Origin of the sequence: Nonomuraea ferruginea (assembly GCF_039540635.1) — a bacterium.
Classification (GTDB): Bacteria; Actinomycetota; Actinomycetes; order Streptosporangiales; family Streptosporangiaceae; genus Nonomuraea; species Nonomuraea ferruginea.
Genome location: NZ_BAABFD010000015.1, coordinates 170,256 through 226,296, shown reverse-complemented (window position 1 = coordinate 226,296; position 56,041 = coordinate 170,256). Strand labels below are relative to the sequence as shown.

Genomic DNA, 56,041 nt, shown 5'->3' with positions numbered 1-56,041 from the left:
GTTCTCGACGGTGAGGTCGCGGGTGAGGAAGCCGTCTTCGATCATGGCGAGGACGAGCGCGGTCGAGCCCAGCTTCAGGTAAGTGGAAATCTCCGACATGTTGGCGTCGCCGATGATGACGTGCAGCCGCCGGTACTTCTCCGGGTCGGCGTGCGGCTCGTCGCGCGTGTTGATGATCGGCCGCTTGAGCGTGGTCTCCAGGCCCACCTCGACCTCGAAGAAGTCGGCCCGCTGGCTGATCTGGAAGCCTTCGCCGCGTGAGTCCTGGCCGATGCCGACCTTGCCGGCGCCGACCACGACCTGCCGGGAGACGAAGAACGGGGTCAGGTGGCGGACGATGTCGGCGAACGGCGTCGCCCGCCGCATGAGGTAGTTCTCATGGCAGCCGTAGCTGGCGCCCTTGGCGTCGGTGTTGTTCTTGTAGAGCTGGATGGGGGCGTTGGAGGGGATGGCGCCGGCCCGCTGCGCGGCGTCGTACATGACGCGTTCGCCGGCCTTGTCCCAGATGACGGCGGCGCGTGGGTTGGTGCACTCCGGCGTCGAGTATTCAGGGTGCGCGTGGTCGACGTAGAGCCTGGCCCCGTTGGTGAGGATGACGTTGGCGAGGCCGAGGTCCTCGTCGGTCAGCTGGCTGGGGTCGGCGACCTCTCTGGCGAGGTCGAACCCTCTGGCGTCGCGCAGCGGGTTCTCCTCCTCGAAGTCCCACCGCGCCCTGCGCGCCTTGGCCGCGGAGGCGGCCAGGTACGCGTTGACCACCTGCGAGGAGGTCACCATCGCGTTGGCGCCTGGCTGACCGGGTACGGAGATGCCGTACTCGGTCTCGATGCCCATCACCCGACGCACCGTCATGCGCACCCTCTGTTCGTCCGGATCTGTCTATCCGCCGTTTATATGCCCGAGCCTATGCCCTTCACAGTGCCCCAGGGTCACAGAGTTATGGCACCGACGTCTTTTCCACCTCTACCACGGGCGCGGCCGTGCTCACGGATGCCCGGCGGGGCTTGAGTATGCGCTGGATGGGACGTTCGGCGAACGCGTAGACCGCGTACGACACGACGATGGCCACGACGGTGGTGATGACCGCGGTGGCCCACGGCGGCAGGTCGCCGACGAGGAGCGGCACGAGCGCGGCGGCGATCACGGAGTGGAACAGATAGAGCGGGTACGTGGTCGCGCCGAGCGCGGTGAGCGCGGGACGGGCGCGCAGGCGCAGCAGGCCGAGGGCGACGAGCGCCATGACCAGGTAGATCAGCGTCATGGTGATGACGACGCTGACGTCGGTGACGGGCATGTTCTTGAAACCCGCGAGCTCGATCCGGCCGTGCACGCGTTCCAGCGCCGCGTGCAGGGACATGCCGTACGAGGCCGCGACGTAGATCCAGGGCAGCCAGGCGCTGCCCTGCTTGTGGATGAGGTAGAGGGCCATGCCCGCCACGAAGTAGGGCGCGTACCGGGGCATGAGGATCTCGTTGAGCACCGGGTTGCCGAGGAGTTCGGCGCCGAGCGCGGCGACGAGCCAGACGCCGCAGAAGACGAGCACCCGGCCGTAGGTGACACCGGCCACGACCAGGATGGTGATGAGCAGGTAGAAGCGGAGCTCGGCCCAGAGCGACCAGTAGACGCCGGAGGCGTCGCCGATCTTGAACAGCCGCTGGAACATGGTGGCGTTGACCAGATACTCGCCGGTGGAGAGCTTGGGGTCGAGCGCCTTGGTGCTGGTGAGGCCGTAGACGCCGGCGACGGCGAGGAGGCTGAGCCAGTAGGCGGGGTAGAGCCTGACGAGGCGGGAGCGGGCGAACGAGCCGAGGCCGCGCCCCCAGATGGTCATGAGGATGACGAAACCGCTGATGATGAAGAACAGCTCGACGCCGAGGATGCCTAACCCGGCGATGGGGGCGAGGGCGGGGAACAACTCGGCGGGCCGGTCGCCCCAGACGGACGCGTAGGCCACGAGGTAGTGGAAGGCCAGCACGGCCAGGGCGGCGATGAAGCGCAGGAGGTCGAGCTCGGCCAACCGGCCGTCCCCACGAGCATGCTTCGGCCGGTTCTGTTGGTGCATGGGGACTTGGACGCCCCAGTGATCATTCCGGTTCCCTCCTTTCACATCCGTCACAGAGATGTTTTCTTAGCCCAAGTCGCGGTAAGCGGTCGCGATCGCCGGGGTCAGGCGCGTACCTGGTCACCCTGCGCTCTGAGCCCGCCAGGTCCGCTGAGACGTGATCGTGCGGCCTTCGCGCCGGGGTCCGGCGGCGTGCACGCGGCTCGGCCGCCGTGGCCCGCCGTGTTCTCCCAGCCGGGCACCCCGTCACTGATCGCCCGTACGGACTCCATGCCTTCGGCGCGCAGTTCCGGAGATCCGCTGTCGCCGCCATCGCGGTGGACCAGGTGGTTTCGCATGGCCGTCACCGGGGTGGCGGACGGCGCCACCTGCTGCGGGCCCGCGCCTGGTGGTGACGGCCGGTGAGGTGGCCGTCCGGGACAATGTGGTCACCCCGCCCGACCCGGAAGGCTCAGCACCATGACTCCACCCGACCACCCCGTCCGCACGCCCGTCCCATCGTGGGAGGAGGCCGCCGAGGTTCTCCGGACGGCCGCCTCCGCCGTGGAGGCAGCGGACGGCGCCGATCTCACCGTGGCGGCCGCGGCGCGCGGCGACACCACCGCGCTCGCCACGGCCCTGGAGCGCATAGCGGCCGCCTGCCCCGGCACGCTCGCCGTCTCCGTCCGCGCCATCACCACGCTCCCGCCCCCCGGATCGCCCCCCAGCCCAGGACGAACCGCCCCCACCTTCACAACCCCAGCACACACCGACCTCTCCGCCGCGGCCTCAGCCCACGCCGACCCCTTCGTCACGGGCTCAGCACACCCCGGCCTCTCCCCCGCAGGCTCAGCACACACCGGTTCCACCGCCGTAGGTGCGGCCCGCACCGGCCCCTCTCTCGCGTCGTCGGCTCAGGCCGAACTCTCCGTTTCAGGCAGGGTGCACGCCGGGGTCTCCGGCATGGGGCCGGGGAGCCGGGTGGACGCGGGGCTCTCGGCGCTGGCCTGGCGTGAGGACGTGGAGCTGCCGCTGGCCAGTGTGGGCAAGGTGCTGCTGCTGGCCGAGGTGGCGATGGGCATCGACGGTGGCGTCCTGGACCCGGACGAGCCAGTGTCCCTGCATGACGACGACTACTGCGGCGGGTCGGGGCTGCTGCCCGGACTGTCCGCGCGGACGTGGACGGTCGGCGACCTGGCCCTGCTCACGGCGTCGGTGAGCGACAACACCGCGACGAACGCGCTGCTGCGCCGCATCGGCCTGGACCGGGTGAACGCCGCCGCCGCGGCGCTCGGGCTGACCCACACTCGCCTGCTGGACCGGATCCGTGAGCCTCGCGGCCCCGAGCATCCGCCGGCCTTCGCCCTGGGCACCGCCGGTGAGCTGGCGGGCCTGGCGGCGCTGCTGTCCGGCCCGGAGGGGTGGCAGGTGCTGATGCGCGGGTGGATGCTGGCCAACACCGACCACGGCCTGGTGCCCGCCTTCATGGGGCATGACCCGGAGGGCGGCCGGCTGGCCAACAAGACGGGCACCGACGACGGCGTCCGCGCCGATGTGGGCATCCTGGGCCCTGTCGCCTATGCGGTCCTGGCATCCGGCCCGCCGGGCTCCGACCACGGCCTCGTGCGGGCCGTCCGCCAGGCGGGCGCCCTCATCACCGCGGCGTCCCGTACGCTCCCCTGGCCCGCCGGTCCGGAGAGGGGCTAGCCCACGACAGGAGCCGCCGACCGGCGTTTCGACGCGGCGGCGGCTCCTGGTCGTGATCTAGAGGTACTGACCGGTGTTGGCGACCGTGTCGATCGAACGGCCGGCCTCGGCGCCCTGCTTGCCGGAGACGAGCGTGCGGATGTAGACGATCCGCTCGCCCTTCTTGCCGGAGATGCGGGCCCAGTCGTCGGGGTTGGTGGTGTTGGGCAGGTCCTCGTTCTCGGAGAACTCGTCCACGCAGGCCGTGAGGAGGTGTTGCACCCGCAGGCCCTTCTGCTTGGTCTCCAGGAACTGCTTGATGGCCATCTTCTTGCCCCGGTCGACGATGTTCTGGATCATCGCGCCGGAGTTGAAGTCCTTGAAGTAGAGCACTTCCTTGTCGCCGTTGGCGTAGGTGACCTCGAGGAAGCGGTTCTCTTCGCTCTCGGTGTACATGCGCTCGACGACGCTCTGGATCATGCCCTGGATGGTGGCTTCTCGGGAGCCGCCGTGCTCGGTCAGGTCGTCGGGGTGGAGCGGGAGGTCGGTGACCAGGTACTTGGAGAAGATGTCCTTGGCCGCCTCGGCGTCCGGCCGCTCGATCTTGATCTTGACGTCCAGGCGGCCGGGCCGCAGGATCGCCGGGTCGATCATGTCCTCGCGGTTGGAGGCGCCGATGACGATGACGTTCTCCAGGCCCTCGACTCCGTCGATCTCCGAAAGCAGCTGGGGCACGATGGTGTTCTCGACGTCGGACGACACGCCGGACCCGCGGGTGCGGAAGATCGAGTCCATCTCGTCGAAGAACACGATCACCGGGGTGCCCTCGGAGGCCTTCTCACGGGCGCGCTGGAAGACCAGGCGGATGTGCCGCTCGGTCTCGCCGACGTACTTGTTGAGCAGCTCCGGACCCTTGATGTTGAGGAAGAAGCTCTTGCCTTCCTGGCCGGTGCGCTCGGCCACCTGCTTGGCCAGGGAGTTGGCGACGGCCTTGGCGATGAGCGTCTTGCCGCAACCGGGCGGGCCGTAGAGCAGCACGCCTTTGGGCGGACGGAGCTGGTGCTCGCGGAACAGGTCGGAGTGCAGGTAGGGCAGCTCGATGGCGTCCCTGATCTGCTCGATCTGCCGGGAGAGGCCGCCGATCTCGTGGTAGGAGATGTCGGGCACTTCTTCCAGGACGAGCTCTTCGACTTCGGACTTCGGGATGCGCTCGTACACGTAGCCGGAGCGGGCTTCGAGCAGGAGCGAGTCGCCGGCCCTGATGGGCTGGCCGAGCAGCGAGTCGGCCAGGCGGACGACGCGCTCCTCGTCGGCGTGTGAGATGACCAGGGCGCGCTTGCCCTCGTCGAGGAGCTCCTTGAGCATCACGATCTCGCCGACCTCTTCGTAGCCGAGCGCCTCGACCACGTTGAGCGCCTCGTTGAGCATGACCTCCTGGCCACGCTTGAGCGAGTCGACGTCGACGGACGGGCTGACGTTCACCCGCAGCTTGCGGCCGCCGGTGAACACCTCGATCGTCCCGTCGTCTCTGGCCTCCAGGAAGGTGCCGAAGCCGGATGGCGGCTGCGCCAGCCGGTCGACCTCCTCCTTGAGTGCGACGATCTGGTCCCGGGCCTCCTTGAGGGTTGCCACCAGGCGTTCGTTCTGGCCGGTAACGGCCGCGAGGTTCGCCTGTGCCTCATGGAGACGCTCTTCGAGGACCCTGGCCTGACGGGGTGACTCGGCCAGCTTCCGCCTCAGCGCGGTGATCTCCTCTTGGAGGAAGGAGACCTGTGTTGAAAGATCAGCGACCTCCCGTTCGCGCTGCGCGGCTCGAGCCTCAGCATCATCGCGAGCTGCCACGCCCCGTCACCTCCTTCCCAGTCGAGGGCGACTACTAAGGACCTTACCTATCTCGGGCCCCTCCGTAACCTGGCCGGGCAGTGTTCGTACAGTGACTATCTGTATTCGGTGAATAATCCCCAATGGGGTGTTTAATACTCCCAGCATATGAACACGGTGATCTGTTCCCGTGTCACGCATCGGCGCAGCCTCGTGGCCAAATTGTCATAGTTCTTCGGTGGTTCCCTTCGGTCTCCGGCGGCGCGGCGGCGGGGTCACGCCGTCGGCCATGCGCCTGGCGGAGACGAGGAACCCGGTGTGGCCGATCATCCGGTGATCGGGCCGCACGGCGAGTCCTTCGACATGCCAGTCGCGAACCAGGGTCTCCCACGCGTGGGGCTCGGTGAAACTCCCGTGATCGCGAATGGCCTCGACCGTCTTGGACATCTGGGTGGTGGTGGCCACGTAACAGCAGATGACGCCTCCGGGGGTGAGCGCCTTGGCGGCGGCGTCGACGCACTCCCAGGGGGCGAGCATGTCCAGGATCACCCGGTCGACGTCGGACTCGTCGATGGACGAGACGAGGTCGCCGACGACGAGCCGCCAGTTGTCGTCCATCGGGCCGCCGTAGAACTTCTCCACGTTCTTGGCGGCCACGTCGGCGAACTCCTGGCGGCGCTCGTACGAGGTCACGTGCCCTTCCGGGCCGACCGCGCGCAGCAGGAAGCAGGTCAGGGCGCCGGAGCCGACGCCCGCCTCGACCACCCGCGCGCCCGGGAAGACGTCGGCCATGCCGACGATCATGGAGGCGTCCTTGGGGTAGATGACGGCGGCGCCGCGCGGCATGGCGAGCGTGTAGTCCTGCAGCAGGTGGCGGAAGGCGAGATACTGGGTGCCGCCGGAGGAGCGCACCACGGAGCCCTCGGGCTGCCCGATCAGCTCACTGTGCGGGATGGCGCCCTTGTGGGTGTGGAAGACGCCGTCCTCCTTGAGCGTGATGGTGTGGCGCTTGTTCTTGGGGTCGGTGAGCTGCACCTGATCCCCGGGCCGGAACGGCCCATGCCTGCGGAAACCCATGGCGGCAAGGTTATAGGGCTTTCGGCGGGCTCCTGACGCGCGATATCTATGAGGGATGCTCCCGCGTGAAGTGATCGCCGTCGGCCCCCTGGTGCTGCGCGCCCCGGTGGACGAGGACGTGGCGGCGATACGTGCCACCTGCGACGATCCGCTGACGGCCCGCTATCTGCCGCTGATCTCGTCCCCGTACACGATGGAGGACGCGCACGAGCACGTGCGCCGGGCCAAGACCGTGTGGGAGTCGGGCGGAGCGGAGTTCTCGATCACCGAGGAGGGGCGTTACGTCGGCTCGGCGGGGGTGACGCCGCTCACCCCGTACGGGTCGGCGACGGTGGAGCTCGTGGTGGCGCCGTGGGCGCGGGGGCGGGGCGTGGCCGGGGCGGTGGCGCGCGGGCTGACGGAGTGGCTGCTCGACCACGGGGTGGAGCGGGTCGAGCTGGAGACCGAGGTGGAGAACCTCCCGTCCCTGCGGGCCGCCTACCGCGCCGGGTTCACCGAGGAGGGACGGCGGCGCGACGCGAAGGCGCTGCGCGACGGCCGGCGGGTGGACCTGGTGTCGTTCGCCCGGATCGCCCGCGACGGCGGCGAGCCGGTTGAGCAGGCGCTGCCGTTCTTCGAGGGCGGCGAGCTGGGCGACGGGGTGGTGCGGCTGACGCGGATGGTGGTGGAGGACGCCGCCGACTTCCACCGGATGCTGGGCGACCCGAGCGTGTCCAAATACAACATGGGGCCGGGCGGTTCGCTGGAGGAGGACGAGCGGCGCTGCCGGGCCACGGGCTACCTGTGGCTGTCGGGGCAGCGGATCGAGCTGGCGGTCAGGGACGCCGTCAGCGGGGCGTTCGCCGGTCACATCCAGCTCCTGCACAGCATGCCGGCGTTCGGCCAGGGCATGATCGGCTACTCGCTGCTGCCGGAGTTCCGCGGCAGAGGGCTGATGACGCGGGCGGTGCGGCTGCTGTCCGACTGGGCGTTCGCGCACACGTCGCTGCACCGGCTGGTGGCCGGGACCGACGCGGCCAACCTGGAGTCGCAGGCGGTGCTCGAACGTGCCGGGTTCGTGCGTGAGGGGGTGCGGCCGGAGTTCTTCCCGCAGCCTGACGGGAGCCGTACGGACGAGGTCTCGTGGCTGCGGCTGCGCCCGGGAAGACAGATTTCCTCTTGAGGTATGGCCAAGGGGGCCGTGCGGGGTGATACTCCGGGTCACCGCCCCTGAGTGTCGCGTGATCGGGCTGCGCGACCCTGTCGAGGGAGTGCCGCGATGCCGCTCGACCGTGCCGAAGTCGCCATGCGTGAGCTGGTCTCCTCCTTCACCTGCCTGGAGTCGTCCCGGCTGATGGACAGCCTGGCCCGGGCCGCCGCCGCCGTCGTCCGGGTGGGTTATGCCGGTTTCGTGCGGGTGGACCCGCTCCGGGAGGAGGCGTGTGCCGTGGTCACCCACGTGCCGCCGGGAGACCCGCTGCGGGTCCGGCTCTGGCTCGCGGAGTGCGGGGTGCTGAAGGAGCTGGCGGTGTCGCGCGGGCCGGTGCTGCTGGCCTGCGACAGGTCGGTGGGGACACCGGGGTTCCTGGCGACGCCGCTGGCCACGGTCACCTGCGACCACGCGTTCCTGTGGGCGGCGGGGCGCGCCTTCGACGACCGCGACGAGCACCTCCTCGGCCGCTTCGCGATCGCGGCCGGGCGGGCGCTGGAGGCGTCCAACGGGCTGGAGGCCGCGGCGCGCCTGCTCCGTGGCGTCCAGTCCCTCCCTCTCTCCCCCAAACCCTGCCTCCCGGCCCCCCGCCGCCTCTCCTCCCGGCCTGACCCCCGCTGACCGTACGGGGTCTGGCGTCACCCAGCGGAATCCCCCGTACGCATCCAGCTTCGGACGGAACACCGGCCCTAGTCGCAGCCGCCCGAGCGCCCCCGCCCGTCCTGCCAACGTGGGGGAACGGCTCCCCGTACGGACTCGCGCCCTTTGCAGACAGGCAATTGAATACGCGGGAAGACCGGCACCCCGGAAGTCCCCAGCGTCGGCGGGAACATCCGCCTCCCCCGTGCGATGACAGGTGGATAGAGAAAAGGCTCAGCACGGAGCCTATGGCACGGCATGGCACGGCACGCATATGCACGGCACGGAGCGCATCGCACCGTACGAGAGGAAGCGGAAAGGGCTGGATTCGGACCCAGGGCCGGCTGCGGCATGAGGGCCGTTTGGGTCGGAGGGCCGATTGCGGCGAGAGAGGCCCCTTGGGGCAGGACGAGTGCGGCGGCAAGGGCCCCTAGGCCGAGGGGTGGCAAACGCACCGTACGGACCCGGGCCCTCCCCGGACAGGCAGTTGGTGGGAACCACCGCGGGAGACCGGCACCCCCGCGTCGGCGGGAACATCCGACTCCCCCGTGCGCTGTCAGGCGGATAAAGAGGGCGCGGCACGGAGCCTGCGGCACGGCACGCACCGAGCGCAGCGGCACCACACGAGAGGAAGCGGAAGGGCCAGATTCGGATCCAGGGCCGGCTGCGGCGTAAGGACCGTTTTGGGCCGAAGGGCCGCTTACGGCATGAGGACCCGCCTGGGGCCGGAGGGCCGATTGCGGCGCCAAGGGCCCTCAGGGCAGGACTAGTGCGGCGCCTGGTGGATCGGAGGGTCGATTGCGCGCCAGGACTCCTTGCGGCAGGACGACTACGGCGGCAAAGCCCTTTGGGGCAGGGGCCGGTTCGGGGTGGTGAGCCCACTAAGGCGATAGGGCCGCTTGGGACTCAAGGGGCAGTCGGGGCGAAGGCTGTCGGCCCGATCCCGGCGACCAGCTGCCCGTCAGCACGGCGTGTACGGGCCGCAAGAGTGGGACACAAGGGCGGACTAGGACGGAGAGGTTCGTTCGAGAGGCTGAGACCGCAGGGCGATAGGGCTGGTTGGGGCTTGAAGGGCAAGTCGCGGCGGGAGCGGTCGGCCCGATCCCGGCGATCTGCGGCTCGTCAGCCAACGGTGTGTACGGGGCGTGAGGGCCGTACACACCGTCGTACGGGGCGCCAAGTCCGGTGGGACCCCAGGGCCGATGGGGACGGCGAGGGTCGGGCGGGAGGCTGAGGCTATTCGCGGTCTGCGTCCGTACGGTGACTAGGTCCGTACGGTGAAGGGGTTGTGTACGGGGAGGACGTCGACGTGGTCCAGCCTGAGAGGGGCTGGGCGTCGATGATGCCCGCGCCTTCGGGGAAGGCGCGGGGCGTGGGGTGTCAGCCGCGGTGGGGTTCGAAGCGGAGGGTGCGGGAGACGCCGACGCGGACGGTGGTGCCGGGGGCGATGGTGACGGGCTCGTTGGGCGGGATGTCGTAGAAGTTGGGGTCGCCGGGCGGCTGGATCTGGGTGCCGTTGACCGAGCCGAGGTCGACCAGGTTGACGTCCCAGCCGTCGAGCGCCACGCGCAGGTGGCGGCGGGAGACCGATCCGTCGGGGCTGGTCACCTTGGCCGGGCGGGCGCTGCCGCCGGCGACCTCGGGCGCCCGCTCGGGATCGCGGCCCAGCAGGTAGTCGGTCTCCAGCGGCAGGGCGGTGCCGTCGTCGAGGACGAGTACGCCCAGCGCGGGGCGCGGGCCCTTGTAGGGGACGAGCGCGCGCTGCACGAGCGCGATGCCGCACACCGCGCAGTAGGGCGCGCGCGGGTCGTTGAAGTGGTCGTTCTTGCAGTCGACGCCGTAGACGAGCGGCCGGTCGCCGTGGTCCTGCTCCTGGACGGGCGCGGCCTGCTGCTCCTGCGACGGCGGGCCCATGGGCGGGTGAAGGTCGTGGGGCGGGCCCATCGGCGGCTGCAGGTCCTGGGGCGGGCCCATGAGGGGCGGGCCGGGGTCGTAGTGGTCCTGCGGGGGCGGGCCCATGGGGGCGGGCTGCTGCTCGTACTCCGGCATGGTGCCGTTGCCGGAGGACGGCGCGGCGGGCGCGGGCTCGTCGTAGGAGGGGAACGGCGCCGGCTCGGGCCTGGCGGGCGGCTGGTCGATGACCGGCGGCCCCATCTGCGGCTGGGAGTGGGGCTGCGGCTGCGGGCCGGAGGGCGGCTGGGGAGGGAGCGGCGGCGGCTGGTCGGTGCCCGACATGGGGTAGGGCGGCGCCTGGGCGGGCGCGGGCGGCTCCTGGCGCGGCATCAGGTCGGGCTCGAAGTGGAGCGCCGTGTTGGGCATCTCGCTGGTGAGCGGCCTGGAGGGAGCCGGGCTCTGGGCGGTGAGCTCGCCGACGATGCCGCCGCCGTGGACGACGCCGCTCTCGAAGCGGACGGCGGGGTGGGGGCGGCCGGCGCCGGGCAGGACCAGCTCGACGCGTTCGACGGGGCCGCCGATGAGCCGGTCGGCCCAGGTGAGCGAGTCGCTGCCGGACAGGCGCGTCTCGCCGGCCGGGCCGGTGACGTGGGCGGAGGCGGCGCCGCTGACCAGGACGGCCACGCCGTCGCCGACGCGGCCGGCGACCGCGCAGGTGCCGGGGTCGCTGGTCATGGTGGCGGCGAGCACCTGGGCGGCGCGCCGCGCGAGCGCCCTGCCGTCGCCCCCGGATGCGGCCGTCTGGCGCAGCGCGTCGATCAGGCGGGTGCCGGAGTCCTCGTCGACGTCGCACACCAGGAGCAGGCCGCTCTCGTACGCGACGAGCCCGTTGCCGGGAAGCGGCCGCACCGTCCCGAAGCCCTGGTCCGTCATGAGTCCTCCCACATGACCGTGCTGCGCTCGGTCACTCAACTGTCCTTCCCGGAAGCAGGCGATGCCGTGGTGCGCGCATCACCGTGCTGGCCACCAGCCATACGCATACCCAGGCAACGGGGCCGCGTCGCGTCTCGATTCGGTGAACCGTGGGACGCGGTGGACCCGTCAACTGTGCAAGTTTGGCCAAACAGCACACTATCGGGCCAGACGTCGTGCCTTCGAATCGCAGGGCCGGCTAGATCACCGGGAAAGACACTAGTCGTGGCCGGCCGCTTATTCGAGTGGGACAAATCAGACGCCGGTGAAGACCCGGTTGACGTCGGCGGTGGACAGCACGCCGTAGATCTCGCCGCCCCGCTCGACGAGGAGGTACTCGCCCGCGGGGGTTTCGCGCATGGCTTCGATGAGCGGCTCACCCACCAGGTCGGCGGCGAGGACCAGGGACGGCTCCAGGGACTTGGCCATGGAGCCGACGTTCACCCAGGGGCGCCGGTGCTCGGGCGTCGCCTGCACGGCCGACTCGTTGACGATGGCGAGCGGGCGGCCGTCGTGGTCGACCACGACGAGCGCGCCGGCGTGCTCCTCCGAGGCCCGGCGCAGCGCCTCGGCGAGCGGCGTCTCGGCCGTGACGGGGATCGCCCTGCGGGCCAGGGTGCGGGCGTTGACCTGGGGGATGCGGGCGCGGATGCGGGCCGCGCGCAGCGACTGGGAGGCGCCCATCCAGATGAAGGAGGCCAGCACGAGCGGCCAGATGAGGTCGCGGAAGTCGATCTCCTGCCCGGTGGCCGTCGCCAGCGCGAAGGGGGCGGCGACGAGCAGCGCGGCGAGGATCCGGCCGCCCCAGGCCGCGGCGACGGTGCCGGTGCCGGGATCGCGGGCGATCTTCCAGATCCCCGCGCGGAGCATCCGGCCGCCGTCGAGCGGCAGGCCGGGCAGCAGGTTGAAGACGCCGACGATGAGGTTGGCCACCCACAGCTGCCAGATGAGCACCTGCGGGATCCCGTCGCCTTCGACCAGGAAGACGTCGGCCAGCCAGCCGACGCCGGCCAGGCCGAGGGAGAGCGCGGGCCCGGCGGCGGCGACCATGAACTCCTTGCCGGGGGTCGGCGGCTCCTTCTCGATCTCGGAGACGCCGCCGAGCAGGTAGAGGGTGATGCGGCGGACGGGCAGGCCGTACCACTTGGCCAGGACGCTGTGGGCCAGCTCGTGCAGCAGCACCGACACGTACAGCAGCACCGCGAAGGCGAACGCGACGCCGTAGGCCCCGGCGGCGCTGACGCCGGGGATCATGTAGCGGAAGGTGTCACCGAAGAGCCAGGTGATGAAGGCCGCGACGATGAACCACGTCCACGACACGTAGACCGGGATGCCGAACGGCTTTCCCATCAGAATTCCGGAGGATTCCTGTCGCGGGCTCTGCTCGCTCACCGCACTCCTTGCCGTCCAAGCGCCGTCCACATGCCGTCAGAGCCGTCGAACGCGCCGTCGAAAGCGCCCTCGGCCACGGGCTGTGCCTGCCTTGATGCTACGCGCCGCGCAGGGTGATCCAGGACGCGCGTGTCCCTTTTGTGCCGGGGCATTGTGTCGGAGGGGTGGCCTAGAGTGCGGGTCATGACGTTGACCGAGCCGGAGATCATCGGAGCCCTCTCCCCGTCCCGGGCGGGCGACTTCATGACCTGCCCGCTGCTCTATCGCTTCCGGGTGGTCGACCAGTTGCCGGAGAAGCCGTCGCAGGCGGCGGTGCGCGGCACGGTCGTGCACGCGGTGCTGGAGAGGCTCTACGACCTGCCGGCGCCGGAGCGTTCGGTGCGCGCCGCCCTGGAGCTGCTGGAGCCGCAGTGGCTGCGGCTGCTGGAGGAGGACCCGCAGCTGGCGGAGATGTTCACCGGAGACGGCGAGCAGGCGGCGTGGCTGGCCCAGGCGCGCGAGATGCTGGAGCGCTACTTCACGCTGGAGGATCCCACCCGGCTGGAGCCGGCCGAGCGCGAGCTCTACGTGGAGGCGGTGCTCGACGGCGGGCTGATGCTGCGGGGCTACGTCGACCGGCTGGACGTCGCGCCGACCGGCGAGGTCCGGGTGGTCGACTACAAGACGGGCAGCGCCCCGGGGCCGGAGTTCGAGGCCAAGGCGCTGTTCCAGATGAAGTTCTACGCGCTGGTGCTGTGGCGGCTGCGCCGCGAGGTGCCGCGGCTGCTGCAGCTGGTCTATCTGGGCGGGCGGGGCGAGGTGCTGCGGTACGCGCCCGACGAGGCCGATCTGCTGGCCACCGAGCGCAAGGTCAAGGCGCTGTGGAAGGCGATCGCGCGGGCGCTCGACACCGGCGAGTGGCGGGCGCGGCGCAGCCGGCTGTGCGACTGGTGCGATCACCAGGCGTTGTGCCCCGAGTTCGGCGGCACACCCCCGCCGGTGCCCGACCGGCAGCCGGGCGACACGGTGCGCGGCAGCCGCCGCGCCGCCACCGACGAGCTGTAGCCGCCTTCTCCTCCTGCAGGAGGAGGAGCCCCGGCTCACCTGGGCTTACAGTGAAGCGGTGCGCGCAGACCGAACGACGTTCCATGACTCGGTCCTGGCGGTGCTGGCGGCCGTGGTGTCGCTGTCGCTGTTCCTGACCGAGAACGTCGGCCGGCTGGAGGCGCAGGGGCTGGTGGTCGACGGGCTGCGCGGCCCCGACTCCCTGGGCGCCTTCCTGGTGCTGTCGAGCTGCGCTCCGGTGGCGGCGCGCAGGCGCTGGCCGCTGGCAGGGCTGTGCGCGAGCCTGGTGCCCGAGACCCTGCTGGCGGCCTTCGGCTACGGCTACGGCCTCGCCGGGGTGGGGGCGCTGGTGATGCTCTATTCGGTGGCCGCCAACCGGGGGCTGGCCGCGGCGCTGGGCGGGCTGCTGGTGTCGCTGGCGGTCTACTCGGTGGGGGCGGCGGCCGGGCCGGTCCGCACGGCCCACTGGAGCGACCATCTGATGATGGCCGTGGTGCTGGTGGCGGTCTGGGGCACGGGCCGGAGCATGCGGCTGCGCAGGGCGTACCTGGAGGAGCTGAAGGACCGGGCGGCGCGGCTGGAGCGGGCGCACGCGGCCGACACGCGGGCGGCGCGGGCGGAGGAGCGCTCCAGGATCGCCAGGGAGCTGCACGACGTGGTGGCGCATCACGTGTCGGTGATGACGGTGCAGGCGGCCGCGGCGCGCAAGGTGCTGGCGTCGGATCCCGACGTGGCGCGGGAGGCGCTGACCGCGATCGAGCACACCGGCCGGCTGGCGATGTCCGAGATGCGCGACATCGTGGGCGTGCTGCGCACCGACGCGGGCGTGGAGCTCGGGCCGCAGCCGGGGGTGCGCGATCTGCCCGCGCTGGTGGAGCAGATGACGGAGGCGGGCCTGCCGGCGCGGCTGTCGGTCGAGGGCGAGGCGGTCCCGCTGCCGGCGGGCGTCGACCTGGCCGCCTACCGCACGGTCCAGGAGGCGCTGACCAACAGCCTGCGCCACGCGGGGCCGGGCGCGAAGGCGGTGGTGACCGTGCGTCACGGACGGTGCGAGCTGGACGTGCGGGTGGTGGACGACGGGCGCGGCGAGGCGGCGCGGCCGGAGGAGGCGGGTCACGGTCTGGTCGGAATTCGCGAGCGGGTGGCCCTCTGTGGTGGAATTCTGAACATCGGCCCGAAATCGGGGGGCGGTTTCGAGGTGCGGGCGAGGTTCCCGTTGAAGGACGGATCATGACGATCAGGGTGCTGCTGGTGGACGACCAGCCGCTGCTGCGCACCGGTTTCCGCCTGATCCTCGAGGCAGAGCCCGACATCACGGTGGTCGGTCAGGCGGGCGACGGCAAGGCCGCGCAGGAGCAGACGAGGGCGCTGCTGCCGGACGTGGTGCTGATGGACATCCGCATGCCGGGGGTCGACGGGATCGAGGCGACCCGCCGGATCGTGCGCGACGCGCCCCGGGCGGTGCCGTCGGCGCACGTGCCGAAGGTGCTGGTGCTGACGACCTTCGACCTGGACGAGTACATCGTGGAGGCGCTGCGGTCGGGGGCGTCGGGGTTCCTGCTGAAGGACGTGCCGCCGGACGAGCTGGTGCAGGCGATCCGGGTGGTGGCGGCGGGCGACGCGATCGTGGCGCCGAGCGTCACCCGCAGGCTGCTCGACCGGTTCGCGGCCCGGCTGCCGGCGGCTCACGAGCAGCCCGCGCCCGCGCGGCTCGACCGGCTGACCGAGCGGGAGCTGGAGGTGCTGCGGCTGATCGCCAAAGGCATGTCCAACGCGGAGATCGCGGCCAAGCTGGTGGTCAGCGAGACGACGGTCAAGACCCACGTCGGCAACGTGCTGACGAAGCTGGGGCTGCGCGACCGCGTCCAGGCGGTGGTGCTGGCCTACGAGACCGGCCTGATCACCCCGGGCGCCCTGTCGTAGCGGACGCCCGGGGCGGCGATCAGGCCTGGGCGGTGTCGTCCGCGGCGGCTCCCGCGGTGGCGACCGGGGCGTTCTCCGGGAAGTGGCAGGCCACCTGGTGGCCGTCGGCCAGCTTCTCCAGCGGTGGCTCGACCTTCTTGCAGATCTCCTGCGCCTTCCAGCAGCGGGTGTGGAAGCGGCAGGCGGGCGGCGGGTTGAGCGGGCTGGGCACGTCGCCGGTGAGGCGGATGCGCTCGCGGTCCCTGCGCGCCTTCGGGTCGGGCACCGGCACCGCCGACAGCAGCGCGTTGGTGTAGGGGTGCATGGGCGCGGCGTACAGGCTCTTGCGGTCGGCGATCTCGACGATCTTGCCGAGGTACATGACCGCGACCCGGTCGCTGATGTGCCGCACCACCGACAGGTCGTGGGCGATGACCACGTAGGTGAGGTCGAGCTCGCTCTGCAGGTCCTCCAGCAGGTTGACCACCTGGGCCTGGATGGACACGTCGAGGGCGGAGACGGGCTCGTCGGCGATGATCAGCTTGGGCTTGAGCGCGAGCGTGCGGGCGATGCCGATGCGCTGGCGCTGGCCGCCGGAGAACTCGTGCGGGTAGCGGTTGTAGTGCTCGGGGTTGAGCCCGACCAGCTCCAGGATGTCCTGGACGGCCTTCTTGGTGCCCTGCTCGGTCTTGATGCCCTGGATGCGGAAGGGCGCGCCGACGATGGCGCCGACCGTGTGCCGGGGGTTGAGCGACGAGTACGGATCCTGGAAGATCATCTGCATGTCGCGGCGGAGCGGCCGGAGCTTGCCCTGGCTCAGGTGGGTGATGTCCTGGCCCTCGAAGACCACCTTGCCGCCGGTGGGCTCCAGGAGGCGGGTGACCAGCCGCCCGGTGGTGGACTTGCCGCAGCCGGACTCGCCCACCAGGCCGAGGGTCTCGCCCTTGAACACCTCGAAACTGATCCCGTCGACCGCCTTGACGGCGCCGACCTGCCTTCTGAACAGGCCCGCGGTCACAGGGAAGTGCTTCTCCATGTTGTGCACGGAAAGAAGCGGCTCGTTCTCGCTCACTGGGTCTCCAGGACTGGCTTGATCTCGTTCTCCCACAGCGCCCGCCGTTCCGTCCTGGGCATGTGACAGCGCACCAGGTGGCCGCGCTCGGTCGGGGCCAGGTCGGGGACCTCGGTGGACGCGCGCCCCTCGGTGCGCTCGGCGTACGGGCAGCGGGGGTGGAAGGCGCAGCCCGGCGGCACGTTGATGAGGGACGGCGGGGAGCCCTTGATCGGCAGCAGCCGTTCGGTCGGCTCGCGGTCGAGCCGGGGCATCGAGCCGAGCAGCCCCCAGGTGTAGGGGTGCTCGGGCTGGTAGAAGATGTCGTCGGCCTTGCCGTACTCGACGCATTTGCCCGCGTACATGACGAGGATGTCGTCGGACAGCTCGGCCACCACGCCGAGGTCGTGCGTGATGATGATGAGCGCGGAGTTGAACTCGCGCTGCAGGTCGCGCATCAGGTCGAGGATCTGCGCCTGCACGGTCACGTCGAGCGCGGTGGTCGGCTCGTCGGCGATGAGCAGCTCTGGGTCGCAGGAGAGCGCCATGGCGATCATCGCGCGCTGGCGCATGCCGCCGGAGAACTCGTGCGGGTAGCTGTCGACGCGCCTGGCCGGCTCGGGGATGCCGACGCGGCCGAGCAGGTCGATGGCGTGCTTGCGGGCGACCTGCTTGCTGACGTCGTGGTGGATCCGGTAGGCCTCGATGATCTGGTGGCCGACGCTGTAGTACGGGTGCATCGACGAGAGCGGATCCTGGAAGATCATCGCCATCTTCTTGCCCCGCAGGCGGCGTACCTGCTCGGCGGACATGGCGACGAGCTCCTCGTCGTCGAGCCAGATCTCGCCGGAGATCTGGGCCCGGCCGCCCTTGTGCAGGCCGAGGATGCCGAGGCTGGTCACGCTCTTGCCGGAGCCGGACTCGCCCACGATGCCGAGGGTACGGCCGCGTTCGAGGGAGAAGGTGAGACCGTCGACCGACCTGACGAGGCCGTCGTCGGTGGGGAAATGGATCTTCAGGTCCTTGACGTCAAGAAAGCTCACGACAACCTCACCCTCGGGTCGACCCAGGCGTAGAGCAGGTCGACGATCAGGCTCGCGACGACCACGAAGCTCGCGGCGAACAGGACCACTCCCATGACCTGCGGCAGATCCTGGTTTCTGATGGCCAGGATGGCGAACTGACCGAGGCCGGGCAGAGTATAGGTGGTCTCGGTGAGGATGGCGCCACCGATCAGCAGGCCGAAGTCGATGCCGAAGAGGGTCAGGATGGGGGTGAGCGCGGCCCGCAGGCCGTGTTTGACCACCACATCCCGTTCTCGCAGGCCCTTGGCTCTGGCGGTGCGGATGTAGTCCTCCCCCATGGTGTCCAGCATGCCCGCGCGGGTGAGCCGCGCATAGGTGGCGGCGAACAGGAACGCGAGCGTGATCCATGGCAGCAGCAGGTTGTAGGCCCACTGCGCCGGATTCTCTGTGAAGTCCGTCCACGAGCCGCCCGGCGGTGTCCAGCCGAGTCCGTAGGAGAAGACGACGAGCGAGACCATGCCGGTGAAGAAGATGGGCAGCGACACGCCGGCCAGGGCGGTGCCCATCGACAGGCGGTCGAAGAAGCTGCCGCGCCGCAGCGCGGAGATGACTCCTACGGAGACGCCGGCGACCACCCAGAGGATCGCGGCGCCGATGGCGAGGGAGAACGTCACCGGCATGCGGTCGATCAGGTCAGGCCAGACGGGCTGGCCGCTGATGAAGGAGTAGCCGAGGCAGGGCGCCGGGCAGTGCTCCACACCCGCGCCGTAGTCGTACTCGGCACCGAGGAAGATGCCTTTGAGGAACCGGCCGTACTGCACGATCACGGGATCGTTGAATCCCAGCCGCTCGGCGACCAGGGCCACCGTCTCCTCCGTGGCCGCGCGGCCGACGTACCGCGAGGCGAGGGACTCGGGGGTGGACCCGGCCCACTGCGGCACGACGAAGAAGATGCCGAAGGTGACCATGCTGATCACGATCAACATGGCGATCGCGCCGATGAATCGTCTGATGATGTATGTGAGCACCGCTACCGGCCGGATGGCCTGCCCGTCGCCGGGCAGGCCATCCCTGCCTTCACCTGCCTTCGCTAGATCCCCGTACCTCGCCTGCTATTCGACGCCGAGCAAGATGTAGTCGTACATGCTCTGGCCTTCGTTGTAGGCGATGTTGGTGACGCCCTGGCCGCGCATGAGCAGGGCCTTGGCCCAGACCACGGGCAGCAGGGAGGCGTCCTCCATGACCGCCTTGTCGACGTCCACCCACAGCTTGGCGCGGGCCGTCGCGTCGAGCTCGGCCGAAGCCTGGTCGATCAGACCGTCGACCTTGTCGCTCTTGACGCTCAGGTTGTAGTTGCCGGCGTCGCGGATGGTGCGGCTGTCGACGATGGCCTGCATGAAGCCGTAGCCGTCGGGCCAGTCGGAGCCCCAGCCGTGACCGGCCAGGCCGATGTTGTTCTTCTTGACGTACTCGACGTTGCCGGCGTAGTCGGAGAAGTAGCTGGAGGCCGGGAAGCCCTTGAGGTTGAGCTTGATGTTGGCCTTGGCCAGCGCCTGCTGCATGGCCTCGGCCAGCGCCTTCTCGCGCGGGCGGTCGGCCCGGTAGACCATCGTGGTCTCGAAGCCGTCAGCCTGGCCGCAGGCGGTGAGGGCCTGCTTGGCCTTCTCGACGTCGCCCTTGTTCTCCGGCGTCTGGTAGAGGTCGAACTTCTCCTGGCCGACGATGGGCGGCGGCATGACGTTGGTCGCGATGTCGCCACCGGCGACCGGGCCTCCGTAGGCGGTCTGGTTGGCCACGCGGTCGGCGGCGAACATGACGGCCTTGCGGCACTCGACGTTGTCCAGCGGCGGGTTGTCCGGGATCACCGAGATGTACCAGAGCCTCGGGATCACCGGGTTGTCCGTGCGGGCCTTCATCGCCGGGTCAGGGAGCACCTTGCCGAGCGCGGCCGGCTGGAGACCGGTGCCGGGGATGTCCAGGTGGATGTCACCGGCGATGAGCTGGTTGTCGAGGTCGTCGGCGTTGACGTTGAGCTGGACCTCGATGCGGTCGGGCAGCGCGGGACGGTTCGGGTCCGTCGCCGGGTCCCACTGGTCGTTGCGGACCAGGGTGAAGCGCTTGCCGATCTCGTTGGTCTCGAACTTGTACGGACCGGACGAGACGACCTTCTCCCGGTACTTCGCACCGGTGTCCTTGTCCTTCGGCACCGGAGCCGTCATCGGCATCTGGACCACGTAGTCCATCGACGCGAACGGGTTCTTCAGGTGGAAGACGATGGTCTGGTCGTCAGGGGTCTCGATGGCGGAGCTGTAGTCGGCGTCCGGGGTCTTGTAGACGCCCTTGAAGTCCTTCGGCCAGTCGAGCAGCTCGTTGAGGTACGACGGGCCGTGCGGGAAGGTCTCCTTGTCGAAGGAGCGGGCCACCGCGTAGGCGACGTCCTTCGACGTGATCGGGGTGCCGTCCTCGAACTTGAGACCCGACTTGATCTTGTACGTCCAGGTCTTGCCGTCGGCGCTCGGCTCACCGAGGGACTCGGCGAGGTCCGGGATGACGGTGTTGCCCTCGGCGCCCGGTCCGGGCTTGTACATCGTCAGCGTCCGCCAGTAGAACCGGCCGAAGTTGAACGAGTAGCCGTAGTAGGTGTCGCCGGGGTCGAGGCTGTCCCAGTCGGAGGAGTGCGCGGCCTTGAGGGTCCCGCCCTTCTTGGTGGAAGGGTTGTAGACCTGGGTGAGGGCGGCATCGGCCGCGGGTTGCGCGGCCGCGCCCGAAGCCGACTGCGCCGGCTGCTGCGTACCGCCCCCTCCGCCGCCGCAGGCGGAGAGCACCAGGGCGAGCGCCGCTGTCGCGGCCCCTGCCAGTGCGGATTTCCTTCTCATTGATACCCCTTGTTAGTGGAGATGGGGATGGAGCGTTGGCGAATGTCAGTGAGCCCGGGGGTCGAAGGCGTCCCTCAACCCGTCGCCGAACAGGTTGAAGGCCAGCACGGTGATGAAGATCGCCAGACCGGGGAAGATCACGAAGTGCGGCAGCGTGTAGAACCGCACCGCTTCCGAGAGCATGCCGCCCCACGTGGGGGTGGGCGGGTTGATGCCGACGCCGAGGAAGGACAGCGCGGCCTCGAACAGGATGTTGGCCGGGATGAGCAGGGTCGCGTAGACCAGGATCGGCGCCATCAGGTTGGGCAGGATCTCCCGGAACAGGATGTAGCCGTTGCGTGCGCCCAGGCTCCTGGCGGCGTCGACGAACTCGCGCTCGCGCAGCGACAGCGTCTGGCCGCGGACGATGCGCCCGATGCTGGGCCAGCTGAAGAAGCCGATGATGAAGATCAGCATGGCGATCCGCAGCCCGTTGCCCTCCAGCCCGAACCCCTCGTTCGGCATCACGCCGACCAGCGCGATCGCGAAGACGAGCAGCGGGAAGGCCAGGAACACGTCCATGATGCGGCCGATGATCTGGTCGACCCAGCCGCCGAAGTAGCCGGCGACGACGCCCATGACGGTGCCGATCAGCACCGACACGATCGTGGCCAGGAAGCCGATCAGCAGCGAGATGCCGGCCCCGGCGACGATCCGGCTGAAGATGTCGCGGCCGTTGACCGGCTCGACGCCGAGCAGGTGCTCGGCGCCCATGCCGCCGTAGGCGCCCAGGGGCAGCAGGGTGTTCGGGTCGATCGCGTCCTGGTTGAACTCCAGGGGGTCCTGACCGAACAGGTTGATGATGGGCGTGGCGAAGATCGCCATGAGGATCAGCAGGAGCACGGTGATGCCGCCGGCGAGCGCGATCTTGTCGCGCCGCAGCCGCATCCAGGCGATCCGGGTGAGGGACCGGCCCTGGACGGCTCTGTCCGCTCCGGAAAGCGTGGGCTCCGGCGGCACCTGCGCCGAAGCACCGGAAACGTCGAGCGGTGCGGTCATGCCGGATAGCCCCCTGAATTCTCAGACGACGTTGTCTGGAGTTTCGTCTTTCAGACCGCTTCGTCGCGACCTTCAGGAGGCAGAATGTATGGCCTGAGCTGCGCTGACTAGCCCCTCAGACCGCTATGTGGCTCAACTGTGATTGACGCGAAACGCATTCGTATCGATCTTGGTGGGATTGTCCACGGCCAGTCCTGGTTGCGTCTCAGATCCGTGACATACGCGGATCTAGCTGATGCCACGTCGCCGGAGAAGATCCTCGATGTCCGAGAAATCGTCATCGCCCTTCGAGGCCTTCTTGTTCTCGACGGCGGGCTTGGCGGCCGCCTGCGGCCGGCCTGCGGCGGGCGCCTGCGGCCGGCCTGCGGCGGGCGCCTGAGCGGAGGGCTTCGCGGAGGGCTTCGCCGGGGCCTCGGCGGCGGCGGGCGCCCCGGACTCGGCCTTGCGGAGCTTACGGCCGCGCAGCACGCCGGAGACGACGAACAGCACCACCGAGAGCCCGGCCACGGCCACGCCCGACCACACCACCGGGTTGAACACCAGGTTGGCCACGAACCCCACGGCGGTGGAGCCGATGGTCCAGATCGCGCGCAGGGCGTCGGTCAGGTAGGCGGCCAGCGGCAGCAGCGCCCAGGCGAGCATCCGCAGCCCCGAGGCCGCTCCCCTGCGCCGGAACGCCAGGAAGCTCAGCACCAGCCCCGCGGCGGTCAGGCCGATGCAGAGCGGGAACCATGCGATCTGTTCGAAACCCATTCGGGACACCCCTCGGTATGCGCGTTTCTCTCCATCCTGGCACGCGATCCGGCGTCTGCCCCTCCTCCGGGAGAACCACCGATCCCTTAGGGGGACCCGGCTCCCGGCCTACGGGATCTCCGGGTTCGTCCCCGAGGGCTCACCCGTGCGCCTTCTCGCGCCCGTACGGGAGCGTGAGGGCGTCAGGCGGCCAGGAGGGCGCGCAGGTCGGAGGGGCCGACCTCCGCGAGAGACGAGACCACCAAGCGGCCCGGCGCCGGCTCCACCGGCAGCAGGCTGGGCACCGCGACCACCGCGCAGCCCGCGGCCGTCGCCGCGGCCACCCCGTTGGGCGAGTCCTCCAGCACCACGCAGCGCACCGGCTCGACGCCCAGCAGCTGGGCCGCCGTCAGATAGGGCTCCGGGTCGGGTTTGGTGCGGAGGACGTCGTCGGCGGTGACGACGGCGTCGAACCGGTCGCGCCCCACCTCCTTCAGCACCGCGTCCGCGATCTCCTTGAGCGAGGCGGTCACCAGCGCCACCGGCACCCCTTCGTCACGCAGCGCGTCGAGCAGCTCGGAGGCGCCCGGCATGACCCGCACGCCGCCCGCCAGGCGGGCCACCATGCCGGTCGCCATCCACTCCCGGACCGTCCACGCGGGCACCGTCGACTCCGACACGGCCAGCATGTAGTCGACGGTGCGCTCCATGGAGCCGCCGACGAGGTGGGCCTGGTGCCCGGGGGTCCACTGGGCGCCGAGCTGCTCCATCACCTCGGTCTCGACCTCCAGCCACACCGTCTCGGTGTCGACCAGGAGGCCGTCCATGTCGAAGAAAACCGCTTCCACCCGTGCTCCCTGGGACCGACGGACCGTCAGACGTTGAAGTATTTGGCCTCGGGATGGTGCGCGACGAGGGCGGAGGTGGCCTGCTCCGGGTGGAGCTGGAACTCCTCCGACAGCGTGACCCCGATACGCTCCGGGTCGAGCAGCTGGAACAGCTGCACCTGGTCCTCGAGGTTGGGGCAGGCGGGGTAGCCGAACGAGTAGCGGCAGCCCTGGATGTTGACCTTGAGCATGTCGTCGAGCGACTCGTCGCCGCCGATGCCCCACTCCGACCGGGTGCGGGCGTGCCAGTATTCGGCCAGCGCCTCGGTGAGCTGCACCGACAGGCCGTGGAGCTCCAGGTAGTCGCGGTAGGCGTCCTTGGCGAACAGCTCGGCCGTGGCCTGGGAGATCTTGCTGCCCATGGTGACGACCTGCAGGCCGACCACGTCGGTCTCCCCCGAGTCCTTGCCCCGGAAGAAGTCGGACAGGCACAGGTGGCGGTCGCGGCGCTGGCGCGGGAACGTGAAGCGGGTGCGCTCGCCGCCCGACTCGTCGAGGATGATCAGCGAGTCGCCGTCGCTGACGCACGGGAAGTAGCCGTAGACGACGGCCGCCTCCAGCAGGCCCTCGGTCTGCAGCCGCTCCAGCCACATGCGCAGCCTCGGCCGGCCCTCGGCCTCGACCAGCTCTTCGTAGCCGGGGCCGTCGCCGCCCCTGGTCGGCTTGAGCCCCCACTGGCCGAGGAACAGCGCCCGCTCGTCGAGGAAGGCCGCGTAGTCGGCCAGCGGGATGCCCTTGACGATGCGGTCGCCGTGGAACGGCGGCTTCGGCACCGGGTTGTCGGCGGCCACGTCGGAGCGGGACGGCAGCTCCTCGACGGGGGTGCGGTCGAGCTTGGCGCCGGTCTTGACCCGCCGCTGGCGCAGCGGCGGCAGCTGGGCGCCGGCCACGCCGCGCTTGACCGCCATGATGGCGTCCATCAGGCGCAGGCCCTCGAAGGCGTCGCGGGCGTAGCGGACCTCGCCCGCGAACAGCTCGGCGAGGTCCTGCTCGACGTAGGCGCGGGTGAGCGCGGCGCCGCCGAGCAGCACGGGGTACTTCTCGGCCAGGCCCCTGGAGTTGAGCTCCTCGAGGTTCTCCTTCATGACCACGGTCGACTTGACCAGCAGGCCGGACATGCCGATGACGTCGGCCTTCTGCTCGTCGGCGGCCTCCAGGATGGCCGAGACGGGCTGCTTGATGCCGAGGTTGACGACCTCGTAGCCGTTGTTGGACAGGATGATGTCGACGAGGTTCTTGCCGATGTCGTGCACGTCGCCCTTGACGGTGGCCAGCACGATGCGGCCCTTCGTCTCGCCCTCGACCCGCTCCATGTGCGGCTCCAGCTGGGCGACGGCGGCCTTCATCACCTCGGCCGACTGCAGCACGAACGGCAGCTGCATCTGGCCGGAGCCGAACAGCTCGCCGACCGTCTTCATGCCGTCGAGCAGCACGTCGTTGATGATCTCCAGGGCGGGCCGCTGGGTCAGCGCGTCGTCGAGGTCGGTCTCCAGGCCCTTGCGCTCGCCGTCGATGATGCGCCGCTTGAGCCGCTCCCACAGCGGCAGCGCGGCCAGCTCCTCGGCCTTGCCGGCGCGCAGGGCCGCCGCGTCGACGCCCTCGAACAGGTCCATGAACCGCTGCAGCGGGTCGTAGCCCTCGCGCCGCCGGTCGTAGACCATGTCGAGGGCGACCTGGCGCTGCTCGTCGGGGATGCGCGCCATCGGCACGATCTTGGACGCGTGGACGATGGCGGAGTCGAGGCCCGCGTTGACGCACTCGTTGAGGAAGACCGAGTTGAGCACCATGCGGGCGGCCGGGTTGAGGCCGAAGCTGATGTTGGAGACGCCGAGCGTGGTCTGCACGCCGGGGTAGCGGCGCTTGAGCTCGCGGATGGCCTCGATGGTCTCCAGGCCGTCGCGCCTGGTCTCCTCCTGGCCGGTGGCGATGGGGAAGGTGAGGCAGTCGACGATGATGTCGTCGACCCGCATGCCCCAGTTGCCCGTCAGGTCGTCGACGAGGCGGCTGGCCACGCGCACCTTGTGGTCGGCGGTGCGGGCCTGGCCCTCCTCGTCGATGGTGAGCGCCACCACGGCGGCGCCGTGCTCGCGCACCAGCCGCATGATCCGCTGGAAGCGGGAGTCGGGGCCGGTGCCGTCCTCGTAGTTGACGGAGTTGACCGCGGCGCGTCCGCCGAGCATCTCCAGCCCGGCGCGCAGCACCTCCGGCTCGGTGGAGTCGAGCATGATCGGCAGGGTGGAGGCGGTGGCCAGCCGGAACGCCAGCTCCTTCATGTCGGCCACGCCGTCGCGGCCCACGTAGTCGACGCACAGGTCGAGCATGTGGGCGCCGCCGCGCGCCTGGTCGCGGGCGGTCTCCACGCAGTCGTCCCAGCGGCCTTCCAGCATGGCCTCGCGGAAGGCCCTGGAGCCGTTGGTGTTGCACCGCTCGCCGATGGCCAGGAAGGAGGTGTCCTGGCGGAACGGGATCGTCTGGTAGAGGGAGGAGACGCCGGGCTCGGGGTGCGGGCGGCGGCGGACGACCTCCCGGCCGTGCACCCGCTCGACCACCTGGCGCAGGTGCTCGGGGGTGGTGCCGCAGCAGCCGCCGACGATGGACAGGCCGTAGTCGCGGACGAAGGTCTCGTGGGCGGTCGTCAGCTCCTCGGCGCTCAGCGGGTAGTAGGCGCCGTCGGAGGTGAGCACGGGCAGGCCGGCGTTGGGCATGCACGACAGCCGCAGCCGCGAGTGGCGGGCGAGGTAGCGCAGGTGCTCGCTCATCTCGGCGGGGCCGGTGGCGCAGTTGAGGCCGATCACGTCGACGCCGAGCGGCTCGATCGCGGTGAGGGCGGCGCCGATCTCGGAGCCGAGCAGCATGGCGCCGTTGGTCTCGATCGTCACCTGGGCGATGATCGGCACGTCGCGCCCGGCCGCGTCGATCGCCCGCTTCGCGCCGAGCACGGCGGCCTTGACCTGCAGCAGGTCCTGGGAGGTCTCGACGATGAGCGCGTCGGCGCCGCCGGCGATCAGGCCGGCCGCGTTGTCGCGGTAGGCGTCGCGCAGGACGGCGAACGGCAGGTGGCCGAGCGTGGGCAGCTTCGTGCCGGGACCCATCGAGCCGAGCACGAAACGCGGCCGGTCGGGCGTGGACCAGTGGTCGGCGCGCTCCCTGGCGATCCTGGCGCCGGCCTCGGAGTATTCGTAGACGCGGTCGCCGATGTCGTACTCGCCGAGCGCGGCGAGGTTGGCGCCGAAGGTGTTGGTCTCCACGCAGTCGACGCCGACGGCGAAGTAGGCGTCGTGGACGCCCGCGACGATGTCGGGGCGGGTGACGTTGAGCACCTCATTGCAGCCCTCGTGGCCCTGGAAGTCGTCGAGGGTCGGGTCGTGGGCCTGGAGCATCGTTCCCATGGCGCCGTCGGCGACGACGACTCGCTGGGACAGCACTTCTCGAAATGACCGGGCGATGCTCATGCGCTCCAGCTTATCGGCTGCGCCACACCGGGATCCCCCGCCCGCCGGGCCCCGCCTCGCACGTCCAGCGCCTGGTGCGACGCCCTCCCCTCCGGAAGGGGACACACGGGGACAAGGCGGCGAAGAACCGTCCTCCGGCAGGGCCCGCGGGCTCAGCTCGCAGCGTACGCCGCTCCGCCCCGTCCCTCGCCTGACCTGGCGTTCCATCACAGGCTGTACGGCGGGAGCCACTGATCGCGCTTACCACGTGACAGGAGTACCTCCTCACCGCATAGGCTTAGCGCGATGGTGCAGACAGGAGGCGACACGTGATCGAGCTCGAAGGGCTCCCCGAGCTCGTCGACCCGGTGCTCATTGCCGCGTTCGAAGGGTGGAACGACGCGGGCGAGGCCTCGAGCGGTGTGATCGCCCATCTCGAGTCCGCCTGGAAGGCCGAGCCGCTGGCCGAGCTGGACCCTGACGACTACTACGACTTCCAGGTCACCCGCCCCGTCGTGGAGATGGGCGACGGGCTGACCCGGTCGATCATCTGGCCGACGACGAGGCTGCTGCGGGCCCGGCCGCCGGGCAGCGAGCGCGACGTGGTGCTGCTGCGCGGCATCGAGCCCAACATGCGCTGGCGGTCGTTCTGCGCCGACATCATCGACGTCTGCCGGGAGCTGGGCGTCGACATGGCCGTCATGCTGGGCGCGCTGCTCAACGACTCGCCGCACACCCGTCCGGTGCCGGTCCTCGGCTCGGCCACCGACGACGGCCTGGCGCGCTCGATCAACCTGGAGCTGAGCCGCTACGAGGGCCCGACGGGCATCGTCGGCGTCCTGCAGCACGCGTTCGGCCGCGCCGGCCTGAGCGCCGTCACGCTGTGGGCGTCGGTGCCTCACTACGTGGCCCAGCCGCCCAACCCGAAGGCCACGCTGGCGCTGCTGCGCCGGTTGGAGGACGTGCTGGAGATCCCGATGCCGCTGGGCGACCTCGACGAGGAGGCCCGGGCGTGGGAGCACGGCGTCGACGAGCTGGCCTCGCAGGACAGCGAGGTGGCCGAGTACGTCAAGGAGCTGGAGGAGCGCAAGGACGCGGCGGAGCTGCCCGAGGCGAGCGGCGACGCGATCGCGGCCGAGTTCGAGCGCTACCTGAGGCGCCGCGACCGCGACACCGACGGCTGACGTCCGGCGTTCACTCTCCCGCCGAGCGGCCGCGGCCGCGGCCTTGGACGCCGGCGGACATTTGCGACTAAAAACCTAAACGCCGGACTTTTTCCGTACGCCGGTTCATAATCGGGTTTCCGCTGACCGTCCACGTGAGGCCGATCATGGCGATTCCGTCCGGAAGCCCGCACCTGACCAGCCAGGACACCAGGCGTCTGGTCCTGCAGATGGCCGCGCCCCTGCGTGAGGACGGGCCCGGCGGTCAGGTGACCCACTTCCTGGCCCTGCTCCAGGACCGCCTCCCCCTCTGGCTGGGCGTCCTGCGCGACCTGGAGCACCGCGCGGGCCGGGGTCAGGTGCGCGACAACCTCGTCGTGGTGGCGCGGGCCGGCATCGGCTACTACGCGGACGTGCAGTCGGCCGCGCTGCCGGTGTTCTCCTCCCCCGCGGTCACCGTGCGTTTCCGGCACGCGCTCAAGGCGAACGGGCTGGGACCGCCCGCCGAGGTGACCCCGCTCGCCTCGTACCTGCGGGAGGAACGGCTGCTCGGCCGGGTGGCCGGGGAGGTCGACCCGGAGGCCAGCGCCCGGCTCCTGCTCGCCGGCTGCCTCCGCCACGCCTTCGTCGAGCTCTTCGTCGGCGCCGACGCCGGACCGTCACGCGAAACCGCCGCCGAGGAGATCGTCCGCGAACTACGGCTGGAACCCCGGTAAGACTACAGAACGGGCTGAGCTGACCCCGGCGCCGTCCTCCGGACGCGGCCAGAGCCACAGGCCGCTGCGCGGAGGCCGCCCGGCGGTGCGCGGAGGCCGCCCGGGGATGCACGAAGGCCGCCCGGGGATGCACGAAGGCCGCCCGGGGATGCACGAAGGCCGCCCGGGGATGCGGGGAGGCCGCACGGCGGTGGGGTGTCAGCCGGCTGCCGAGGTGGCCGTGTGGTGGCGCAGGGCCTGGTCGTGGCGGTGCCAGACCAGGGCGGCCAGGTCGGGGTCGGCGCCCAGCGGCGGGGTGACGAGGTCGGCGCCGGCGGCCGCCAGGCGGGCGTGGAAGAAGCCGGGCGCCAGCAGGTAGGAGGCGAGCGCCACCCGGGCCGCCGGGCCGGAGCGGAGCCGTTCCATCGTCTCCGCCAGCCCCGGCGAGCCGGAGGAGACGAAGGCGGCGGTGACCGGGCGGGACAGGCGGACGGCGAGCTGGTGGGCGGCGGCGCGCACGCCGGCCAGCGCGGACGGGTCGGAGGACCCGGCCGCGCCCAGCACGACCGCGTCCGTGGCGCGCAGCCCGGCCCTGTTGAGCCGGCGGGCGAGCGTGGCGGTCAGCAACCGGTGCGGGCCGAGCGGCGGGGCGACGAGGGCGCCTGGCCGGTGCTCGGCGAGCACCGCGGGCAGGTCGACGTGCACGTGGTAACCGCCGGCGAGCAGCAGCGGGACCACGACCACCGGCCCGGGGACGGCCGGCAGCACGTCACACAGCAGCGGCGCGCTGATCTCCAGGTACGCGAGCTCGACGCGGCGGCGGGGCCGGGCCGCGCGGACGGCTCCGGCCAGCGCGGACAGGGTGCGCTCCCCCTCCTCGCTGCGGGTGCCGTGAGCGGCCAGGACGAGCGTCGGGGTCACCGCGCGCCCTCGTACCGGCAGGCGAGCCGGTAGCCGCGCTTGACCACGGTCTCGACGATCCCGGCCGGCCCGAGCGCGCGGCGCAGGCGGGTGACCGCCATCTCGACCGCGTGCTCGGCCGAGTCCCTGACGGCGCTGCCGGGGAGGACGGTGCGCAGGTCGGCGCGGGAGACGACGTGGCCGGGCTTGTCGGCCAGGCGCTTGAGCACGGCCATCGGGGCGGGCGGCAGCGGCCGCAGCTCGCCGTCGACGACCACGGCGTGACCGCGGATCTCCAGGCGGTGCCCGCCTGCTTCGAGCCGGGTGACGGACTGGGCGGGCAGGTGGCGGGCCAGGACGCGGGCCAGCGCGCCGAGCCGGGCCCGGTCGGGCTGCAGGGTGGGCACGCCGCGGTCGGCGAGCGGGCCCGCGGTGACCGGGCCGACGCAGGCGGCCACGACGGGGCCGGCGAACGCGGCCAGCAGGGCGTCCTCGGCCCCCTCCGCGCGGGCGGCGTTGAGCATGGCGTGCACGGCGGGCGCGCTGGTGAAGGCGACGGCGTCGACGGAGCCCGAGACCGTCTGGGTGATCAGGCGCCGCAGCGGCGACGGGTCGCGGTACGGCAGCCACCGGTAGACGGGGATCACGATCACCTCGGCGCCGGCCCCGCGCAGGTCGGCGACGAAGTCGGTGAGCGGCTCGCCGTGCTGCTGGACGGCGATGCGGCGGCCGCGCAGGTCCTGGGCGAGCAGGTAGTCCTTGACCTCGGCGCAGGATTCGGTGGCGGGGGTCCAGTGGTCGTTGAGCCCGGCGGCGCGGACCGCGCCTCTGGCCTTGGGCCCGCGGGTGAGCAGGCGTGCCCCGGCGAGGTGGTCGCCCAGGTCGGAGGAGAGGCCCCAGCCCTCCGCCGCGGCCATCCAGCCGCGGAAGCCGACGCCGGTGGTGACGACCACGTCGTCGACGGGCCTCTCCAGGCTCCGCCGGGTGGCGGCGAGCAGGTCGGCGTCCTCGGCGAGCGGGACGAGCCTGATGGCGGGGGCGCTCAGCACGCGGGCGCCGCGCCGTTCGAGCAGCGCCCCGAACTCCTCGCGCCGGCGGGTGGCCGTGACGCCGACGGTGAAGCCCGCCAGCGCGTCTGGCGCCGTCTCGGGCGAAAGGACGGCGTCCCCGATGGATGACCCGCTCATGCGAGAACCTCGTCGTGGATCGGGACACCCGGCCGGGCCCCGAGCACCCGGCCGGGCATCACACGTACGTGAACCGGAAGTGAGATCACGCCTTCATCGTGGATTCGGAGGGTTTCCGCGCTGGGTCTCTTCTGTTACCGCTGTGCTACAAGCGACAGCCCGCGCGGTTGGCGGCGGACCCGGGAGGGAAACCCGTCGGTGTGCGACGCGGCTATTCGGGGAGGCGCGGGTGACGGTGCGGCCGATCCTGGCTTTCGACGATCCGGCGCTCCGCTCGGTCGCGGAGCCGGTCAAGGACTACGACAAGGAGCTGCGCGGGCTGGTCAAGTCCATGACGGCGACGTTGCGGGCGGGCGCCGGCCGGGCCGGGCTGGCCGCTCCTCAGGTGGGGGTGCCGCTGCGGGTGCTCGTCTACGCCTACGAGGGCGCGTCAGGCCATCTCGTCAATCCGCGGCTGGAGCTGTCGGAGCGGCGGATCACGGCGGACGAGGCCTGTCTGTCGGCCCCGGGCGTGTGGTGGCCGCTGCGGCGCGCTTTCATGGTCGTCGCGCGTGGCCGCGACATGTTCGGCAAGCCCGTCACGGTGCGGGCGCTGGGCGTGCTGGCGAGGGTGCTGCAGCACGAGTCCGATCATCTGGACGGGGTGCTGTTCAGCGACCACCTGTCAGCGGACGAGCGCGAACGCTTTCTGGCCGCGGCGCTGCCCTCGGGATGAGCGCGCGGCGCTGTTCCGGATCCAGGCCGCCCCAGACGCCGTGCGTCTGGCCGCTGCTGATCGCGTAGTCGAGGCACGGCTCCCGTACGGGGCACGTGTGGCAGATCGTCTTGGCGCGTTCCACCTGCGACTGGCCCGGACCCTGGAGCGAGATCGGGAAGAACAGCTCAGGGTCCAGGTCAGAGCAGGCGGCCCTGCGTGACCAGTCGAGCATCATCATGCTCATCGCGCCTACCCAGCGCCTTCCGGGTCATACCTCTTCGAGCAGGCGGTCCCAGTCGAGCAGGAACCTGTCGAGCCCGTAGCGCGCCAGCGCGGCCGTCCGCGCGGCCTTGCCGGCCTGGGCGGCCCGCTCCGGGTCCGCCGCGAACTCCCTGAGCGCCTGGGCCAGCACGTCCACCCGGGTGGAGACGACGCCCGCCTCGGGCGGCACCGCCTCGACGGCCTCGGTGGCGGCCAGCGCGACCACGGGCATGCCCAGGGTCATCGCCTCGATGAGGGCGAGCCCGAGCGAGGTCCACCGGTAGGGGTGCAGGTAGACCCGCCGTCTGGCGAGCTCGGCGTGCATGCGGGCCTGCGGCAGGTCCTCGTACGTCCCGTACGGGAGACCTTCGACCTTCATGCCGAACAGGTCGAGCGGCACCTCGGCGGCGAAGCGCGGCAGCAGGTCGGTGCCGGCCACCCGGGTGCGCCGGACGGGCTCGTTGACCACGACGCCCGCCCTGGGCAGTTCGCCGGTGTAGAGGTGGCCGGGGTCCACGACGCCGTGCTCGACGACCCTGGTGGGAGCGCGGCCGTTGTCCCAGAACAGCTCGTTGAAGTGGGTGACGTGCACGAGCGTGATGTCGGAGCGGTCCGCCAGCGGGTGGCGGGTGCGTGGCACGTCGCCGACCGGCGTGTTGTGCTCGACGTAGACGCCGGGCAGGTCGCGGCCGAGCCACTCGCGGGCCAGGTCGAGCTCGTGCGGGCGCTGGTAGACGACCACGTCGACCGGCTCGTCGCGGAGCCGGTCCCACGGCACTTCCCTGGCGCTACTAGGCCACGGATAGGTGTCGGCCCGTCCCCTGCCGTCGGGACCGCGGCCGGGGACGAGCGGCAGGACGTACTCGTGGCGGCCGTGCACGAACGAGGTGGTCCACGAGCCGTGGACGTGCCAGAGGAGGATCCTCACCAGCGGCTCCAGCCGAGCGCCCGCGACCAGGCGGAGCCGCCGGCGGCGACGGGGGCCGGCGCGGCGTCCGCCTCGCGCAGCAGCCGTTCGGCCACGTCGGTGAGGTCGTCGGCGACCTCGGGAGCGTGCTCGATCTCCTCGCGCCGCGTCTCCACGGTCGGCACCAGGATGCCGCGCGCCCCGGCGGCCCTGGCCGCCTCCATGTCGCGGCCGATGTCGCCGACCATGACACACTCGCGCGGGCTCACGTCCAGCACCGCGGCGGCCCTGATGAGCAGGCCGGGCGCGGGTTTGCGGCAGGTGCAGCCGTCGCCGTCGTCGTGCACGCAGATCGCCCACGCGTCGAACGGCCCGAGCAGTTCCTCGACCCGGGCGTTCACCTGTTCCATCTCGTCCGCGGTGATCAGGCCCTTGGCCACGCCCGACTGGTTGGTCACCACCGCCACCGGCAGGTCTGCGCGGCGCAGCCTGCTCAGCGCCTCCAGCGCGCCCGGCATGGGCCGGACCCGGGCCGGGTCGCCGTTGTACGGGACATCCCTGATCAGGGTTCCATCCCTGTCGAAGAGCACCGCCCCGGGACGTCGTTGTTCGAACACCATCCACCTCCGTCGCGTGGCCCACAGCTACCCGGCGCCATATCGGGCAAACAACTACTCAGTGTGACCAGACGCCAGAGTTCGAGGGTGTTTGCCCATTTCAGCGAGGGGGGTGTGTTTGAGGAGCGCTCCTCTCGGTAGCCGTTCTCCTAATCTTCGCAGGAAGGGAACCGATGAGATTTCTCGGCATCAACGCGATCTTCCATGACCCCGCGGCGGCCCTGGTCGTGGACGGGAGGGTGGTCGCCGCCGCGGAGGAGGAGCGGTTCAGCCGGCGCAAGCACGGCAAGCGCCCGCTCCCGTTCTCCGCGTGGGAGCTGCCGGAGCAGGCGGCCGCCTGGTGCCTGCGGGAGGCGGGCATCGGCCCCGAGGACGTCGACGCGGTGGCCTACTCCTACGATCCCGCCCTGGTCGAGCAGCGCCCGGACGGCGACTGGGAGGACCTGCGCACCCGTTACGCGGTACGCGCCCCGCTGTTCCTGTCCACGGCGCTGCCAGGGCTGGACGCGGCGCGGGTGCGGTTCGTGCCGCACCACATCGCGCACGCCGCCTCGGCGGGGCTGGCCTCGCCCTGGCGCGACTGCGCGGTGCTGGTGTGCGACGGCCGCGGCGAGAACGTCTCCCACCTGGCCGGCCGCTACACCGGCGGCGAGCTGGAGGTGCTGGCCGCCCAGCCGCTGCCGCACTCGCTCGGGCTGATGTACGAGGACGTGACCGAGCACCTGGGATTCCTGCGCTCCTGCGACGAGTACAAGGTGATGGCGCTCGCCTCGTACGGGCGGCCGCGGTTCCTGGAGGAGCTGCGCGAGCTCGTCTACGCGACGGGCGACGGGGGCTTCCACGTGACGCCGATCGAGTGGGGCGGGTACGCCAAGGCGCTGCGCAAGGGCGAGCAGTGGACGGACGACCACGCCGACCTGGCGGCCAGCGTGCAGGCCCGGCTCGAAGAGGTGCTGCTGGACCTGGCCCGCTGGCTGCACGAGCGGACCGGCGAGCGGCGGCTGGCCCTGGCCGGCGGGGTCGCGCTGAACTGCGTGGCCAACACCCGGCTGCTGGCCGAGGGGCCGTTCGACGAGGTGTGGGTGCAGCCGGCCGCCGGCGACTCCGGCACCGCGCTGGGCGGGGCGCTGCACCTGGCCCAGGTGCACGGGGAGCCGGCCGCCCCGATGAGCACCGCGGCGCTCGGCCGCGGCTTCACCGACGAGGAGCTCGGGGCGTGGCTGGACGTGGCCCGCGTCCCGTACACGCGCCCCGCCGACCTGGCGGCGGCGGTGGCGGACGAGCTGGCCGCCGACCGGCTCGTCGCCTGGTTCCAGGGGCGGTCGGAGTACGGGCCGCGGGCGCTCGGGCACCGCTCGCTGCTGGCCCACCCGGGGCACGCGGCCAACACCGAGCGGCTCAACGACGTCAAGGGGCGCGAGCAGTTCCGGCCGATCGCGCCCATGGTGCTGGAGGACCGGGCCCCCGCCGTCTTCGGCCGGGGGCCGGTGCCGTCGCCGTACATGCTGTTCGTGCACGACGTGCTCCCCGGCTGGCGCGAGCGCGTCCCCGCCGTGGTGCACGTGGACGGGACCGCCCGGGTCCAGACCGTCTCCCCCGCCGCCGATCCGCTGATGGCGCGGGTGCTGGCCGAGTTCGAGGCGCGGACCGGGCTGCCCGTCGTGGTCAACACGAGCCTCAACACCGCCGGGCGGCCCATGGTGGACGACCCGCGTGACGCGCTGGAGTGCTTCGGGTCCTCGCCGGTGGAGGTGCTGGCCCTGGGGCCCTACCTGATACGGCGGGGGGAGGTGTTCGCGTCGTGATCACGGTGGTGATCCCCACGATCGGGCGGCCGAGCCTGCGCGCCACGCTGGCCGCGCTGGCGGACGTCCCGGTCGTGGTGGCCGACGACCGGCCGGGCGCCGCCGAGCCGCTGGAGGTTTCCGGCGGCGTACGGGTCGTGCGCTCGGGCGGGCGCGGGCCCGCGGCGGCGCGCAACGCCGGCTGGCGGGCGGCGGACACGCCGTGGGTGGCGTTCCTGGACGACGACGTGGTGCCGTCGCCCGGCTGGGCGCGCGCGGCCTGGAAGGACCTGGTGGACCTGCCGGAGGACGTGGGGGGCAGCCAGGGGCGGATCACGGTGCCGCTGCCGTCCGGACGACGGCCCACCGACGGCGAGCGGCACACCGCCGGGCTGGTGGACGCCGACTGGCCGACGGCCGACATGGCCTACCGGCGCTCGGCGCTGGAGCGGGTGGGCGGTTTCGACGAGCGGTTCCCGCGCGCCTACCGGGAGGACGCCGATTTGGCTCTGCGCGTGCGGCGGGCCGGTTACCGGCTGGTCAAGGGGGCGCGGGTGACGGTTCACCCGGTGCGCGACGACGGCTTCTGGGCCAGCGTCAGGTTCCAGCGCGGCAACGCCGACGACGCCCTGATGCGCCGCCTGCACGGGCCGGCCTGGCGCGCGGCGATCGGCGTCCGGGGCCGCCTGCGCCGCCACGCCCTCACGACGGCCTTCGCCGCCGCCGCTCTCGCCCTGGGCACCGCCTACAGCCTGACCGCTCACCAGGCCGCCTTCTCTCGTTGGAGGCGCGTCAGAGGGCCGGTCGAGGCCGGGGCCTGGCTGGCGGGGGCGGGGTGGGTGCTCATGACCGGGGAGTTCGTGTGGGCCCGGGTGCGGCCGGGGCCGCGCAGCCCCGGCGAGGTGGCGCGGATGGCCGTCACCGGCGTGCTGATCCCACCGGTGGCCTGCTGGCACCGGCTCAGGGGGGAATGGGAGGTGCGGCGATGAGCGCTCCGCGGGTGCTCGTGGCGCGGCTCGACGACGCCGGGGACGTGCTGCTGGCCGGCCCCGCCGTGCGGGCCGTGCGCGGGCGGGCGGGCGAGGTCGTCTTCCTGGCCGGCCCCCATGGCAGCGCGGCCGCCGGGCTGCTGCCCGGGGTGGACCGGGTGGTGGAGTGGCGGGCGCCGTGGATCATGAGCGAGCCGCCGCCCGTGACGCGGCCCGAGGTGGACGCGCTCGTCCGGGAGGTACGGGGCTGCGAAGAGGCGCTGATCCTGACCTCGTTCCATCAGTCGGCGCTGCCGCTGGCCCTGCTGCTGAGGCTGGCAGGGGTACGGCGGATCGCCGCCATCAGCGACGACTACCCGGGCTCGCTGCTCGACGTGCGCCACCGGGTCGACGAGAGCGTCGACGTGCCGGAGGCGGAGCGGATGCTGGCGCTGGCCCGCGCCGCCGGGTTCGAGCTGCCGCCCGGCGACGACGGCAGACTCGCAGTTCGACAGCCACTTCCGGATATCAGCCGAGAAACAGGGCAATTGCTCAATGTCGGCGGCGTTGCCGACAAAGGCGCGTATGTCGTGGTGCACCCGGGGACCTCCGCTCCCGCCCGGACCTGGCCCGCAGAGAGGCATCGCCAGACCGTACGAGAGCTGGTCCACGACGGGCACCAGGTCGTGGTCACCGGCAAGGAACGCGATCTCACCGCCTTCGTCGCCGGCGAGGACGCCGTGGACCTCGGCGGGCGGACTTCGTTCGCCGAACTCGCGGCCGTCCTCCAGCGTGCCGGGGTGCTCGTGGCGGGCAACACCGGCCCGGCACACCTGGCGGCGGCGGTCGGCACGCCGGTGGTCAGCCTGTTCGCCCCTGTCGTTCCCGCCGAGCGGTGGGCCCCGTACGGCGTGCCCACGGTGCTGCTCGGTGACCAGCACGCGCCCTGCCGGGCGAGCAGGGCGCGCGTCTGCCCGGTCCCCGGGCACCCGTGCCTGTCGCAGGTGACGAGTGAGCAGGTGGTCAAGGCAGTGAGGGAGCTGACGCAGTGAAGATCGATCTCATCTCGGAGCACGCCGACCCGCTCGCCGCGATCGGCGGCGTGGACTCCGGCGGTCAGAACGTGTACGTGGCCGCGCTGGCCACCGCGCTGGCCGCGCGCGGCCACTCGATCGTCGTGCACACCCGTCGCTCCCACGCCGCCCAGCCCTCGTCGGTGCGGCTCTCCCCCCGCATCACCGTCGAGTACGTGCCGGCGGGCCCGGCGGCCCCGGTGCCGAAGGACGAGCTTCCCCCGTACATGCCGGAGTTCACCGACCGGCTGGCCGACCGCTGGGCGCTGCGCGCCCCCGACGTGGCGCACGCGCACTTCTGGATGAGCGGGCAGGCGGCGCTGCAGGCGGCGGACGGGTTCCCGGTGGTGCAGACGTTCCACGCGCTCGGCACGGTGAAGCGGCGCTGGCAGGGGGGCGCCGACACCAGCCCCGCGCACCGCGTGGCCACCGAGCGGGCCATCGGCCGGCGCGCCGACGCGGTGCTGGCGACCTGCGGCGACGAGGTCACGGAACTCGTCGCGATGGGCGTGCCCGAGCGGCGGATCACGGTCGTGCCGTGCGGCGTCGACCTGGAGACGTTCTGCCCGGACGGGCCGGTGGCGCCGCGCACGGAGGGACCCATGGTGCTCAGCATCGGCCGGCTGGTGCCGCGCAAGGGCGTCGACACGGTGATCGCCGCGTTGCGCCGGCTGCCCGGCGCCGAACTGGTCATCGCGGGCGGGCGGACCGACGACGAGGAGGCGGTGCGGCTGCGCGAGCTGGCCGAGGGCTACGGGCTGGCGGACCGGGTGCACGTGATCGGCAGCGTGCCGCGCGAGCACGTCCCGGCGCTCATGCGCGCGGCCGACGTGCTGGTCACCGTGCCGTGGTACGAGCCGTTCGGCCTGGTGCCCGTGGAGGCGATGGCGTGCGGGGTGCCGGTCGTGGCGTCGGCGGTCGGCGGCCACCTGGACACCGTGGCCGGCTGCGGGCTGCTGGTGCCGCCGCGAAGGCCGAGGGCGCTCGCCAGGGCGCTGAAGGAGGTGCTCGGCAGACCGGACATGCGCCGGGAGATCGGCGGGGCCGGCGCACGCCGGGCCCGGGAACGGTACGGCTGGCCGCGCATCGCCGAGCAGACCGAGGCCGTGTACACGCAGGTGATCGACGGACAGCCGAGCCGTCTCGCCGCGCTGGGGGGGTAATCATGGACACGCATCTGGAGAAGCTCCGCACGGCCCTGACCAGGGTCGACGACCACGCCACCACGATCCGCGCCTGGGGCGGCAAGCTCGGGGGCGTGCTCGCGGCCGGGGGCAGGCTGCTGGCCTGCGGCAACGGCGGGTCGGCGGCCGAGGCCCAGCACCTGACGGCCGAGCTGGTCGGCCGGTTCCGCGCCGACCGGTCGCCGTACGCGGCGATCCCGCTGCACGCCGACACCTCGTCGCTCACCGCGATCGCCAACGACTTCGGCGCGGACGAGATCTACGCCCGCCAGGTGCACGCGCACGGCCGTCCGGGCGACGTGCTGATCTGCCTGTCGACCAGTGGCCGCAGCGCCAACGTGCTGGCCGCGGCGCGGGCCGCCCAGGAGCGCGGAATCCTGTCGTGGGCGCTGACCGGGCCCGCGCCGAACCCGCTCGCCGACCTGTGCGACGACGCGGTCGCCGTGCCCGCCGACGAGACGGCCACGGTGCAGGAGGTGCACCTCGCCATGATCCACATGCTCTGCGACGCGGCCGAGGAGGCCCTGTGACGGATCCACGGCGGGACCGGGACGTCCATCGCGGTCCCCCGCCGCCGGGTCCGCTGGTCGTGATCGGCGACACGCTGCTGGACGTGGACGTCGACGGCGAAGCCGTGCGGCTCTGCCCGGACGCGCCGGTGCCGGTGGTCGACGTGACGGCCGAGCACGCCCGTCCCGGCGGGGCGGGGCTGGCGGCGCTGCTCGCCGCCCGTGACGGCGCCGACGTGGTGCTGATCACCGCGATCGGCGACGACCCGGCTGGGCGCCGCCTGTGCGGGCTGCTGTCGGCCGAACTGGAGCTGGTACGACTCCCGCTGCGTGGCGAGACCGTACGCAAGACCCGCGTACGAGCCGGAGGCCAGACACTCCTGCGCCTGGACACCGGCGACGGAACCGCCCCACCCTTCCCAGCCGCGCCCACGACCGGACCCGCCCACCAGGACGAAGTCCCACCGCGAGAAGCCCCCGAGACCAGAGACGCGCACCCTGACCCCTTCGACCACCACGCCCTGCCCACCGAAGACCACACACAAGACACGGACAGCCACACAATCGCCGCAGGCGAATATCCGCAGCACGCGAACGTGACCACCTCCGACCCGCACAAGCCGGAACCGAACCCAACCGCCGCCAACGGAAACGCCCGCGACGCGGACGTGACCGCCGCAGGCGGAAACACGACCACCGACCCACACACCCCGGAGCCGGACCAAATTCTCGCGAAGGGAAACGCCCGCGACGCAGACGTGATCGTCACAGGCGGAAACACGACCGCCGACCGACACACCCGGGAAGGGGGCCCAACCGCCACCAACAGAAGCGTGCGCGACACCGAACTGACCGCCGCAAGCGGAAGCGCGAGTGCCGCCAACCCACACACGCCGGAATCGGACCCAACCGCCGCTAAGGCAAACACGCGCGACAAGGACGTGACCGCCGCAGGCGGAAGCGTCAGTGGTGCCGAACGACACATGGGGGAGTTCGGGCCGGATGCCGGTGTCCAGGGCGTGACGGCCGAGGGCGTGGATACGGCCGTCGTAGGGGGACATTTGGCCGCTGGGGATGGGTATGCGCGGGCGGTTGAGGTGGTTGCCGCAGCGGGGGCGGTGCTGGTGGCGGATTACGGACGGGGGGTGGCGGCGGTGGCGCGCGAGTTGTTGCGCGGCTGTGCGGCGCCTGTGGTGTGGGATCCGCACCCGAGAGGCGTCCGGCCGCCCCGGGGATGCGCGCTGATCACGCCGAGCGAGGCCGAGGCCAGGTTGCTGTGCCCGGGCGAGTTCCCGGGCGCCGACCGGGCGGCACGCGCCATCCGGGAGGAGCTGGACGCCGGCGCGGTCGTGGTCACCCGGGGCGCCGGGGGCGCGTCCCTGGCGCTGGCCGACGGCACGATGCTCAAGATCCCTGCGCCGGTCCGGGCGAGCGGCCAGGACCCGTGCGGCGCGGGCGACCGGCTGGCCGGGGCCGCGGCGCTCGCGATGCGGGCCGGGGCCGGCGTGGCGGAGGCGGTGATCACGGGCGTCGGCGAGGCCTCGCGGTTCGTCGCCGGCGGCGGCGCGGCCGCCGTCCGCGTCCAGGAGCAGGAGCTGGGCGACCGGCCGCGCACCGCCGTCGAGGTGGCCGAGCTGGTCCGGGCGTCCGGCGGCCGGCTGATCGCCACCGGCGGCTGCTTCGACCTGCTGCACGCCGGGCACGTCAGCCTGCTGCGGCGGGCCCGCGCGCTCGGTGACGCGCTGGTCGTGTGCGTCAACTCCGACGAGTCCGTGCGCAGGCTCAAGGGCCCGTCGCGCCCGATCGTGGACGTGACCGACCGGGTCGAGGTCCTGCGCGCGCTGAGCTGCGTGGACGCGGTGCTGGTGTTCGACGAGGGCACTCCGGTCCGCGCGATCGAGCTGCTCCGCCCCGACGTGTGGGTGAAGGGCGGCGACTACGAGGGCGGCACGCTGCCCGAATCCGAGGTCCTGGCCGGCATCGGCGCCGAGACGGTGGTGCTGGACCTGCTGCCGGGACGTTCGACAACCAATCTGATCAAGGAGATCCGATGAACGTACTGATCACGGGGGGCGCCTCGGGCCTCGGCCTGGCCACCGCGGAAGCGGTCGAGAAGGAGGGCTGGCGATCGTTCGTCGTCGACGTGCGCGAGCCGAGCCAGCGCTTCGAGCACGCCACCGCGGACCTGGCCGATCGGGAGCAGGCCGAGCGCGCGGTCCGCGAGCTGGCCGAGCGGGCCGGCGGGCTGGACGCGGTCGTCACCGCGGCGGGCATCGACCGGTGCGGGCGGCTGGAGGACGTGCCCGCCGACGACTGGGAGCAGGTGGTCAAGGTCAACCTGCTCGGCACGGCCTCCGTCGTGCGGGCCGCGCTCCCGTACCTGAAGAGGTCGCGCGGCCGGATCGTCACCTGCGCGTCCACGCTCGGGCTGCGCCCGCTGAGCGACGCCTCGGCCTACAGCGCGTCGAAGTTCGGCGTGGTCGGGCTGACCCGGGCGCTGGCGGTCGAGCTGCGCGGCGAGGTGGGGGTCACCCTGCTGGTGCCGGGCGGCATGCGGACGGGCTTCTTCGACGGCCGGCCCGAGCAGTACAAGCCCGGCCCGGAGGCGGGGCTGAACGACCCCGCGGACGTCGCCCAGGCGATCGTGTTCGCGCTGGGCAGGCCGGTCGGCTGCGAGATCAGGGAACTCGTCGTCTGCCCGGACACGGAGACATCATGGCCCTAGAACTCCTGGTGCTGCGCGGGCTGGGGCTGGGCGACCTGCTCACGGCCGTGCCCGCGCTGCGCGCGCTGCGCCAGGCGCATCCGGAGCACCGGATCACGCTCGCCACCCCGGCCTATCTCGGCCCGCTGCTGCCGTTCACCGGCGCGGTGGACGAGCAGATCGACGTGTCCGGGCCCGGCCCGGTGCCGTTCGAGCGGCCGGACCTGGCGGTCAACCTGCACGGCCGGGGCCCGCAGAGCATCGAGGCGCTGCGCCGTACCGAGCCGGGACGGCTGATCAGCTACGAGACCGGCCCGCCGTGGCAGGACGGCGTGCACGAGGTGCGGCGCTGGTGCGACCTGCTGAGGTGGTACGGCATCCCGGCCGACCCGCAGGACCTGACGCTCGGCGTCTCCGACCGTACGGGGCCGGCGATCGTGCATCCCGGCGCCGCCTATCCGGCCAGGCGCTGGCCGCCGGAGCGGTTCGCGAAGGTGGCGGCGCTGCTGGACGACGACGTGGTCGTCACCGGCAGCGCCGAGGAGGCCGGGCTGGCCAGGAGGGTGGCCGAGCTGGCCGGGCTGCCGGCGGATCGGGTGCTCGCCGGGCGCACCGACCTGGCCGAGCTTATCGAGCTGGTGAGCAGGGCGCGCCTGGTGGTGTGCGGCGACACCGGCGTGGGCCATCTGGCGACCGCGTTCTGCGTGCCGTCGGTGGTGCTGTTCGGGCCGGTCTCCCCGGCGCAGTGGGGGCCGCCGCCCGGGTGGCGGCACGTGGCGCTGTGGGCGGGCAGCCGGGGGGACCCGCACGGCGACCAGCCGGACCCGGGCCTGCTGAAGATCGAGGTATCCGAGGTCGTCGACGCCGCGATGGAGGTCACGTCATGAGGGCGCTGGTCACCGGAGGAGCCGGGTTCCTCGGCTCCCACCTGTGTGAGCGGCTGCTGGACCGGGGGGCTGACGTGGTGTGCATGGACAGCTTCCTCACCGGCGGGCCGCGCAACGTGGAACACCTGGTCGACCGTCCGTCGTTCCGCATCATCGAGTGCGACCTGACCGGCTACGTGCACGTCGCCGGTCACGTGGATCTGGTGCTGCACTTCGCCTCGGCCGCCTCGCCGGCCGACTACCTGCGATACCCGATCGAGACGCTGCGCGTCGGCAGCGTCGGCACGCTGCACGCGCTCGGGCTGGCCAGGGAGAAGGGGGCCAGGTTCGTGCTGGCGTCCACCAGCGAGGTGTACGGCGACCCGCTGGAGCACCCGCAGCGCGAGACGTACTGGGGGAACGTCAACCCGGTGGGGCCGCGCAGCGTCTACGACGAGGCCAAGCGCTTCGCCGAGTCGCTGACCACGGCCTACCGCGACTCGCGCGGCACCGACACCGGCATCGTGCGGATCTTCAACACGTACGGTCCGCGTATGCGGCCGTTCGACGGCCGTGCCATCCCGACGTTCATCCGGCAGGCGCTGACCGGCGAGCCGATCACCGTCACCGGCGACGGCTCGCAGACCCGGTCGATCTGCTACGTGGACGACACGGTGTCGGGCGTGCTGGCCATGGCCGAGAGCGACTTCGACGGCCCGGTGAACCTCGGCAACCCGGACGAGCTGACCATGCTCGACCTGGCCACCATGATCAAGGAGCTGACCGGGTCGGCGTCGCCGATCGAGTTCGTCGAGCGGCCGGAGGACGACCCGAAGGTGCGCCGGCCGGACACCACGCTGGCCGCCGAGCGGCTCGGATGGACGGCGAAGGTGCCGGCCGGTGAAGGGCTGCGGCGCACCATCGAGTGGTTCGCCCGCGAGCTGGACGGTCACCGGCCGGCCCGGATGACGGTCTAGAGCGCCACGCCGAGCAGGGCGTCGGCCAGGTCGCGGACCAGGGCCGGCGCCGCCCGGTCGCTCCCGCCGCCGTCGAGTGCCTCGCCGGCCCACCGGTCGACGGCGGCCACGGCGCCGGGGGCGTCGAGGTCGTCGGCGAGCCGGTCGCGCACCTCGGCCAGCAACGCCTCCGCGGGCGGTCCGGCGGTCACGGCCACGGCGGAGCGCCAGCGCTCCAGCCTGGCCTCGGCGTCGGCGAGCAGGTCAGGGGTGTAGTCCCAGTCGGCGCGGTAGTGCCTGCACAGCAGGACGAGCCGGACCGCCATCGGGTCGTGCTCGGCCCGCAGCTTGGAGACGAACACCAGGTTGCCCCGCGACTTGGACATCTTCTCGCCGTCGAGGCCGACCATGCCGGCGTGCGTGTAGAAGCGGGCGAACGGCCACTCGCCGGCGGCCGCGTACCCCTCGGATGCGCCGCACTCGTGGTGCGGGAAGATCAGGTCGGAGCCGCCGCCGGCCACGTCGAAGCCGGGGCCGAGGTTGTCGAGGGCGATCGCGGTGCACTCGACGTGCCAGCCGGGCCTGCCGCGGCCGAGCCGCGAGTCCCAGGCGGGCTCGCCGGGCCGCTCGGCCCGCCACAGCAGCCAGTCGAGCGGGTCCCGCTTGCCGGGCCGCTGCGGGTCGCCGCCCCGCTCGGCGGACAGCTCCAGCATCCGCTCCCGGGAGTAGCCGGAGACCTCGCCGTAGCGGGGGGCGGCGGCCGCGTCGAAGTAGACGTCGCCGTCGAGGGTGTAGGTGACGCCGCGCTCGGCCAGCTCGCCGATCAGCTCCGCCACCCGGTCGACGACCTCGGTGACGGCGACGTACTCGCGGGGCGGCAGGATGCGCAGCGCCTCCATGTCGGCGCGGAACAGGTCGATCTCGCGCTCGGCCAGGCTCTGCCAGTCGACGCCGGTCTGCTCGGCCCGCTCCAGCAGCGGGTCGTCGACGTCGGTGGCGTTCTGCGTGTAGTGCACGGTGTGGCCGGCGTCGCGCCACATCCGGCCGACCAGGTCGAAGGCGAGGTAGGTGTTGGCGTGGCCGAGGTGGGTGGCGTCGTAGGGGGTGATGCCGCAGACGTACATCCTCGCGGTCGGCCCGGGATCGGTCTGCCGGACCTGCCGGGACGCGGTGTCGTAGAGCCGCAGGGGGACGCTCGCGCCGGGGAGCCTGGGAACGTTGGGGGCGGACCACGATTTCATGTCTTCGAGCCTATCCGTGCTGATCAGCGGTCATGTCGGTGAACTCGTACGTCACGCCGTCCGGCGCCAGCGTCAGGAGGGTGACGCTGAGGGAGGCGAAGACGCGGCCGTCGGGCAGCTCGTGCCGGACGATCAGCGCGTCGGGCGCGTCGGAGGGCGGGTCGCGGAGCGGCTCGTGCCAGTCGGCGTCGCCGGCGAACCTCGGCAGGTTGGTGGTGACGCGCTCGTGGCCGGGGTCGAGCCCGGTGTTGACGATCACGCTGGTGCCGTCGGGCAGCTCGGCGGCTTCGAGCCGGTGCCCGTCCCAGCTGAACACGCGGGCCCCGGACAGGCCGGCGAGCACCAGGTGGAACGGGTCGTAGCGGGTCAGGTCGACGTCCGGCATCTCGCCGGAGGAGACGGCGAGCAGCGGCAGGTCGCCGCGAGAGAGCTTGCGGATCTCGGGGGCGGGCAGCCCGCGGCCGTTCAGCAGGGCGGCGGCGCGGCGGGCCTGCCGGTCGACCGCGAGCCAGGTGCCGCCCGCCTTGAGGTCGCGCCCGCCGACGACACCGGGATGGTCGGGCCAGTGTTCGGCCGGGCCTTCCCACGGGCGGTCGGCGAACTCGTCCCTGATGCCCATCAGGGTCAGGGGCCGACCCGTTCTCACGATCACCGTGCACATGCGGCAAAGCGTACAAAACTGCTCTAGATGGGTGGCCAGGGGATGGCAGGCCAGCCCTCGAAGGGGTACGGGTGCACGCCGGTGTCGAGCAGCCGCCGCACCCGCTTCCAGGTCGCCTCGACCTCGGCCGTCGTCAGCAGGTCGCGCAGCTTGCGGCCCAGCGAACCGGAGTCGAGCTCGCGCTCCAGCTTGGCCAGCACGCCCACCGCCTCGCGCGACAGCGGCTTGCCCCGCCACTGCCACAGGACCGTGCGGAGCTTGTCCTCCACCGCGAAGCAGACGCCGTGGTCGACCCCGTAGACGTGGCCGGTCGGCAGGGGCAGCAGGTGGCCGCCCTTGCGGTCGGCGTTGTTGACCACCGCGTCGAAGATGGCCATCCGGCGCACCACCGGGTTGCGGCTGCGCACCAGCCGCATCAGGTCGATCTCGCGCTCGGTGTCGATCCACAGCTGGCACATGCCGGGCCCGAACGGCCCCTCGCGGTAGACCGTGGGCGGCACGATGTGCCAGCCGGTCGCCTGGGAGACCTCGTAGGCGGCCACCTCACGGGCGGCGAGGGTGCCGTCGGGGAAGTCCCACAGCGGGCGCTCGCCGCGTACAGGCTTGTAGACGCACGCGACCGCGCGCTCGCCCAGCCTGACCGTGCAGTAGAGGGTCATGTTGGTGGCTTCGACGAGGCGCCCGGCCATCTCCAGGCGGCCGTCACGGAGCAGCTTGAGCGTCTCCTCCTCGTCCATGGCCGAGGGGAGGGCAGGCCTGACGGCGGGCTCGCTCTCCGGAGCGGTCATGAAGCCGCCTCACCTCCGCGGTAGCCGTTGAGACGTACGCACACGTGCCCCTCGGCGTCGAGCGGCTGCCCGCAGAGCGGGCAAGGCGGGCGGCCCGCCGCGACGATGTCCAGCGCCCGCCGGGTGAAGGCCCTGGCGGCGCCGGCGCTGATGCGGACCCGCAGCACCGCGGGCTCGGGCGCCCCGAGGTCTTCCTCGTCGACCATCTCCTGGGCCTCGATGACCACCTGCGACCTCTCGGGGTCCCACGCCAGCGCCATCGTGCCGACCCGGAAGTCCTCGGCGACCGGGACGTCGAGCGGGCCCTCGTCGGCCAGCTCGGCGGGGGCGATGGCGGGCACCTGGGCGGTGCCTCCGCTGCGCCGCAGCACCTCGTCGAGCAGCTCTTCGAGCCTGCCCGCGAGCGCGGCCACCTGCAGTTTCTCCAGCGCGACCGTGGTCAGTCTGCCCTCGGCCCTGGCCTGGAGGAAGAAGGCGCGCGCGCCCGGCTGGCCGAGGGCGCCCGCCACGAACCTCTCCGGCGGGTCGTAGTCGAAGACCGGCATAGCCTGACCTTACGTGGTCCCGGGCCCGCCGCCGACGGCGGCATCGCTCCCGGTGGAGTTTTCTCCCCCGTCTTTCTCCTCCGAATCCTCAGAAAGCTTCAATTCCCCCATATCGTTAAGTTTGAGAACAAAGGGACGCAAGGGGGCATAGCGAATAACGGTGAGAGCGGCCGGATCAGCGGTTATCCGCTGAAACTGATCGAGGTGGAGCCCCAGAGCGTCCGCGACGATCGCCTTGATCACGTCTCCGTGACTGCACGCGAGGTAGACAGCCTTCTCCCCCAGACGTCGATTCCAGCCCCGGATGGCGGCGACGGCCCGGTACTGCATCGCGGTCATCGCCTCCCCGCCGGGGAAGACCGCCGCGCTCGGGTGGGCCTGCACCACCGGCCAGAGCGGATCCTTGGCCAGCTCCTTGAGCTCGCGCCCGGTCCAGTCGCCGTAGTCGCACTCCAGCAGCCGCTCGTCGGTCTCGACGGGCAGGCCGCGGCCCGCGGCGACGGCCTCGGCGGTCTCGCGGCAGCGCTCCAGCGGGCTGGAGACGATGGCGTCGAGGCGGACGCCGGCGATCCGCTCGGCCAGCGCGGCGGCCTGCGCCCGGCCGGCGTCGCTGAGGTGAACTCCAGGTGTGCGGCCGGCCAGGACCGGCCCCGTCAGATCGGTCAGCCCGTGACGGGCCAATAGCAGCGTCGTCATCCACCCAAGTGTCGCAGGCGTCTGTCGCGGTGTTTCACGGCCCCGAGCGGTAATCTGGCGGGATCATGGAGCAGCGTTATGTCGGCCGCAGCGGCCTGTCGGTGTCCCGGCTGGGCCTCGGCACGATGACGTGGGGGCGTGACACCGACGCCGACGACGCGGCGGCCCAGCTCGGGATGTTCCTCGACGCGGGCGGCACCCTCGTCGACACGGCCGACGTCTACACCGGCGGCGACGCCGAGCGGGTGCTCGGCCGCCTGCTGCGCGACCAGGTGCCGCGCGGGGAGCTGGTGATCTCCACCAAGGCCGTGGTGACGCCGATGGGCCACCGGCAGCGCGACGCCTCCCGGCGCCACCTGATCGCCGCGGTCGACGCCTCGCTGAGCCGGCTCGGGGTCGACTACGTCGACCTGTGGCAGCTGCACACCTACGACGCGGAGGTCCCGCTCGACGAGACGCTGGCCGCGGTCGACACCATCGTCTCCTCCGGCCGGGCGCTCTACGCGGGCGTGTGCGACTACACCGGCTGGCAGCTCGCCGCGGCTTCGGTGACGCAGCGGGTGATCCCGGGCCGGGCGCCGATCACCTCGGTGCAGACCGAATACTCCCTGCTGGCCCGCGACGCCGAGCGCGAGCTGCTGCCTGCCGCCCACCACATGGGCGTGGGCGTGCTGGCCTGGTCGCCGCTGGGCCGCGGGGTGCTGACCGGCAAGTACCGCACCGGCATCCCCGCCGACTCGCGGGCCGCCACGCCTCACTTCGCCGACTTCGTCCGCCCGTACCTCGACGACAGGAGCCGCAGCGTGGTCGAGTCCGTCGTGACGGCGGCCGAGGGGCTGGGCGTCTCGGCGACGGCGGTGGCGCTGTCGTGGGTCCGCGACCAGCCGGGGGTCGCCTCGGCGATCGTCGGCGCCCGCACGCTCTCGCAGCTCAAAGGCACGCTGCTCGCAGAAGACCTGGAGCTCCCGATCGAGATCCGAGAGGCCCTTGATGACGTCTCGTCCCCCGAATGACGAACGAGAGCCTCGCTCGCGTGTTACTAGTCGATACCGAATCGCAACTTTACCCCGAAAAACCCTGCGTCGTCTGGCCTGTGTCCATAAGGATTTTCCTCGGAAGCGACGCGGGAGGGGACGGATGGGGAGCAGAACCGCGATCTCGGCTGGGATCCTCGCGGTGTCGATGGTGACGCTTCCCGTCGTCGCCGCCGCCCCGGCGGGGGCCCAGGTCCTCGACTGCGAGCACGGCGGGGGCGGCCTGCTCTCGGGCCTGACCGACGGCCTGTGCGACACCGTGGGCGCCGTGACCGGCACGGTCGACAAGCTGACCGGCGGGCTCACCGAGCCTCTCACCGAAGGACTCGGCAAGACCACCGACAAGGTGCTCGGCACCGTCGGCGAGGCCGTGCCGACCGCCGCGCCGCGTTCGTCGGCCGAGCCTTCCGCCGACGCCAAGCCCTCCGCCAAGCCCAAGAAGACCCTGCTGCCCGAGCCTCTCAGCGACGTCTGCCTGCCGGGGCTCGCCTGCGAGGGCGAGGGCCTGCTGGAGGAGACGCTCCGCCCCACGCCCGAGACCACCGGCCGTACGACGGCCGAGCCCGAGCCCGAGCGGGAGCGCGAGGAGCGCCGCCGCGACCCGGACGACCGGGACCGCGAGGACGACCGGGAGGAGGCGGACGCGGCGCCCACCACCTGGCCGACGCAGCCGCCCGCGCGCGAGACGCACTCCGTCGACGGCAGCGAGGAGCCGGTCACCGACGACCCGGCGGCCGACCCCGAAGACCTGCGCATCGACCTGCTGTGGCCGGACCCGTTCACCGACAAGCTGCCCCTTCAGGTGGGCAGGGAGCCGGTGGTGCGGCCGGTGGCGAAGGCCTCCGACGTGGTGGGCACCACGCTGACCGTGGTGCTGCTCGCCACGGCGGTCCTGGCCAGCCGCGTGGTGCAGCAGCGCAGGCGCCGGAGCGAGCAGCACGAGTCGATCCCCTTCGAGCCGGCGGGGCGGCACCGGCTCGCCTGAGGGTCAGCCGCCGATCGCGTGGACGCCGCCGTCGACGTGCACGATCTCGCCGGTGGTGGCCGGGAACCAGTCGGACATCAGCGCCACGCAGGCACGGGCGGCCGGCACCGTGTCGGCGAGGTCCCAGCCGAGCGGGGCCCTGTCGGGCCAGCTGTCCTCGAACTCCTTGAAGCCCGGGATCGACTTGGCGGCCATGGTGCGCAGCGGCCCGGCGGCCACGAGGTTGACGCGGATGCCGTGCTTGCCGAGGTCGCGGGCGAGGTAGCGGTTGCACGACTCGAGGCCGGCCTTGGCCACGCCCATCCAGTCGTAGACCGGCCAGGCCTTGGTGGCGTCGAAGTCGAGGCCGACGACCGCGCCGCCGTCCTTCATGAGCGGCAGGCAGGCCACCGCGAGCGCCTTGTAGGAGTAGGTCGACACGTGCAGGGCGGTGGCGACGTCCTCCCACGAGGTGTTGAGGAAGTTGCCGCCGAGCGCCGTCTGCGGGGCGAAGCCGATGGAGTGGACCACCCCGTCGAGGCCCTCGACGTGCTCGCCCACCCGGGCGGCGAGCGTGTCGAGGTGGTCGGTGTCCTGCACGTCGAGCTCCAGGACCGGAGCGGGATCGGGCAGCCGCTTGGCGATCCGCTCGACCAGGCTCAGCCGGCCGAACCCGGTGAGGACGACGGTCGCGCCCTCCTCCTGCGCCAGCTTGGCGACCGAGAACGCGATGGACGCGTCGGTCAGCACGCCCGTCACGAGGATCCGCTTGCCTTCGAGTATGCCCACGTCAGTGCCCCATTCCCAGACCGCCGTCGACGGGGATCACGGCCCCGGTGATGTAGGAGGCGTCGTCGCTCGCCACGAAGCGGACGACGCGCGCGACCTCCTCGGGAGACGCCTGGCGCCCGAGGGGGATGTTCTTGACGATCGCCTCGGTGTCGAGCTCGGCCGTCATGTCGGTGGCCACGAACCCGGGCGAGACCACGTTGACCGTGATGCCGCGCGAGCCGTACTCGCGGGCCATGGAGCGGGCGAAGCCGATCAGACCGGCCTTGGAGGCGGCGTAGTTGGTCTGGCCGGCCTGGCCGAGCAGGCCGATCACGGAGGAGACGAGGATGACGCGGCCGCGCTTGAGCCGCATCATGGGCCGGATGGCCCGCTTGGCGACGCGGTAGGCGCCGGTGAGGTTGGCGTCGATGACGTCGGTGAAGGTCTCCTCCTTCATCATCGCCAGCAGGGTGTCCTTGGTGATGCCGGCGTTGGAGACGAGGACCTCGACCGGGCCCTGCTCCGCCTCGACCTTGTCGAAGGCGGCCTCGACCTCGGCCATGCTGGTCACGTCGCACCGGACCCCGAACAGCCCTTCCGGCGGCTCCCCCGAGCGGTAGGTGACGGCGACGGCGTCGCCGGCGGCGGCGAGTTCACGGGCGATCGCGAGGCCTATGCCGCGATTGCCTCCGGTGACGAGTACAGAGCGTGCCATGACACCAGACGCTATCGGCTACCCGCCGGTACCCGCTTATCCGGGGGACACAAGATCACGGGGTTAGGATCGTGGACATGCGCCAGATCGACTCCGATTTCCTCGCGCTGCCGCTGCGGCGGCTCGCGGACGCCGCCCTGCAGCGCGCCCGCGACCTGGGCGCCGAACACGCCGACTTCCGGCTGGAACGCGTCCGCGCCGAGACGCTCAGCCTCTACGACGCCCGCCTCGAAGGCGCCTCCGACGCGGACGACCTGGGCTACGCCGTCCGCGTGGTGAAGGGCGGCACCTGGGGCTTCGCCGCCGGGATCGAGCTGACGCCGGAGGCCGCGGCGCTGGTGGCCGAGCAGGCGGTCCGGGTGGCGCAGGTGAGCGCGCCGATCAACCGCGAGCCGATCGAGCTCGCGCCCGAGCCGGTGCACGCCGACGCCACATGGGTGTCGTCCTACGAGATCGACCCGTTCGAGGTGCCGCAGGCCGACAAGGTGGCGCTGCTGGCCGACTGGTCGGCGGGGCTGCTCAAGGGCGCCGACCACGTCTCGGCCCGGCTGCTGCAGGTCAAGGAGCAGAAGTTCTACGCCGACACGGCCGGCACCACGACCACGCAGCAGCGGGTGCGGATCCATCCGAGCCTGAACGCGATGAAGGCGTCGGAGTCCGGCTTCGACGACATGTCCACGATCGCGCCCCCGGTGGGTCGCGGCTACGAGTACCTCACCGGCACGGGGTGGGACTGGCAGACGGAGCTGGAGGCGCTGCCGCTGCACCTGGCGGAGAAGCTGGCGGCGCCGTCGGTCGAGGCCGGCGACTACGACCTGGTGGTCGACCCGTCCAACCTGTGGCTGACCATCCACGAGTCGATCGGCCACGCCACCGAGCTCGACCGGGCGCTCGGCTACGAGGCCGCCTACGCCGGCACCAGCTTCGCCACCTTCGACCAGCTCGGCGAGCTGGTGTACGGGTCGCCGTCGATGAACGTCACCGGCGACCGCACGGTCGAGCACGGGCTGGCCACCGTCGGCTACGACGACGAGGGGGTGCTGGGGCAGAGCTTCGACATCGTCCGCGACGGCGTCCTGGTCGGTTACCAGCTCGACCGGCGGATGGCGCTGATGAAGGGGCTCGGCCGGTCCAACGGGTGCGCGTTCGCCGACTCGCCCGGCCACACCCCGATCCAGCGGATGGCCAACGTGTCGCTCCAGCCCGCGCCCGGCGGCCCCGACACCGAGGAGCTGATCGCCGGCGTCGAGCGCGGGCTGTTCATCGTCGGCGACAAGAGCTGGTCGATCGACATGCAGCGCTACAACTTCCAGTTCACCGGGCAGCGCGCGTACCGGATCTCCCACGGGAAGCTGGCCGGGCAGGTCCGCGACTTCGCCTACCAGGCCACCACGACCGACTTCTGGCAGTCGATGGAAGCCGTCGGCGGGCCCCGGACCTACGTGCTGGGCGGCGCGTTCAACTGCGGCAAGGGCCAGCCGGGGCAGGTCGCGCCGGTGAGCCACGGCTGCCCGTCGGCGCTGTTCAGGAACGTCCGGATACTCAACACCGTTCAGGAGGGCGGAAAGTGACTCCCCAGCAGATGGTGGAGAAGGCGCTGGAGCTCTCCACGGCCGACGGGTGCGTGGTGCTGGCCGACGAGCAGTCCACGGCCAACCTGCGTTTCGCCGGCAACACGCTGACCACCAACGGGGTGGCGCGCTCCAGCCGGCTCACGGTGATCTCGGTGGCCGGTCAGGGCGTCGGCGTGGTGTCGCGCGCCGCCGTCCGCCCTGACCAGCTCGCCGACGTGGTGGCCGCCGCCGACGCGGCGGCGCGCGACGCGCGGCCCGCCGAGGACGCCCGCGAGCTGGTGTCCGGGGTGCCCGCCAGCCCGTCCTGGGACGAGCCGGTGCCGCCGACCGGCATCGACGTGTTCGCGGACTTCGCGCCCGCGCTCGGCGAGGCGTTCTCGGCCGCCGCGTCGGGCGGCAGGAAGCTGTACGGGTTCGCCGAGCACACGCTCACCTCGACCTTCCTCGGCAGCTCCGCTGGGCTGCGGCTGCGCCACGACCAGCCGACCGGCAGGCTGGAGCTCAACGCCAAGTCCGAGGACCTCAAGCGCTCGGCGTGGACCGGCGTGGCCACCCGCGACTTCACCGACGTGGACGTCGCCGGACTCGACTCCGGGCTGGCGCGGCGGCTCGACTGGGCCAAGACGCGGGTCGACCTGCCCGCGGGCCGCTACGAGACGCTGCTGCCGCCGACGGCGGTGGCCGACCTGATGGTCTACCTCTTCTGGTCCGCGGGCGCGAGGGACGCCGTGGACGGCCGCTCGGTGTTCGCCAGGCCAGGCGGCGGCACCAGGGTGGGCGAGCAGCTCGCCACGGTGCCCGTGACGCTCTCCAGCGACCCCGCGGCCGCCGGTATCGCCTGCTCGCCGTTCGTGACGGCGCACTCCTCCGGCCGGCAGAGCTCGGTGTTCGACAACGGGCTGCCGTTGTCGTCCACCGACTGGATCCGTGAGGGGCGGCTGGAGGCGCTGCTGCAGACCCGCTACTCGGCCGAGTTGAGCGGGCTGCCGGTGACGCCCGCCATCGACAACCTGATCATGAAGGGCCCCGGAGAGGGCCGCTCGCTGGACGACATGATCGCCTCCACCAAGCACGGGCTGCTGCTGACCTGTCTGTGGTACATCCGCGAGGTCGACCCGCAGACGCTGCTGCTGACCGGGCTCACCCGCGACGGCGTCTACCTGGTCGAGCACGGCGAGGTGGTGGGCGAGGTCAACAACTTCCGGTTCAACGAGAGCCCGGTCGACCTGCTGGGCCGGCTGAGCGAGGTGGGCGGCGCCCGGCAGACGCTGGCGCGTGAGTGGGGCGACTACTTCACCCGCACCGTCATGCCCGCCGTGCGGGTGCCGGACTTCAACATGTCGACGGTCAGCCAGGCGAGCTGATCGCCAGCTCGTGCACCCTGCTCCACCGCTGCCCGGTGACCAGCCGGGCGGTGAGGTCGTCCAGGTCGTAGACGATCGACCAGCGGGTGTGCGGCTGCGCCACCCGGCGCAGCAGGTCGAGGGCGTCGGCGCCGGTCCCTGCGCCCTTGGCCAGGGCGCCGTAGCGGGCGTCCGACAGCCGGTCGGCCGGGCTGGTGCCGGCCATGGTGATGTTGGTGAGGATCCGGTCGTCGACGACGTGCAGTTCGCCGCCGCCGTACTCGGCGACGACGGCGCGGCCGGTCCGGTCGGCGATCAGGTAGTGCACCTGCGGCCCGCCGGTGAACTCGACGTCGTAGCGGCGCATCAGCGCGATCGCCTCGTCCACGGTGGCGGCCCGGTCGAGCATCAGCCGGATGATGCGCGTGGTGCCCACCAGCGCGCGGCCCGGCGTCCGTTCGGGCAGCTCGGCGTCGGGCGTCTGGGCCAGTCCGACGGCCAGGCCCTTCTCGTTCATGCCGTCGAACGGCAGCAGCACCGCGTGGCCGAGCCGCCGCCGGTGCCCAGGGTCCGCCAGGTCCGGCCCGCCGCCGTCGAGCACGTACGAGACGTCGGAGACGGAGATCGAGGCGTACGCGCCGGGAGCCTTGGCGTGCACCACCATGGCGGCGTTCGGGTCCCAGTCGAAGTTGCGGGCGAACTCCGGGCCGCCTGCCGACTCGGGGCCGCGGGCGAACAGCGAGCACGCCCAGGCGCTGTCGGGGCGGGCCAGTTCCTCGTCGGTGAGCGGCGCCTCGGCGTCGTAGCCGCCGTGGTAGGTCATCTCGTACATCGGCAGGTCGTCCAGCCGCCGCAGGCTGCCCGCGGTCCGCTCGACCTGGTCCTGGTTCTGCCGTAACACCGGGCTCTCCCCCGCGGGCCGCCGCGCCGCCGGCTCCCCCGCGCACGCCACTGTGGAAGCGACGAGGAGCAGTGCCGTCAACACCCCCGCGGTACGGCTGCGCATGACCGAAGTGTGCCGTCCACTCCCCCCATCTGTCACCCCCTACAAGCCTCTGGTGATCGTTCGCCGCCGAGGAGAGGCATGGCTGGAGCGACCGGATCCGCCCCCTGACGCCCCCGGTCGTCGAGTCGCGTGAATCCCACCCCGACGCCCGCCGTGGATGAGAGGCCGCTTCCGCTCTCCTGACGCCCACCTCGGACGAGGAGAGGCCGCTTCCGCCCCCTGACCGCCCACCGTGAATGAGGAGAGGCCGCTTCCGCCCCCCTGACGCCCACCGCGGACGAGGGGCCGCCCCCGGCCCGACGAGGTCCCTCGATCGCGTAGCGGGTCGGCACGTGATGCGGCCGGTGCCGCGGCGGCCGGACGGCCGACGGAGGTGCGGCCGACGGAGGTGGCTATCGGCCGACCCGCCAGCGCGTCGAGCGCCCACGCGGGCAGGCCGGTGGTGCGGGACCGGCGTTGTCCGCCGGCACCGCGGTTGCGCGGGCGCCGCCGCGCGGTGGTGGCCGCCGAGGCAGCGCCATCGGTACGACGGCCGGCTACGCCCGATGGTCACCGACCTTATGCCCGCCCTTTCCGCCGGAGGGGCGACCGCCGCCGTCCCGCCTCGATGCGTCCCTACGGGGATCCGAAACCGATCGCCGCCATTGCCGGTGGCGGCAGAGCGGTAGTCGACGGGGTTGGGACGGTGGGGGCGCCATTGCGGCCTGCGGGTGGCGGGCGCCGGAGGCTGGTTGAGGGGCGGGTGGGGTGGTGTCAGGGCGGACGTAGGATGGGCACTATTTGATCTTGGATGACCATGCCGGATGGGGAGGGTGGGCGGTGCGGACCGTTGTGGCGGAGATGGCGGGGCGGCTGGTCGAGGTGCCGGGGGTGGTGGGGGTGCTGCTGGGCGGCAGCCGGGCGCGTGGGGAGCACCGGCCGGAGTCCGACTGGGATCTGGGCGTCTACTATCGGGCGCCGCTCGACGTGGAAGGGCTGCGGAAGCTCGCGGGGCCCGGGGTCGAGGTGGCCGGGCCGGGCGGGTGGGGGCCGTGGGTGGACGGCGGGGCGTGGCTGGAGGTCGGCGGCGTGGCGGTGGACTGGATCCTGCGCGACGTCGACCGGGTGCGGCGCGTGTGGGAGGACTGCCGGGAGGGCCGCTACGAGGTGGGCGTCCAGGTGGGGCATCCGCTGGGGTTCTGGTCGCCGTGTTACGCGGGTGAGGTGGCGCTCGGCGCGATACTCGCCGATCCGCACGGGGAGCTGGGACGGCTGCGGCGGGAGGCCGCCGTGTACCCGGAGCGGTTGCGGGAGTCGCTGATGAGGGCGGCCGAGGAGGCCGGGTTCCTGGTGGAGGTGGCGGGCAAGGGCGTGGGCAGGGCGGACACCCTCTACGTCGCGCTCTGCCTGTCGCGGGCGGTCGGCGTGCTGGTGCAGGCGCTGTTCGCGGCCGAGCGGCGGTGGTGTCTCAACGAGAAGGGCGCACTGGCGGTCGCGGAGACACTGCCGGGCGCCCCCGCCGGGTTCGGCCGCCGGGCCCGCGCGCTGCTCGGCGGCCTG

General features: G+C 72.0%; 52 protein-coding genes (2 of these 52 only partly in view). 24 read left to right on the top strand and 28 right to left on the bottom strand.

Annotated features, from left to right (window positions below):
• From dop to ABD999_RS27755, 3 genes are all read right to left on the bottom strand, one after another.
• Window positions 1–849 carry the 5' portion of a depupylase/deamidase Dop gene (gene dop / locus ABD999_RS27765; RefSeq protein ID WP_148031420.1) on the bottom strand. It extends 666 nt beyond the left edge of the window, so 849 of the gene's 1,515 nt are visible here — the first part of the coding sequence; its start codon is at window positions 847–849; its stop codon lies beyond the left edge, outside the window.
• An 85-nt stretch (window positions 850–934) separates the two neighbouring features.
• Complete coding sequence (locus ABD999_RS27760; protein ID WP_271278153.1) at window positions 935–2,014, bottom strand: acyltransferase family protein; 1,080 nt, start codon at window positions 2,012–2,014, stop codon at window positions 935–937.
• Between the two features lie 149 nt (window positions 2,015–2,163).
• Complete coding sequence (locus tag ABD999_RS27755) at window positions 2,164–2,397, bottom strand: hypothetical protein (RefSeq protein ID WP_271278152.1); 234 nt, start codon at window positions 2,395–2,397, stop codon at window positions 2,164–2,166.
• Window positions 2,398–2,518: 121 nt separating this feature from the next.
• Here ABD999_RS27755 and ABD999_RS27750 point away from each other — a divergent pair, with 121 nt between their 5' ends.
• Entirely contained in the window at window positions 2,519–3,745 is a 1,227-nt protein-coding gene (locus ABD999_RS27750) for a serine hydrolase (protein ID WP_345482961.1), read from the top strand.
• Between the two features lie 57 nt (window positions 3,746–3,802).
• Here the strand turns inward: ABD999_RS27750 and arc are convergent, their stop codons facing one another.
• On the bottom strand, window positions 3,803–5,566 hold the full coding sequence (gene arc, locus ABD999_RS27745) for a proteasome ATPase (RefSeq protein WP_148031418.1): 1,764 nt from the start codon (window positions 5,564–5,566) through the stop codon (window positions 3,803–3,805).
• Window positions 5,567–5,770: 204 nt separating this feature from the next.
• A complete protein-coding gene (locus ABD999_RS27740) occupies window positions 5,771–6,622 on the bottom strand; it encodes a tRNA (adenine-N1)-methyltransferase (RefSeq protein ID WP_271278806.1) in 852 nt (283 codons plus the stop codon).
• A 55-nt stretch (window positions 6,623–6,677) separates the two neighbouring features.
• Between ABD999_RS27740 and ABD999_RS27735 the strand changes: the two genes are divergently transcribed.
• Both ABD999_RS27735 and ABD999_RS27730 read left to right on the top strand, forming a co-directional pair.
• Window positions 6,678–7,784, top strand: a complete 1,107-nt coding sequence (locus ABD999_RS27735) for a GNAT family N-acetyltransferase (protein WP_271278805.1) — start codon at window positions 6,678–6,680, stop codon at window positions 7,782–7,784.
• A 96-nt stretch (window positions 7,785–7,880) separates the two neighbouring features.
• The gene (locus ABD999_RS27730; RefSeq protein WP_271278804.1) at window positions 7,881–8,432 is read left to right on the top strand and encodes a hypothetical protein; all 552 of its coding nucleotides are present in this window, start codon (window positions 7,881–7,883) and stop codon (window positions 8,430–8,432) included.
• 1,398 nt (window positions 8,433–9,830) lie between these two features.
• Here ABD999_RS27730 and ABD999_RS27725 read toward each other — a convergent pair.
• Window positions 9,831–11,276 (bottom strand): FHA domain-containing protein, encoded by a 1,446-nt coding sequence (locus ABD999_RS27725; RefSeq protein WP_148031414.1) that lies wholly within the window; start codon window positions 11,274–11,276, stop codon window positions 9,831–9,833.
• 294 nt (window positions 11,277–11,570) lie between these two features.
• The gene (locus ABD999_RS27720; RefSeq protein ID WP_187281139.1) at window positions 11,571–12,665 is read right to left on the bottom strand and encodes a site-2 protease family protein; all 1,095 of its coding nucleotides are present in this window, start codon (window positions 12,663–12,665) and stop codon (window positions 11,571–11,573) included.
• A gap of 225 nt (window positions 12,666–12,890) precedes the next feature.
• Here ABD999_RS27720 and ABD999_RS27715 point away from each other — a divergent pair, with 225 nt between their 5' ends.
• Genes ABD999_RS27715 through ABD999_RS27705 form a run of 3 tightly spaced genes read left to right on the top strand, consistent with a single transcriptional unit; the run spans window position 12,891 to window position 15,674 of the window.
• Window positions 12,891–13,751, top strand: coding sequence for a RecB family exonuclease (locus ABD999_RS27715; RefSeq protein WP_148031412.1), 861 nt, complete (start codon window positions 12,891–12,893; stop codon window positions 13,749–13,751).
• A 58-nt stretch (window positions 13,752–13,809) separates the two neighbouring features.
• The gene (locus tag ABD999_RS27710) at window positions 13,810–14,985 is read left to right on the top strand and encodes a sensor histidine kinase (RefSeq protein WP_148031411.1); all 1,176 of its coding nucleotides are present in this window, start codon (window positions 13,810–13,812) and stop codon (window positions 14,983–14,985) included.
• Window positions 14,982–15,674, top strand: coding sequence for a response regulator (locus tag ABD999_RS27705; protein ID WP_148031410.1), 693 nt, complete (start codon window positions 14,982–14,984; stop codon window positions 15,672–15,674). Before ABD999_RS27710 ends, ABD999_RS27705 begins: the two co-directional genes overlap by 4 nt.
• A 19-nt stretch (window positions 15,675–15,693) precedes the next feature.
• Here ABD999_RS27705 and ABD999_RS27700 read toward each other — a convergent pair whose 3' ends face one another.
• From ABD999_RS27700 to ABD999_RS27690, 3 genes are read right to left on the bottom strand one after another with little or no spacing between them, the layout of a single operon-like run.
• A complete protein-coding gene (locus ABD999_RS27700; RefSeq protein ID WP_271278808.1) occupies window positions 15,694–16,689 on the bottom strand; it encodes an ABC transporter ATP-binding protein in 996 nt (331 codons plus the stop codon).
• A 32-nt stretch (window positions 16,690–16,721) separates the two neighbouring features.
• A complete protein-coding gene (locus ABD999_RS27695) occupies window positions 16,722–17,747 on the bottom strand; it encodes an ABC transporter ATP-binding protein (protein WP_219545729.1) in 1,026 nt (341 codons plus the stop codon).
• Complete coding sequence (locus tag ABD999_RS27690) at window positions 17,744–18,757, bottom strand: ABC transporter permease (RefSeq protein ID WP_219545730.1); 1,014 nt, start codon at window positions 18,755–18,757, stop codon at window positions 17,744–17,746. Before ABD999_RS27690 ends, ABD999_RS27695 begins: the two co-directional genes overlap by 4 nt.
• On the opposite strand from ABD999_RS27690, the gene ABD999_RS27685 reads away from it, so the two are divergent.
• A complete protein-coding gene (locus tag ABD999_RS27685; RefSeq protein WP_219545787.1) occupies window positions 18,690–18,866 on the top strand; it encodes a hypothetical protein in 177 nt (58 codons plus the stop codon). The two genes, ABD999_RS27690 and ABD999_RS27685, sit on opposite strands and share 68 nt — an antisense overlap.
• On the opposite strand, the gene ABD999_RS27680 is transcribed toward ABD999_RS27685, so the two are convergent.
• The 5 genes from ABD999_RS27680 to metH form a co-directional block, all read right to left on the bottom strand.
• The gene (locus tag ABD999_RS27680; protein ID WP_271278803.1) at window positions 18,842–20,605 is read right to left on the bottom strand and encodes an ABC transporter substrate-binding protein; all 1,764 of its coding nucleotides are present in this window, start codon (window positions 20,603–20,605) and stop codon (window positions 18,842–18,844) included. The two genes, ABD999_RS27685 and ABD999_RS27680, sit on opposite strands and share 25 nt — an antisense overlap.
• A 45-nt stretch (window positions 20,606–20,650) precedes the next feature.
• Window positions 20,651–21,643, bottom strand: coding sequence for an ABC transporter permease (locus ABD999_RS27675; RefSeq protein ID WP_219545732.1), 993 nt, complete (start codon window positions 21,641–21,643; stop codon window positions 20,651–20,653).
• A 228-nt stretch (window positions 21,644–21,871) separates the two neighbouring features.
• Window positions 21,872–22,396 (bottom strand): cellulose synthase, encoded by a 525-nt coding sequence (locus ABD999_RS27670; RefSeq protein WP_345482960.1) that lies wholly within the window; start codon window positions 22,394–22,396, stop codon window positions 21,872–21,874.
• A 182-nt stretch (window positions 22,397–22,578) separates the two neighbouring features.
• The gene (locus tag ABD999_RS27665) at window positions 22,579–23,223 is read right to left on the bottom strand and encodes an HAD family hydrolase (RefSeq protein WP_148031405.1); all 645 of its coding nucleotides are present in this window, start codon (window positions 23,221–23,223) and stop codon (window positions 22,579–22,581) included.
• A gap of 26 nt (window positions 23,224–23,249) precedes the next feature.
• Window positions 23,250–26,714, bottom strand: coding sequence for a methionine synthase (metH, locus tag ABD999_RS27660; RefSeq protein ID WP_148031404.1), 3,465 nt, complete (start codon window positions 26,712–26,714; stop codon window positions 23,250–23,252).
• 308 nt (window positions 26,715–27,022) lie between these two features.
• Between metH and ABD999_RS27655 the strand changes: the two genes are divergently transcribed.
• Entirely contained in the window at window positions 27,023–27,877 is an 855-nt protein-coding gene (locus ABD999_RS27655) for a PAC2 family protein (RefSeq protein ID WP_148031403.1), read from the top strand.
• 146 nt (window positions 27,878–28,023) lie between these two features.
• The gene (locus ABD999_RS27650) at window positions 28,024–28,572 is read left to right on the top strand and encodes a hypothetical protein (protein WP_271278801.1); all 549 of its coding nucleotides are present in this window, start codon (window positions 28,024–28,026) and stop codon (window positions 28,570–28,572) included.
• Between the two features lie 198 nt (window positions 28,573–28,770).
• On the opposite strand, the gene ABD999_RS27645 is transcribed toward ABD999_RS27650, so the two are convergent.
• Together ABD999_RS27645 and ABD999_RS27640 are read right to left on the bottom strand one after the other, a co-directional pair.
• Window positions 28,771–29,472: a sirohydrochlorin chelatase gene (locus ABD999_RS27645; RefSeq protein ID WP_345482959.1), complete on the bottom strand. Its 702-nt coding sequence runs from the start codon at window positions 29,470–29,472 to the stop codon at window positions 28,771–28,773.
• Window positions 29,469–30,638, bottom strand: coding sequence for a uroporphyrinogen-III synthase (locus ABD999_RS27640; protein ID WP_219545738.1), 1,170 nt, complete (start codon window positions 30,636–30,638; stop codon window positions 29,469–29,471). Before ABD999_RS27640 ends, ABD999_RS27645 begins: the two co-directional genes overlap by 4 nt.
• Window positions 30,639–30,867: 229 nt before the next feature.
• Between ABD999_RS27640 and def the strand changes: the two genes are divergently transcribed.
• Window positions 30,868–31,353 carry a peptide deformylase gene (def, locus tag ABD999_RS27635; protein WP_219545739.1) on the top strand — a complete coding sequence of 162 codons (486 nt, stop codon included), beginning with the start codon at window positions 30,868–30,870 and terminating at the stop codon, window positions 31,351–31,353.
• Here def and ABD999_RS27630 read toward each other — a convergent pair.
• From ABD999_RS27630 to ABD999_RS27620, 3 genes are read right to left on the bottom strand one after another with little or no spacing between them, the layout of a single operon-like run.
• Complete coding sequence (locus ABD999_RS27630) at window positions 31,289–31,567, bottom strand: WhiB family transcriptional regulator (protein ID WP_378524897.1); 279 nt, start codon at window positions 31,565–31,567, stop codon at window positions 31,289–31,291. The two genes, def and ABD999_RS27630, sit on opposite strands and share 65 nt — an antisense overlap.
• Window positions 31,568–31,603: 36 nt before the next feature.
• The gene (locus ABD999_RS27625) at window positions 31,604–32,524 is read right to left on the bottom strand and encodes a glycosyltransferase (RefSeq protein WP_148031398.1); all 921 of its coding nucleotides are present in this window, start codon (window positions 32,522–32,524) and stop codon (window positions 31,604–31,606) included.
• Complete coding sequence (locus ABD999_RS27620) at window positions 32,521–33,123, bottom strand: D-glycero-alpha-D-manno-heptose-1,7-bisphosphate 7-phosphatase (RefSeq protein ID WP_246640123.1); 603 nt, start codon at window positions 33,121–33,123, stop codon at window positions 32,521–32,523. The genes ABD999_RS27625 and ABD999_RS27620 overlap by 4 nt, the downstream gene beginning before the upstream one ends.
• A 170-nt stretch (window positions 33,124–33,293) precedes the next feature.
• Between ABD999_RS27620 and ABD999_RS27615 the strand changes: the two genes are divergently transcribed.
• Genes ABD999_RS27615 through ABD999_RS27575 form a run of 9 tightly spaced genes read left to right on the top strand, consistent with a single transcriptional unit; the run spans window position 33,294 to window position 43,185 of the window.
• Complete coding sequence (locus tag ABD999_RS27615) at window positions 33,294–34,925, top strand: carbamoyltransferase family protein (RefSeq protein ID WP_271280413.1); 1,632 nt, start codon at window positions 33,294–33,296, stop codon at window positions 34,923–34,925.
• Window positions 34,922–35,893, top strand: a complete 972-nt coding sequence (locus tag ABD999_RS27610) for a glycosyltransferase family 2 protein (protein WP_345482958.1) — start codon at window positions 34,922–34,924, stop codon at window positions 35,891–35,893. Before ABD999_RS27615 ends, ABD999_RS27610 begins: the two co-directional genes overlap by 4 nt.
• Complete coding sequence (locus ABD999_RS27605) at window positions 35,890–36,924, top strand: glycosyltransferase family 9 protein (RefSeq protein ID WP_271280461.1); 1,035 nt, start codon at window positions 35,890–35,892, stop codon at window positions 36,922–36,924. The genes ABD999_RS27610 and ABD999_RS27605 overlap by 4 nt, the downstream gene beginning before the upstream one ends.
• Window positions 36,921–38,108, top strand: coding sequence for a glycosyltransferase (locus ABD999_RS27600; RefSeq protein WP_148031394.1), 1,188 nt, complete (start codon window positions 36,921–36,923; stop codon window positions 38,106–38,108). Before ABD999_RS27605 ends, ABD999_RS27600 begins: the two co-directional genes overlap by 4 nt.
• A 2-nt stretch (window positions 38,109–38,110) precedes the next feature.
• The gene (locus ABD999_RS27595; protein ID WP_148031393.1) at window positions 38,111–38,659 is read left to right on the top strand and encodes a D-sedoheptulose-7-phosphate isomerase; all 549 of its coding nucleotides are present in this window, start codon (window positions 38,111–38,113) and stop codon (window positions 38,657–38,659) included.
• Window positions 38,656–40,692, top strand: a complete 2,037-nt coding sequence (locus ABD999_RS27590; protein ID WP_345482957.1) for a PfkB family carbohydrate kinase — start codon at window positions 38,656–38,658, stop codon at window positions 40,690–40,692. The genes ABD999_RS27595 and ABD999_RS27590 overlap by 4 nt, the downstream gene beginning before the upstream one ends.
• Window positions 40,689–41,363 (top strand): SDR family oxidoreductase, encoded by a 675-nt coding sequence (locus ABD999_RS27585; protein WP_271278386.1) that lies wholly within the window; start codon window positions 40,689–40,691, stop codon window positions 41,361–41,363. The genes ABD999_RS27590 and ABD999_RS27585 overlap by 4 nt, the downstream gene beginning before the upstream one ends.
• Complete coding sequence (locus ABD999_RS27580; RefSeq protein ID WP_271278387.1) at window positions 41,354–42,229, top strand: glycosyltransferase family 9 protein; 876 nt, start codon at window positions 41,354–41,356, stop codon at window positions 42,227–42,229. Before ABD999_RS27585 ends, ABD999_RS27580 begins: the two co-directional genes overlap by 10 nt.
• On the top strand, window positions 42,226–43,185 hold the full coding sequence (locus tag ABD999_RS27575; RefSeq protein WP_271278388.1) for a UDP-glucuronic acid decarboxylase family protein: 960 nt from the start codon (window positions 42,226–42,228) through the stop codon (window positions 43,183–43,185). The genes ABD999_RS27580 and ABD999_RS27575 overlap by 4 nt, the downstream gene beginning before the upstream one ends.
• Here the strand turns inward: ABD999_RS27575 and mshC are convergent.
• From mshC to ABD999_RS27550, 5 genes are read right to left on the bottom strand one after another with little or no spacing between them, the layout of a single operon-like run.
• Window positions 43,182–44,405: a cysteine--1-D-myo-inosityl 2-amino-2-deoxy-alpha-D-glucopyranoside ligase gene (mshC, locus tag ABD999_RS27570; RefSeq protein ID WP_271278389.1), complete on the bottom strand. Its 1,224-nt coding sequence runs from the start codon at window positions 44,403–44,405 to the stop codon at window positions 43,182–43,184. The two genes, ABD999_RS27575 and mshC, sit on opposite strands and share 4 nt — an antisense overlap.
• Window positions 44,406–44,415: 10 nt before the next feature.
• Complete coding sequence (locus ABD999_RS27565; protein WP_271278390.1) at window positions 44,416–45,066, bottom strand: NRDE family protein; 651 nt, start codon at window positions 45,064–45,066, stop codon at window positions 44,416–44,418.
• A gap of 23 nt (window positions 45,067–45,089) precedes the next feature.
• Complete coding sequence (locus ABD999_RS27560; protein WP_271278391.1) at window positions 45,090–45,854, bottom strand: SCO1664 family protein; 765 nt, start codon at window positions 45,852–45,854, stop codon at window positions 45,090–45,092.
• The gene (locus ABD999_RS27555; RefSeq protein WP_219545751.1) at window positions 45,851–46,399 is read right to left on the bottom strand and encodes a DUF3090 domain-containing protein; all 549 of its coding nucleotides are present in this window, start codon (window positions 46,397–46,399) and stop codon (window positions 45,851–45,853) included. The genes ABD999_RS27560 and ABD999_RS27555 overlap by 4 nt, the downstream gene beginning before the upstream one ends.
• Before the next feature lie 9 nt (window positions 46,400–46,408).
• The gene (locus ABD999_RS27550; protein ID WP_271278392.1) at window positions 46,409–47,095 is read right to left on the bottom strand and encodes a histidine phosphatase family protein; all 687 of its coding nucleotides are present in this window, start codon (window positions 47,093–47,095) and stop codon (window positions 46,409–46,411) included.
• A 65-nt stretch (window positions 47,096–47,160) separates the two neighbouring features.
• Between ABD999_RS27550 and ABD999_RS27545 the strand changes: the two genes are divergently transcribed.
• Both ABD999_RS27545 and ABD999_RS27540 read left to right on the top strand, forming a co-directional pair.
• On the top strand, window positions 47,161–48,108 hold the full coding sequence (locus ABD999_RS27545) for an aldo/keto reductase (RefSeq protein WP_271278393.1): 948 nt from the start codon (window positions 47,161–47,163) through the stop codon (window positions 48,106–48,108).
• A gap of 124 nt (window positions 48,109–48,232) precedes the next feature.
• Window positions 48,233–49,114 (top strand): hypothetical protein, encoded by an 882-nt coding sequence (locus ABD999_RS27540; RefSeq protein ID WP_271278394.1) that lies wholly within the window; start codon window positions 48,233–48,235, stop codon window positions 49,112–49,114.
• 3 nt (window positions 49,115–49,117) lie between these two features.
• Here the strand turns inward: ABD999_RS27540 and fabI are convergent, their stop codons facing one another.
• Complete coding sequence (gene fabI, locus ABD999_RS27535; protein ID WP_148031382.1) at window positions 49,118–49,882, bottom strand: enoyl-ACP reductase FabI; 765 nt, start codon at window positions 49,880–49,882, stop codon at window positions 49,118–49,120.
• 1 nt (window position 49,883) lies between these two features.
• On the bottom strand, window positions 49,884–50,579 hold the full coding sequence (gene fabG, locus ABD999_RS27530) for a 3-oxoacyl-ACP reductase FabG (protein ID WP_148031381.1): 696 nt from the start codon (window positions 50,577–50,579) through the stop codon (window positions 49,884–49,886).
• Between the two features lie 77 nt (window positions 50,580–50,656).
• Between fabG and ABD999_RS27525 the strand changes: the two genes are divergently transcribed.
• Both ABD999_RS27525 and ABD999_RS27520 read left to right on the top strand, forming a co-directional pair.
• The gene (locus ABD999_RS27525) at window positions 50,657–52,150 is read left to right on the top strand and encodes a TldD/PmbA family protein (protein ID WP_271278395.1); all 1,494 of its coding nucleotides are present in this window, start codon (window positions 50,657–50,659) and stop codon (window positions 52,148–52,150) included.
• The gene (locus tag ABD999_RS27520; protein ID WP_271278396.1) at window positions 52,147–53,517 is read left to right on the top strand and encodes a metallopeptidase TldD-related protein; all 1,371 of its coding nucleotides are present in this window, start codon (window positions 52,147–52,149) and stop codon (window positions 53,515–53,517) included. The genes ABD999_RS27525 and ABD999_RS27520 overlap by 4 nt, the downstream gene beginning before the upstream one ends.
• On the opposite strand, the gene ABD999_RS27515 is transcribed toward ABD999_RS27520, so the two are convergent.
• On the bottom strand, window positions 53,501–54,502 hold the full coding sequence (locus ABD999_RS27515) for a linear amide C-N hydrolase (protein WP_271278397.1): 1,002 nt from the start codon (window positions 54,500–54,502) through the stop codon (window positions 53,501–53,503). The two genes, ABD999_RS27520 and ABD999_RS27515, sit on opposite strands and share 17 nt — an antisense overlap.
• Window positions 54,503–55,321: 819 nt before the next feature.
• Here ABD999_RS27515 and ABD999_RS27510 point away from each other — a divergent pair.
• On the top strand, window positions 55,322–56,041 hold the 5' portion of the coding sequence (locus ABD999_RS27510) for a nucleotidyltransferase domain-containing protein (RefSeq protein ID WP_271278398.1). Its footprint extends 84 nt past the window's final position; only the first 720 of its 804 coding nucleotides appear in the window; it begins with the start codon at window positions 55,322–55,324; its stop codon lies off the right edge, out of view.

Excerpts from the sequence above, each read along its gene's own strand:
- ABD999_RS27755 (WP_271278152.1), bottom strand. The coding sequence starts at position 2,397 with ATGCGAAACCACCTGGTCCACCGCGATGGCGGCGACAGCGGATCTCCG.
- ABD999_RS27750 (WP_345482961.1), top strand. The coding sequence starts at position 2,519 with ATGACTCCACCCGACCACCCCGTCCGCACGCCCGTCCCATCGTGGGAG.
- ABD999_RS27740 (WP_271278806.1), bottom strand. The coding sequence starts at position 6,622 with ATGGGTTTCCGCAGGCATGGGCCGTTCCGGCCCGGGGATCAGGTGCAG.
- ABD999_RS27735 (WP_271278805.1), top strand. The coding sequence starts at position 6,678 with ATGCTCCCGCGTGAAGTGATCGCCGTCGGCCCCCTGGTGCTGCGCGCC.
- ABD999_RS27730 (WP_271278804.1), top strand. The coding sequence starts at position 7,881 with ATGCCGCTCGACCGTGCCGAAGTCGCCATGCGTGAGCTGGTCTCCTCC.
- ABD999_RS27725 (WP_148031414.1), bottom strand. The coding sequence starts at position 11,276 with ATGACGGACCAGGGCTTCGGGACGGTGCGGCCGCTTCCCGGCAACGGG.
- ABD999_RS27720 (WP_187281139.1), bottom strand. The coding sequence starts at position 12,665 with ATGGGAAAGCCGTTCGGCATCCCGGTCTACGTGTCGTGGACGTGGTTC.
- ABD999_RS27715 (WP_148031412.1), top strand. The coding sequence starts at position 12,891 with ATGACGTTGACCGAGCCGGAGATCATCGGAGCCCTCTCCCCGTCCCGG.
- ABD999_RS27705 (WP_148031410.1), top strand. The coding sequence starts at position 14,982 with ATGACGATCAGGGTGCTGCTGGTGGACGACCAGCCGCTGCTGCGCACC.
- ABD999_RS27700 (WP_271278808.1), bottom strand. The coding sequence starts at position 16,689 with ATGGAGAAGCACTTCCCTGTGACCGCGGGCCTGTTCAGAAGGCAGGTC.
- ABD999_RS27680 (WP_271278803.1), bottom strand. The coding sequence starts at position 20,605 with ATGAGAAGGAAATCCGCACTGGCAGGGGCCGCGACAGCGGCGCTCGCC.
- ABD999_RS27675 (WP_219545732.1), bottom strand. The coding sequence starts at position 21,643 with ATGACCGCACCGCTCGACGTTTCCGGTGCTTCGGCGCAGGTGCCGCCG.
- ABD999_RS27670 (WP_345482960.1), bottom strand. The coding sequence starts at position 22,396 with ATGGGTTTCGAACAGATCGCATGGTTCCCGCTCTGCATCGGCCTGACC.
- metH (WP_148031404.1), bottom strand. The coding sequence starts at position 26,714 with ATGAGCATCGCCCGGTCATTTCGAGAAGTGCTGTCCCAGCGAGTCGTC.
- ABD999_RS27650 (WP_271278801.1), top strand. The coding sequence starts at position 28,024 with ATGGCGATTCCGTCCGGAAGCCCGCACCTGACCAGCCAGGACACCAGG.
- ABD999_RS27640 (WP_219545738.1), bottom strand. The coding sequence starts at position 30,638 with ATGAGCGGGTCATCCATCGGGGACGCCGTCCTTTCGCCCGAGACGGCG.
- ABD999_RS27630 (WP_378524897.1), bottom strand. The coding sequence starts at position 31,567 with ATGCTCGACTGGTCACGCAGGGCCGCCTGCTCTGACCTGGACCCTGAG.
- ABD999_RS27620 (WP_246640123.1), bottom strand. The coding sequence starts at position 33,123 with ATGGTGTTCGAACAACGACGTCCCGGGGCGGTGCTCTTCGACAGGGAT.
- ABD999_RS27615 (WP_271280413.1), top strand. The coding sequence starts at position 33,294 with ATGAGATTTCTCGGCATCAACGCGATCTTCCATGACCCCGCGGCGGCC.
- ABD999_RS27605 (WP_271280461.1), top strand. The coding sequence starts at position 35,890 with ATGAGCGCTCCGCGGGTGCTCGTGGCGCGGCTCGACGACGCCGGGGAC.
- ABD999_RS27595 (WP_148031393.1), top strand. The coding sequence starts at position 38,111 with ATGGACACGCATCTGGAGAAGCTCCGCACGGCCCTGACCAGGGTCGAC.
- ABD999_RS27585 (WP_271278386.1), top strand. The coding sequence starts at position 40,689 with ATGAACGTACTGATCACGGGGGGCGCCTCGGGCCTCGGCCTGGCCACC.
- ABD999_RS27580 (WP_271278387.1), top strand. The coding sequence starts at position 41,354 with ATGGCCCTAGAACTCCTGGTGCTGCGCGGGCTGGGGCTGGGCGACCTG.
- ABD999_RS27575 (WP_271278388.1), top strand. The coding sequence starts at position 42,226 with ATGAGGGCGCTGGTCACCGGAGGAGCCGGGTTCCTCGGCTCCCACCTG.
- mshC (WP_271278389.1), bottom strand. The coding sequence starts at position 44,405 with ATGAAATCGTGGTCCGCCCCCAACGTTCCCAGGCTCCCCGGCGCGAGC.
- ABD999_RS27565 (WP_271278390.1), bottom strand. The coding sequence starts at position 45,066 with ATGTGCACGGTGATCGTGAGAACGGGTCGGCCCCTGACCCTGATGGGC.
- ABD999_RS27560 (WP_271278391.1), bottom strand. The coding sequence starts at position 45,854 with ATGACCGCTCCGGAGAGCGAGCCCGCCGTCAGGCCTGCCCTCCCCTCG.
- ABD999_RS27555 (WP_219545751.1), bottom strand. The coding sequence starts at position 46,399 with ATGCCGGTCTTCGACTACGACCCGCCGGAGAGGTTCGTGGCGGGCGCC.
- ABD999_RS27550 (WP_271278392.1), bottom strand. The coding sequence starts at position 47,095 with ATGACGACGCTGCTATTGGCCCGTCACGGGCTGACCGATCTGACGGGG.
- ABD999_RS27545 (WP_271278393.1), top strand. The coding sequence starts at position 47,161 with ATGGAGCAGCGTTATGTCGGCCGCAGCGGCCTGTCGGTGTCCCGGCTG.
- ABD999_RS27540 (WP_271278394.1), top strand. The coding sequence starts at position 48,233 with ATGGGGAGCAGAACCGCGATCTCGGCTGGGATCCTCGCGGTGTCGATG.
- fabG (WP_148031381.1), bottom strand. The coding sequence starts at position 50,579 with ATGGCACGCTCTGTACTCGTCACCGGAGGCAATCGCGGCATAGGCCTC.
- ABD999_RS27525 (WP_271278395.1), top strand. The coding sequence starts at position 50,657 with ATGCGCCAGATCGACTCCGATTTCCTCGCGCTGCCGCTGCGGCGGCTC.
- ABD999_RS27515 (WP_271278397.1), bottom strand. The coding sequence starts at position 54,502 with ATGCGCAGCCGTACCGCGGGGGTGTTGACGGCACTGCTCCTCGTCGCT.